Annotated in this window: 62 protein-coding genes, 1 tRNA gene and 1 pseudogene (2 of these 64 only partly in view); 24 read left to right on the top strand and 40 right to left on the bottom strand. The window is 60.2% G+C overall.

From position 1 onward, the window contains the following. From SULPSESMR1_RS05435 to fabD, 16 genes and pseudogenes are all read right to left on the bottom strand, one after another. Positions 1-245 carry the 5' portion of a DUF2163 domain-containing protein gene (locus tag SULPSESMR1_RS05435; RefSeq protein ID WP_089419898.1) on the bottom strand. The gene continues 643 nt to the left of window position 1, outside the view, so 245 of the gene's 888 nt are visible here — the first part of the coding sequence; its start codon is at positions 243-245; its stop codon lies off the left edge, out of view. Further along, positions 245-877 (bottom strand): DUF2460 domain-containing protein, encoded by a 633-nt coding sequence (locus SULPSESMR1_RS05430; RefSeq protein WP_089419897.1) that lies wholly within the window; start codon positions 875-877, stop codon positions 245-247. Before SULPSESMR1_RS05430 ends, SULPSESMR1_RS05435 begins: the two co-directional genes overlap by 1 nt. A gap of 13 nt (positions 878-890) precedes the next feature. Beyond that, entirely contained in the window at positions 891-1,553 is a 663-nt protein-coding gene (locus SULPSESMR1_RS05425) for a phage tail tape measure protein (protein WP_089419896.1), read from the bottom strand. Further along, on the bottom strand, positions 1,550-1,753 hold the full coding sequence (locus tag SULPSESMR1_RS05420; RefSeq protein ID WP_089419895.1) for a rcc01693 family protein: 204 nt from the start codon (positions 1,751-1,753) through the stop codon (positions 1,550-1,552). The genes SULPSESMR1_RS05425 and SULPSESMR1_RS05420 overlap by 4 nt, the downstream gene beginning before the upstream one ends. Then, a complete protein-coding gene (locus SULPSESMR1_RS05415) occupies positions 1,750-2,067 on the bottom strand; it encodes a gene transfer agent family protein (RefSeq protein WP_089419894.1) in 318 nt (105 codons plus the stop codon). The genes SULPSESMR1_RS05420 and SULPSESMR1_RS05415 overlap by 4 nt, the downstream gene beginning before the upstream one ends. 6 nt (positions 2,068-2,073) lie before the next feature. Continuing rightward, positions 2,074-2,487: a phage major tail protein, TP901-1 family gene (locus SULPSESMR1_RS05410; protein ID WP_089419893.1), complete on the bottom strand. Its 414-nt coding sequence runs from the start codon at positions 2,485-2,487 to the stop codon at positions 2,074-2,076. Positions 2,488-2,512: 25 nt separating this feature from the next. Next, on the bottom strand, positions 2,513-2,923 hold the full coding sequence (locus tag SULPSESMR1_RS05405) for a DUF3168 domain-containing protein (protein WP_089419892.1): 411 nt from the start codon (positions 2,921-2,923) through the stop codon (positions 2,513-2,515). After that, on the bottom strand, positions 2,920-3,258 hold the full coding sequence (locus SULPSESMR1_RS05400; RefSeq protein WP_089419891.1) for a phage head closure protein: 339 nt from the start codon (positions 3,256-3,258) through the stop codon (positions 2,920-2,922). The genes SULPSESMR1_RS05405 and SULPSESMR1_RS05400 overlap by 4 nt, the downstream gene beginning before the upstream one ends. Positions 3,259-3,481: 223 nt before the next feature. Continuing rightward, positions 3,482-3,919: pseudogene (locus SULPSESMR1_RS05395) on the bottom strand (terminase large subunit domain-containing protein); the annotation flags it as partial. Continuing rightward, positions 3,831-4,172, bottom strand: a complete 342-nt coding sequence (locus SULPSESMR1_RS25200) for a hypothetical protein (protein WP_162791872.1) — start codon at positions 4,170-4,172, stop codon at positions 3,831-3,833. The gene SULPSESMR1_RS25200 and the pseudogene SULPSESMR1_RS05395, both read right to left, overlap by 89 nt. Positions 4,173-4,386: 214 nt before the next feature. Continuing rightward, positions 4,387-5,547: an endolytic transglycosylase MltG gene (mltG, locus tag SULPSESMR1_RS05390; protein WP_089419890.1), complete on the bottom strand. Its 1,161-nt coding sequence runs from the start codon at positions 5,545-5,547 to the stop codon at positions 4,387-4,389. Next, positions 5,547-6,809 carry a beta-ketoacyl-ACP synthase II gene (gene fabF / locus SULPSESMR1_RS05385; protein WP_089419889.1) on the bottom strand — a complete coding sequence of 421 codons (1,263 nt, stop codon included), beginning with the start codon at positions 6,807-6,809 and terminating at the stop codon, positions 5,547-5,549. Before fabF ends, mltG begins: the two co-directional genes overlap by 1 nt. Positions 6,810-6,949: 140 nt before the next feature. Then, entirely contained in the window at positions 6,950-7,480 is a 531-nt protein-coding gene (locus SULPSESMR1_RS05380) for a GNAT family N-acetyltransferase (RefSeq protein WP_089419888.1), read from the bottom strand. A gap of 175 nt (positions 7,481-7,655) precedes the next feature. Further along, positions 7,656-7,889 (bottom strand): acyl carrier protein, encoded by a 234-nt coding sequence (locus tag SULPSESMR1_RS05375; protein WP_089419887.1) that lies wholly within the window; start codon positions 7,887-7,889, stop codon positions 7,656-7,658. 182 nt (positions 7,890-8,071) lie between these two features. Further along, a complete protein-coding gene (gene fabG / locus SULPSESMR1_RS05370; RefSeq protein ID WP_089419886.1) occupies positions 8,072-8,806 on the bottom strand; it encodes a 3-oxoacyl-ACP reductase FabG in 735 nt (244 codons plus the stop codon). A gap of 21 nt (positions 8,807-8,827) precedes the next feature. Continuing rightward, the gene (gene fabD / locus SULPSESMR1_RS05365; protein ID WP_089419885.1) at positions 8,828-9,757 is read right to left on the bottom strand and encodes an ACP S-malonyltransferase; all 930 of its coding nucleotides are present in this window, start codon (positions 9,755-9,757) and stop codon (positions 8,828-8,830) included. A gap of 202 nt (positions 9,758-9,959) precedes the next feature. Here fabD and SULPSESMR1_RS05360 point away from each other — a divergent pair, with 202 nt between their 5' ends. Continuing rightward, positions 9,960-11,156, top strand: coding sequence for a cytochrome b/b6 domain-containing protein (locus SULPSESMR1_RS05360; protein WP_089419884.1), 1,197 nt, complete (start codon positions 9,960-9,962; stop codon positions 11,154-11,156). A gap of 140 nt (positions 11,157-11,296) precedes the next feature. Here the strand turns inward: SULPSESMR1_RS05360 and SULPSESMR1_RS05355 are convergent, their stop codons facing one another. After that, positions 11,297-11,866 (bottom strand): YceI family protein, encoded by a 570-nt coding sequence (locus SULPSESMR1_RS05355; RefSeq protein WP_089419883.1) that lies wholly within the window; start codon positions 11,864-11,866, stop codon positions 11,297-11,299. 156 nt (positions 11,867-12,022) lie between these two features. After that, positions 12,023-12,523 (bottom strand): hypothetical protein, encoded by a 501-nt coding sequence (locus SULPSESMR1_RS05350; RefSeq protein ID WP_089419882.1) that lies wholly within the window; start codon positions 12,521-12,523, stop codon positions 12,023-12,025. A gap of 337 nt (positions 12,524-12,860) precedes the next feature. On the opposite strand from SULPSESMR1_RS05350, the gene rpsF reads away from it, so the two are divergent. The 5 genes from rpsF to SULPSESMR1_RS05325 all read left to right on the top strand — a co-directional run bounded on the left by rpsF (position 12,861) and on the right by SULPSESMR1_RS05325 (position 16,970). Continuing rightward, a complete protein-coding gene (gene rpsF, locus SULPSESMR1_RS05345) occupies positions 12,861-13,214 on the top strand; it encodes a 30S ribosomal protein S6 (RefSeq protein ID WP_089422170.1) in 354 nt (117 codons plus the stop codon). Positions 13,215-13,239: 25 nt separating this feature from the next. Continuing rightward, the gene (rpsR, locus tag SULPSESMR1_RS05340) at positions 13,240-13,467 is read left to right on the top strand and encodes a 30S ribosomal protein S18 (RefSeq protein ID WP_028957713.1); all 228 of its coding nucleotides are present in this window, start codon (positions 13,240-13,242) and stop codon (positions 13,465-13,467) included. A 12-nt stretch (positions 13,468-13,479) separates the two neighbouring features. Next, the gene (gene rplI, locus SULPSESMR1_RS05335; protein WP_089419881.1) at positions 13,480-14,121 is read left to right on the top strand and encodes a 50S ribosomal protein L9; all 642 of its coding nucleotides are present in this window, start codon (positions 13,480-13,482) and stop codon (positions 14,119-14,121) included. Between the two features lie 256 nt (positions 14,122-14,377). Next, the gene (locus SULPSESMR1_RS05330; RefSeq protein WP_089419880.1) at positions 14,378-16,336 is read left to right on the top strand and encodes a bifunctional 2',3'-cyclic-nucleotide 2'-phosphodiesterase/3'-nucleotidase; all 1,959 of its coding nucleotides are present in this window, start codon (positions 14,378-14,380) and stop codon (positions 16,334-16,336) included. Between the two features lie 148 nt (positions 16,337-16,484). Then, positions 16,485-16,970 carry a lytic transglycosylase domain-containing protein gene (locus SULPSESMR1_RS05325; protein ID WP_240311256.1) on the top strand — a complete coding sequence of 162 codons (486 nt, stop codon included), beginning with the start codon at positions 16,485-16,487 and terminating at the stop codon, positions 16,968-16,970. 107 nt (positions 16,971-17,077) lie between these two features. Here the strand turns inward: SULPSESMR1_RS05325 and tig are convergent, their stop codons facing one another. The 6 genes from tig to SULPSESMR1_RS05295 all read right to left on the bottom strand — a co-directional run bounded on the left by tig (position 17,078) and on the right by SULPSESMR1_RS05295 (position 23,058). Beyond that, a complete protein-coding gene (gene tig / locus SULPSESMR1_RS05320) occupies positions 17,078-18,409 on the bottom strand; it encodes a trigger factor (protein ID WP_089419879.1) in 1,332 nt (443 codons plus the stop codon). 164 nt (positions 18,410-18,573) lie between these two features. Further along, positions 18,574-19,887 carry a TRAP transporter large permease gene (locus SULPSESMR1_RS05315; protein WP_089419878.1) on the bottom strand — a complete coding sequence of 438 codons (1,314 nt, stop codon included), beginning with the start codon at positions 19,885-19,887 and terminating at the stop codon, positions 18,574-18,576. Beyond that, entirely contained in the window at positions 19,884-20,450 is a 567-nt protein-coding gene (locus tag SULPSESMR1_RS05310) for a TRAP transporter small permease subunit (RefSeq protein WP_089419877.1), read from the bottom strand. The genes SULPSESMR1_RS05315 and SULPSESMR1_RS05310 overlap by 4 nt, the downstream gene beginning before the upstream one ends. A 122-nt stretch (positions 20,451-20,572) precedes the next feature. Then, on the bottom strand, positions 20,573-21,616 hold the full coding sequence (gene dctP / locus SULPSESMR1_RS05305) for a TRAP transporter substrate-binding protein DctP (protein WP_089419876.1): 1,044 nt from the start codon (positions 21,614-21,616) through the stop codon (positions 20,573-20,575). Between the two features lie 202 nt (positions 21,617-21,818). Continuing rightward, complete coding sequence (locus tag SULPSESMR1_RS05300) at positions 21,819-22,688, bottom strand: type IV pili methyl-accepting chemotaxis transducer N-terminal domain-containing protein (RefSeq protein WP_089419875.1); 870 nt, start codon at positions 22,686-22,688, stop codon at positions 21,819-21,821. Positions 22,689-22,974: 286 nt separating this feature from the next. After that, positions 22,975-23,058 (bottom strand) — tRNA-Leu (locus SULPSESMR1_RS05295). A gap of 189 nt (positions 23,059-23,247) precedes the next feature. Here SULPSESMR1_RS05295 and SULPSESMR1_RS05290 point away from each other — a divergent pair. Continuing rightward, on the top strand, positions 23,248-23,751 hold the full coding sequence (locus SULPSESMR1_RS05290) for a Hint domain-containing protein (protein WP_089419874.1): 504 nt from the start codon (positions 23,248-23,250) through the stop codon (positions 23,749-23,751). Here the strand turns inward: SULPSESMR1_RS05290 and SULPSESMR1_RS05285 are convergent. After that, positions 23,748-24,698 carry an NAD(P)H-hydrate dehydratase gene (locus SULPSESMR1_RS05285; RefSeq protein WP_349813522.1) on the bottom strand — a complete coding sequence of 317 codons (951 nt, stop codon included), beginning with the start codon at positions 24,696-24,698 and terminating at the stop codon, positions 23,748-23,750. The genes SULPSESMR1_RS05290 and SULPSESMR1_RS05285 overlap by 4 nt on opposite strands. Before the next feature lie 160 nt (positions 24,699-24,858). Here SULPSESMR1_RS05285 and SULPSESMR1_RS05280 point away from each other — a divergent pair, with 160 nt between their 5' ends. From SULPSESMR1_RS05280 to SULPSESMR1_RS05260, 5 genes are all read left to right on the top strand, one after another. Continuing rightward, a complete protein-coding gene (locus tag SULPSESMR1_RS05280) occupies positions 24,859-25,197 on the top strand; it encodes a P-II family nitrogen regulator (protein WP_089419873.1) in 339 nt (112 codons plus the stop codon). Positions 25,198-25,230: 33 nt separating this feature from the next. Beyond that, entirely contained in the window at positions 25,231-26,634 is a 1,404-nt protein-coding gene (gene glnA, locus SULPSESMR1_RS05275; RefSeq protein WP_089419872.1) for a type I glutamate--ammonia ligase, read from the top strand. A gap of 439 nt (positions 26,635-27,073) precedes the next feature. After that, complete coding sequence (locus SULPSESMR1_RS05270) at positions 27,074-28,249, top strand: hypothetical protein (RefSeq protein ID WP_089419871.1); 1,176 nt, start codon at positions 27,074-27,076, stop codon at positions 28,247-28,249. Positions 28,250-28,332: 83 nt separating this feature from the next. Continuing rightward, positions 28,333-29,145 carry a lytic murein transglycosylase gene (locus SULPSESMR1_RS05265; RefSeq protein WP_089422167.1) on the top strand — a complete coding sequence of 271 codons (813 nt, stop codon included), beginning with the start codon at positions 28,333-28,335 and terminating at the stop codon, positions 29,143-29,145. Between the two features lie 223 nt (positions 29,146-29,368). Continuing rightward, positions 29,369-29,800 carry a glyoxalase superfamily protein gene (locus tag SULPSESMR1_RS05260; RefSeq protein WP_089419870.1) on the top strand — a complete coding sequence of 144 codons (432 nt, stop codon included), beginning with the start codon at positions 29,369-29,371 and terminating at the stop codon, positions 29,798-29,800. Here SULPSESMR1_RS05260 and SULPSESMR1_RS05255 read toward each other — a convergent pair. The 3 genes from SULPSESMR1_RS05255 to SULPSESMR1_RS05245 form a co-directional block, all read right to left on the bottom strand. Further along, a complete protein-coding gene (locus SULPSESMR1_RS05255; protein WP_089419869.1) occupies positions 29,797-30,528 on the bottom strand; it encodes a heme-dependent oxidative N-demethylase family protein in 732 nt (243 codons plus the stop codon). The two genes, SULPSESMR1_RS05260 and SULPSESMR1_RS05255, sit on opposite strands and share 4 nt — an antisense overlap. Before the next feature lie 116 nt (positions 30,529-30,644). Continuing rightward, positions 30,645-31,217 (bottom strand): biotin transporter BioY, encoded by a 573-nt coding sequence (locus SULPSESMR1_RS05250; protein ID WP_421086568.1) that lies wholly within the window; start codon positions 31,215-31,217, stop codon positions 30,645-30,647. Between the two features lie 120 nt (positions 31,218-31,337). Further along, entirely contained in the window at positions 31,338-31,751 is a 414-nt protein-coding gene (locus SULPSESMR1_RS05245; protein WP_089419868.1) for a DUF6314 family protein, read from the bottom strand. Positions 31,752-31,841: 90 nt separating this feature from the next. Between SULPSESMR1_RS05245 and purB the strand changes: the two genes are divergently transcribed. From purB to SULPSESMR1_RS05210, 7 genes are all read left to right on the top strand, one after another. Next, positions 31,842-33,146, top strand: coding sequence for an adenylosuccinate lyase (gene purB / locus SULPSESMR1_RS05240; protein ID WP_089419867.1), 1,305 nt, complete (start codon positions 31,842-31,844; stop codon positions 33,144-33,146). A gap of 178 nt (positions 33,147-33,324) precedes the next feature. Then, the gene (locus SULPSESMR1_RS05235) at positions 33,325-34,224 is read left to right on the top strand and encodes an MBL fold metallo-hydrolase (protein WP_089419866.1); all 900 of its coding nucleotides are present in this window, start codon (positions 33,325-33,327) and stop codon (positions 34,222-34,224) included. Positions 34,225-34,234: 10 nt separating this feature from the next. Beyond that, positions 34,235-34,621 (top strand): rhodanese-like domain-containing protein, encoded by a 387-nt coding sequence (locus SULPSESMR1_RS05230; RefSeq protein WP_089419865.1) that lies wholly within the window; start codon positions 34,235-34,237, stop codon positions 34,619-34,621. Between the two features lie 172 nt (positions 34,622-34,793). Next, a complete protein-coding gene (locus SULPSESMR1_RS05225) occupies positions 34,794-35,339 on the top strand; it encodes a hypothetical protein (RefSeq protein ID WP_089419864.1) in 546 nt (181 codons plus the stop codon). 111 nt (positions 35,340-35,450) lie between these two features. Beyond that, positions 35,451-36,515, top strand: a complete 1,065-nt coding sequence (locus tag SULPSESMR1_RS05220) for a flagellar motor switch protein FliG (protein ID WP_421086569.1) — start codon at positions 35,451-35,453, stop codon at positions 36,513-36,515. A 57-nt stretch (positions 36,516-36,572) separates the two neighbouring features. Continuing rightward, complete coding sequence (locus SULPSESMR1_RS05215; RefSeq protein ID WP_089422165.1) at positions 36,573-37,460, top strand: DMT family transporter; 888 nt, start codon at positions 36,573-36,575, stop codon at positions 37,458-37,460. 7 nt (positions 37,461-37,467) lie between these two features. Beyond that, positions 37,468-38,367 (top strand): lysophospholipid acyltransferase family protein, encoded by a 900-nt coding sequence (locus SULPSESMR1_RS05210; protein ID WP_089419862.1) that lies wholly within the window; start codon positions 37,468-37,470, stop codon positions 38,365-38,367. 45 nt (positions 38,368-38,412) lie between these two features. Here the strand turns inward: SULPSESMR1_RS05210 and SULPSESMR1_RS05205 are convergent, their stop codons facing one another. Then, complete coding sequence (locus SULPSESMR1_RS05205; protein WP_089419861.1) at positions 38,413-39,105, bottom strand: DUF1223 domain-containing protein; 693 nt, start codon at positions 39,103-39,105, stop codon at positions 38,413-38,415. A gap of 276 nt (positions 39,106-39,381) precedes the next feature. Between SULPSESMR1_RS05205 and acnA the strand changes: the two genes are divergently transcribed. From acnA to SULPSESMR1_RS05190, 3 genes are all read left to right on the top strand, one after another. After that, positions 39,382-42,171, top strand: a complete 2,790-nt coding sequence (gene acnA / locus SULPSESMR1_RS05200; RefSeq protein WP_089419860.1) for an aconitate hydratase AcnA — start codon at positions 39,382-39,384, stop codon at positions 42,169-42,171. Between the two features lie 99 nt (positions 42,172-42,270). Further along, positions 42,271-42,954 carry an SDR family NAD(P)-dependent oxidoreductase gene (locus SULPSESMR1_RS05195; RefSeq protein ID WP_089419859.1) on the top strand — a complete coding sequence of 228 codons (684 nt, stop codon included), beginning with the start codon at positions 42,271-42,273 and terminating at the stop codon, positions 42,952-42,954. Positions 42,955-43,062: 108 nt separating this feature from the next. Then, positions 43,063-44,370 (top strand): short-chain fatty acid transporter, encoded by a 1,308-nt coding sequence (locus tag SULPSESMR1_RS05190; protein ID WP_089419858.1) that lies wholly within the window; start codon positions 43,063-43,065, stop codon positions 44,368-44,370. Positions 44,371-44,374: 4 nt separating this feature from the next. Here SULPSESMR1_RS05190 and SULPSESMR1_RS05185 read toward each other — a convergent pair whose 3' ends face one another. From SULPSESMR1_RS05185 to yajC, 10 genes are all read right to left on the bottom strand, one after another. Then, complete coding sequence (locus SULPSESMR1_RS05185) at positions 44,375-44,914, bottom strand: DsbE family thiol:disulfide interchange protein (RefSeq protein WP_089419857.1); 540 nt, start codon at positions 44,912-44,914, stop codon at positions 44,375-44,377. Then, positions 44,907-45,065 carry a heme exporter protein CcmD gene (gene ccmD / locus SULPSESMR1_RS05180; RefSeq protein WP_198362856.1) on the bottom strand — a complete coding sequence of 53 codons (159 nt, stop codon included), beginning with the start codon at positions 45,063-45,065 and terminating at the stop codon, positions 44,907-44,909. The genes SULPSESMR1_RS05185 and ccmD overlap by 8 nt, the downstream gene beginning before the upstream one ends. After that, positions 45,062-45,811, bottom strand: a complete 750-nt coding sequence (locus tag SULPSESMR1_RS05175; protein WP_089419856.1) for a heme ABC transporter permease — start codon at positions 45,809-45,811, stop codon at positions 45,062-45,064. The genes ccmD and SULPSESMR1_RS05175 overlap by 4 nt, the downstream gene beginning before the upstream one ends. Before the next feature lie 63 nt (positions 45,812-45,874). Further along, the gene (gene ccmB / locus SULPSESMR1_RS05170; RefSeq protein WP_089419855.1) at positions 45,875-46,531 is read right to left on the bottom strand and encodes a heme exporter protein CcmB; all 657 of its coding nucleotides are present in this window, start codon (positions 46,529-46,531) and stop codon (positions 45,875-45,877) included. Then, entirely contained in the window at positions 46,528-47,148 is a 621-nt protein-coding gene (gene ccmA / locus SULPSESMR1_RS05165) for a heme ABC exporter ATP-binding protein CcmA (RefSeq protein WP_089419854.1), read from the bottom strand. The genes ccmB and ccmA overlap by 4 nt, the downstream gene beginning before the upstream one ends. 76 nt (positions 47,149-47,224) lie before the next feature. Next, positions 47,225-47,578, bottom strand: coding sequence for an Mth938-like domain-containing protein (locus tag SULPSESMR1_RS05160; protein WP_089419853.1), 354 nt, complete (start codon positions 47,576-47,578; stop codon positions 47,225-47,227). Between the two features lies 1 nt (position 47,579). After that, on the bottom strand, positions 47,580-48,335 hold the full coding sequence (locus tag SULPSESMR1_RS05155; protein WP_089419852.1) for a sulfite exporter TauE/SafE family protein: 756 nt from the start codon (positions 48,333-48,335) through the stop codon (positions 47,580-47,582). After that, on the bottom strand, positions 48,328-49,296 hold the full coding sequence (secF, locus tag SULPSESMR1_RS05150) for a protein translocase subunit SecF (protein ID WP_089419851.1): 969 nt from the start codon (positions 49,294-49,296) through the stop codon (positions 48,328-48,330). Before secF ends, SULPSESMR1_RS05155 begins: the two co-directional genes overlap by 8 nt. Position 49,297: 1 nt before the next feature. Next, positions 49,298-50,959: a protein translocase subunit SecD gene (gene secD / locus SULPSESMR1_RS05145; RefSeq protein ID WP_089419850.1), complete on the bottom strand. Its 1,662-nt coding sequence runs from the start codon at positions 50,957-50,959 to the stop codon at positions 49,298-49,300. Then, positions 50,960-51,238 carry a preprotein translocase subunit YajC gene (gene yajC / locus SULPSESMR1_RS05140; protein WP_089419849.1) on the bottom strand — a complete coding sequence of 93 codons (279 nt, stop codon included), beginning with the start codon at positions 51,236-51,238 and terminating at the stop codon, positions 50,960-50,962. Between the two features lie 210 nt (positions 51,239-51,448). Between yajC and serS the strand changes: the two genes are divergently transcribed. Further along, on the top strand, positions 51,449-52,741 hold the full coding sequence (gene serS, locus SULPSESMR1_RS05135; RefSeq protein ID WP_089422163.1) for a serine--tRNA ligase: 1,293 nt from the start codon (positions 51,449-51,451) through the stop codon (positions 52,739-52,741). Here the strand turns inward: serS and SULPSESMR1_RS05130 are convergent. Beyond that, entirely contained in the window at positions 52,738-53,847 is a 1,110-nt protein-coding gene (locus SULPSESMR1_RS05130; protein WP_157728966.1) for a DUF2235 domain-containing protein, read from the bottom strand. The genes serS and SULPSESMR1_RS05130 overlap by 4 nt on opposite strands. An 82-nt stretch (positions 53,848-53,929) precedes the next feature. Between SULPSESMR1_RS05130 and SULPSESMR1_RS05125 the strand changes: the two genes are divergently transcribed. After that, positions 53,930-54,598, top strand: the 5' portion of a protein-coding gene (locus SULPSESMR1_RS05125) for a tryptophan-rich sensory protein (protein WP_089419848.1). The gene runs 21 nt beyond the window's last position; the window shows 669 of its 690 coding nt (coding positions 1-669); it begins with the start codon at positions 53,930-53,932; its stop codon lies beyond the right edge, outside the window.

Below are 54,598 nucleotides of genomic sequence, written 5' to 3'. Positions count from 1 at the left end.
ACAGCCGCATCCGTCAGCGCGCCCAACGCCTCGGTGTTGTCCACAGACAGCCCCGTGCTCTGAACCAGCGCCACCGCACTCAGACCGGCATCCGCCTTGAACTGCAGCCCATCAAAGCCCAGCGCCACATCGTGATCGGTGAACCCATAGCTAACCCCGTCAGTACGGATGATCGACCACGCACGACACAACGTCGTCGTGCCCGTGCCCACATGCGCCAGAAACGCCGCACTTTGCCCCCCCATCAGACCCGCACCTCGATCACCGGCACATCAGGCACCTGACCCGCTTGAAAACTGGCGACGCTGGTTTGAATCTGATCGGTGGCAAAACGCACCGGCACGTCAAATTCAAACCCCGCCACGATCTGCATCTGCGGATCAGGCGCATGGGCAAAAGCGAGGATACCGGTGGTCACGTCGACCTCGTAATCGACACCCTCTTGCAGCTCGTCCTGCTCGACCCCCACCCGCACCGTGCCTTGCACCGGCTTGGCAATTGGCCGGTCATAGCTGTGCGTGCCCGATCGATATGTCTTGATCAAAGGAAAGAACCGCGTCACCCCGTCTCCCACTGCTATTACCTGATCGTCAAAAGCGATCTGCCCGCTGGCCTTGGAGGATTTGAAATCCGCCCAATCCTTCCAGCGAAAACCGAACATCTGCCCGCGCCGCGTTTCGAAAAACGCGATCAGCGCCTCGATGTCGTCCAGAGACCGCATCCCCAGCCCCGCATCATAGCGCCTGCGCGAATGGGCCCAGGGCGTGTTGCGCTCCTCAAAGCCATTGGCCAGCGTCACAATCTCGGTGCGCCGCTCGGGGCCGCCAACCGATCCAAAGCTCAGCGATGCGGGAAACCGTATTTCGTGAAAATTCATGTCTTACCCCTCCTCAACGGTTGCGGCTGCCACGGCCCAGCGCACGGCCCATCTTGGCCGCGATCTGGTTCTGGCTGCGCTGGAACCCCTGCACATCCGGCGTGGTGATATTCATCACGATGGTCGGCGCCGCGACCCCGCCACTGCGCACCCCCAGCTTGCCATCGGCACCGCGCGCCAGCGGCATGATCGCCTCGGGACCGGCTTCGCCCATCAGCCCCACGCCACCGCGCATCCCGAACGGTGTCGCACTACTGACGATCCCGCCACTGGCAAAGGGCATCACCCGCCCCTGACTGAACGACGCCCCGTCGGCGAAGGGCAAAATGCCTTGCATCAGCCCGTTCACCCCCTGCGCCAGCAGCCCGCCAAAATGGCCGGTGACCGGCTTGAGCGCTGCGTTATATGTGGCATTGATCATCGACTGTGCCACCGTTTGCAGCGCATCCGACAGCTTCATCCCGTCAAAAACCAACCCGTCAAATGCGCGGCGCAAACCACGGCTCAACCCGCGTTCCAACACCTGCACATCCTGCCCCGTGGCAGCCAGCGACGTGCGCATCCGGCGCAATTCGCCATCAAACGCCGACACCATGACCGACGCCTGCCCCAAACTGTCCGCCATCGCATCGGCACTGGCATCCAGTTCCTCGATCCTGCTTTCATAATCACTCATATCGTTCCCTCACCTGCATTGTCCGGATAGGCCGCCATCAGCGCCGCCAGCCCGTCATTCAACAACGGCGCATCTGCACCCGCGTCGCCCAGCATCACCCGCAACTCGGCTGGCGTCAGACTCCAGAACACATCCGGAGCCAACCCCAGCCCGTGCAATCCCGCCCGCATCAACGCCTGCCAACCCATTGTCTGGCTCATGCCTCGGGCACCACAAAGGCCCGCGCCAACAACTCCGCCGCAGCCCGCGCCGCAGCCATCGGCCCGCCTTCGATCTCGGCCTGCGCCAAAGTGGCAGGCGACAGGTCACACCCACCGCCTTCCAGCCCTGCCCCCAGCAGCACCAGAACATCGCGCGTCGAAAACGCCCCGCTCTCGAACCGCTCGACCAGACCCACCAGCGATCCGGTCTCCAGCGTCGCCTCAAGCGACGCAAGCGCGCCAAGGGTCAGGCGCATCACATGCCGCTGACCATTGACGATCAGCGCCACATCTCCCCTCCACGGATTGGCCATCTCGGATCACAGTGCCACAAAGGTCAGCAGACCCGCCGACGCCAGCGACATCTCGTAAGTCGCCTCGCCATTGTGGCTGCCCGCGTATTCGATAGCCGTCACCAGGAACCGCCCTTCGATCACCCCGAAATCGGGAATGATGATCTGGAAATCCGGCACCTCGCCATCAAAAAACAACTGCCTCGCGCGCTCGTCCGTGCCTTCGTCCTTGAACACGCCCGCACCGCTGATGCTGCACGACCGCACTCCGGCACCCGCCAGCAACTCGCGCCAGCCGCCTTGGCTTTCCAAGCTGGTGACATCCACCGTCTCGGCATTAAAACTGACGCGCGTGGCGCGCAGGCCCGCAATGGTCTCGAACTGACCATCCGACGTCATATCCACCTTGACCAACAGGTCTTTTCCGTTCTGAGCAGCCATGAAATTCTCCAATCAGGGCAAAAGGTTAATCGTCTTCGACACGCGCCTTGAACCGCAGGACAATCGTCCGCCCCGCTCCCGCATCACTGCGGTCGGCCACCGCACGGTCGAAATTCAGGTAAATCAGCCGCCCCCGCGCCAACGTCAGGTCGGCATCGTGCAAGGTGTCACTGATCGCAGCCGCCACAGCCTTGGCTGCGGCAAAACCCTGCACATCCGTGACAACCGCGATCCGCACATCATGCACGGCCCCGCTACCGGTCTTGTCATTGGCCGCACGCACGGTTTCGGCACCGATACTGACGTAAAGCGGTGGAACTGTACCTGTGGGCATCGCGTCATAAATGTCTGCGCCCACCAGATCAGTCACAGCAACGGCCGCCGTCAAAGCATTATAAATCGCGCTTTGCAGCGCTGCGGATACGCCATAGCTCATGTCGCCACCTCTTCGTTCGCGAAACAGGTCAGATAGCGGCCTTCGGCGTCATGCTCTGCCACAGCCGTGATGCGAAACACCCGGTTGCCGTCTCGAAACCGCTGCTTGGCGGTGGGCCGTTCCGGATACCCTTCGGGCGCACCACGCACGATGATCCGAAAGGAAACATGCGACACCGCCGCAGGCCCGGACGCAGTCTCGCGGCCCGTGCGCGGCAACACCTGCGCCCACAGCACGCCCAGAACTTCCCAATTCTGCGCATAGCCACCCGCCCCGTCCGCGATTCGCACAGGTGTTTCCAGACTCAGCTTGCGGCTCAGACGTGGCATCTTCATGCAACATCCGCATGTCCTTGATTGATTGCAGTTCAGACGCGACTTACGTGCGCATCAGCCTCGTACGCGCGCCATCAATGGCCGCCGCGATTCCGCGCAATGCTGCAGTCTCCTCAGGCACCAGATCGCCCGCCTTGCCCGCCACACCCGCATTGGGGAGCATCGGGAACGTCACCAGCGACACCTCCCAAAGCTCCAGTTCCATCAAAAGCCGCTGGCCCCTGGCCACCGCACCATTGGGCCACTCCAGCCGGTTGCGCGTGGCAATCCACTTGGGCCGACGGTCGGGCGGCGAACAGGCCATGATCCCGCTGTCCCCAAAGATCATCACCTCGCGCACCTGATCCTGCGTCTCGCCCACCAATGCCACGCGGCTGCACGCACCATTGTCAAAGGGCCGCGCACCTTCCACCTTGCTGCGCACCCACTCGGCCCCTGCACGGGTCTTGCCCGCACCGCGCCCACCCAGAACGACCCACGCCCGCCAGTCGCCTTCGGGCGGCAACTGGTGCGGCATCGCCCAGAATTCGAACAAAAAAGGGAGGGCACAAAGCCCTCCCTCCCCGATATCCTCAAGAAACTTCTCTTGTTCCCGAACAGTCGCGCAAGCGATTAAGTCGGCACCCGACCTCAGCCCGTGCGGCATCAAGATCGAGTGCATAGCCGCCTTGGGCAATATGTGATTGTTTACGTCGACATTCTGCAACTTGTGTCTCCAGTTTCATACAGGTTTCCAGCGACGATCGCAGCGAAGCAACCGTCGCCTTTACATCTTTGGTGTCCGCATCCCCCCCGTTCCGCGCCTCCTCTTTCAAGAAAACGAGCTGCTCTCTCAGTTCGCCAAGCTCACGGTAAACCGTGTCCAGTGCCTGTTGTATTTGCTCGGCGTCCGCGTCTGGGGTTATGATGATCATAACTGGTCGTTCACCTCTCTTGGGTTTTTGGCCCCCCGCACGAGTGAAACACGAAAAAACGGCCAACAAGGTTACCCTTGCGGCCGCTTGCCCATGTCTTCCAGCATGTCACAATGTCTACATCAGACCGTTCGCAAAGTCAAGCCTGACTGACCGCGCACCGCCGCCCAACCGTCCGTTATCATTACGAAAACTTAACGATTGGGCGGTCCGGTCAGTTGTCTTGCACGGGCTGCTGCGCCTCGATTTCACGCCATTTCGCCACGTTTCGGTTGTGTTCTTCCAACGTGGTGGCAAAGGCATGTCCGCCCGTGCCATCGGCCACGAAGAACACAAAATCGGTGCTGTCGGGCCGCGCCGCCGCTTCCAGACTTGCCCGTCCGGGGTTGGCGATGGGCGTCGGTGGCAACCCTTCGATCACATAGGTGTTCCACGGCGTCGCCCCGCGCAGTTCCGACTGGCGCAGACCACGGCCCAACACGCCTTCGCCCTTGGTGATGCCATAGATCACTGTGGGGTCGGTCTGCAAACGCATCCCTTGGTTCAGACGGTTGACGAACACGCTGGCCACCTGACGGCGCTCTTCGGCCACACCGGTTTCCTTCTCGATGATCGACGCCAGAATAAGCAACTCCTCGGGCGTACTGACAGGCAAATCTTCGTCGCGCCCTTCCCAAGCTGCCGCAACCAGCACCTCTTGGGCGGCTTCCATACGCGCCAGAATGGCAGCGCGGTCGTCACCCGGACGCACCTCATAGCTGTCGGGGGCCAAGGCACCCTCGGCCGGCACCTGCGGCACTTCGCCATCCAGAACATCCATAGCGCGCAGCGCTTCGGTCACTTGCCAGCTTGTCACACCCTCGGCCACAGCCACGCGGAACCGTGTGTCGGGCTTGGCTTTCACTTCGGAGTAAATCTCGGGCGCTTCTTCACTGCCCTGATCGAACTCGGCCCGCTCGACGAACTTGCTGGTCGCAGGGTCCAACTCGCGCACCTGAACCGACACGCGGTTCACACCGACGCGGTACACCACTTCGGTGCCGCAAGTACTGGCCCCGCCACGGGTAAGCGCATCGACAATCTCTTCCATTGAAGCCCCTGGTTCGACCAGATAGCTGCCAAATTTCAGATCATCTGTTTTCGCAGCATAGTCAGCGCCGATGCGAAGAATAGGACCGCTAGACACAGCGCCCTGATCTACAAGGTTCTTACTAACCCGATCGAAATTCGACCCGCGCGGCACTTCCACACATACTGCTTCAGTCAGCGGCCCTTGCGCCTCGTACTGCCCCTTGCCCCACAGGATCACACCGCCCAGCAGGAACAATGCCAGCAAAATAAACGTCAGCGCATTCGAGGCGATATGACGCCACATCAACTGTCAACCTTTGCAAAGATCACCGACGCATTGGTCCCGCCAAAGCCAAAGGAGTTCGACAAAACCACATTCACCTCACGCGCACGCTTGGCATTGGGCGCCAGATCCACAGCCGTCTCAACCGCCGGATTTTCCAGATTGATCGTCGGCGGGCAAACCTGATCGCGGATCGCCAGAATACCAAAGATCGCCTCGATCGCGCCAGCGGCCCCCAACAGGTGGCCGGTCGCCGATTTGGTCGACGACATGGTGACCTTGCCCGCATGATCGCCCAGCATCCGCTCAACCGCACCCAATTCAATGGTGTCTGCCATCGTGCTGGTGCCGTGGGCGTTGATGTAATCAATATCCGAGGGCTGCAAGCCCGCATTGCGCAACGCCGCGCGCATCGCACGCTCGCCACCTTCACCCGACTCCGACGGTGCAGTAATGTGATAGGCGTCGCCCGACAGGCCATAGCCCTTCACTTCAGCGTAAATCTTCGCACCGCGCGCCTTGGCGTGCTCGTACTCTTCCAACACCACAATACCCGCACCCTCGCCCATCACGAAACCGTCGCGATCCACGTCATAGGGGCGGCTCGCCTTTTTTGGATCATCCGCATATTTGGTCGACAGCGCCTTGCACGCGTTAAAGCCCGCAATACCGATCTTGCAGATTGCCGCCTCGGCCCCACCTGCGACCATCACATCCGCATCGCCGTGCTGGATCAGACGGCTGGCATCACCAATCGCATGTGCGCCCGTCGAACAGGCCGTCACCACCGAATGGTTCGGCCCTTTATAGCCATAGCGGATGCTGACCTGACCGCTGATCAGGTTGATCAACGCACCGGGCACAAAGAACGGGCTGACGCGGCGCGGGCCCTTTTCTTCCATCATCACGGCGGTGTTGGCGATGCTGTTCAACCCGCCGATACCCGACCCGATCAAAACGCCGGTGCGCTCGAAATCTTCGTCGCTCTGCGGGGTCCAGCCGGAATCCTCTACAGCTTGCTGGGCAGCAGCCATGCCAAACAGAATAAAGGTATCGACCTTACGCTGCTCTTTGGGTTCCATATAGGTATCGGCGTTGAACGTATCATTGCTGCCATCACCCAAAGGCACTTCGCACGCATAGGTCGTGACCAATCCTTCGGTGTCAAATCCGGTGATCGGACCCGCGCCCGACTGACCGTCCAAAATACGGCTCCACGTGGCCTCGACCCCATCGGCCAATGGCGTCACCAGCCCCAAGCCTGTCACAACAACTCTGCGCATTGATATGCCCCTTTGTCTCGTTTTGACGCTCATAGCCCGTCAAAGCCCGCGTGTTCAAGTCCCGCGCGACGTCACCAGCGACCTAGCTGCACAGCATCCAGCCGCGATGTTGGCCGATTTTCGCCGTCATGCACTGCCCATTATGGCGGCGATCTGCGTATCATCAAATCTACGGGCATGCCATCTTCCTCAGTCCGGCGCAGCGGTTTGTACCCCAACGCCTCAGCCAGACGCAGCGACACGGCGTTATCGGGGTTGATCCGGCACACCAGCGGTCCGGTGACCACGCGGTCAAACCAGTCATGCGCTGCCTGTGCCGCCTGCCGTCCCAAACCGCGCCCCTGAAAATCCGGTGACAACACCCAAGCGGCTTCGGGATAGGCATCAAAATCTGTACCAAGCCCACGCACGCCATAGAAAAAACCGGTCTGCCCCACCAGCGACTTGGTGCCCTGCGCCTCGATCGCCCATTGGCCAAAGCCCGTCATCTGCCAATGCCCCGCATTGCGCAAAAACGAATCCCACGCCCGACTGCGGCTCCACGGCACGCCGCCGGTATATTGCACCACGTCCGCCATCGCCCAGATCGCCGCATAGCGGTCAAAATCATCGGGCCTCAGCGCACGTAACGTCAATCCTTTGGTGTTGATGGTGGGGATGACGCGCGACATTAGAATGTTGGGGGCATTGCTTTAGGTTCCTGCTTTGGCCTCTTGTTCTCCAAGGCTCTGCGCCAACAGTGTCCCCGCACACGGACGCATGCAATACAGTTTTGCCCCAAAATCAAAAAAACGGCGCCTTTCCGCATGGAAAGACGCCGTTTCGATCGCCCGAAAGCGTTTGGACTTAGGTCGCTTCAGAGATGAATTTAACCGCATCACCGAACGTCTGGATCGTTTCCGCCGCGTCGTCGGGGATCTCGATGCCGAATTCTTCTTCGAACGCCATCACCAGCTCGACAGTGTCGAGGCTGTCAGCGCCCAGATCATCGATGAACGACGCGTTCTCGACAACTTTGTCTTCTTCAACACCCAGGTGCTCTACAACGATCTTTTTAACGCGGTCTGCGACGTCGCTCATTTCCAAGTCCTCATTCCAAGCGGGTAAATATCTTACCCTTCAGTGGTGCCGTTCCTATTGGAGCGGCATGGTCGTGCCCCCCAAGGGGCGGCTATTCCAAAGACACGTCACCGCGCCCCCGGTTCAAATCTGCGCCGCCTATAGCATATCCCGAAAAGATGGCAAGGCTTCTGGCGCGGCTCCTACAACATGGCCATACCGCCGTTCACGTGCAAGGTCGTTCCTGTGACATAGCCTGCTTCAGCACTGGCAAGATAGGCCACGGCCGCCGCAATTTCCGAAGGCTCGCCCATACGTCCGGCAGGAATTTGCGACAAAAGCCCTGCTTTTTGGTCATCTGTCAACTTTTCTGTCATTGGGGTGGTAATAAATCCCGGCGCTACAGCATTCACTGTAATCCCACGGCTGGCCACCTCATAGGCCAGACTTTTCGACATGGCGATCATGCCTGCCTTGCTGGCCGCATAGTTCGCCTGACCGGGGTTGCCAATTGCCCCCACAATCGAACTGATGTTGATGATCCGGCCCCAACGGGCCTTCATCATGCCGCGCAGAACGCCACGGCACAGTTTCATCGTGGCAGTCAGGTTCACGTCCAGAACGCTGTTCCAATCGTCGTCCGACATCCGCATAAACAGATTGTCGCGGGTAATACCTGCGTTGTTGACCAGAATATCAACGCGTCCCATCGCCTCGATGGCCTGCTTGGGCAGCGCGTCAACCGCCTCCGCGTCGCTCAGGTTGCACGGCAACACATGCACACGGTCGCCCAATTCAGCCGCCAGTGCCTCCAACGGCTCTACCCGCGTACCAGACAGCGCCACAGTGGCCCCTGCCCGATGCAGCACCCGTGCAATCTCGGCACCGATGCCACCCGATGCGCCGGTGACCAGCGCCGTTTTATCCGTCAAATCCATAAACTGTTCCTCTTCACCAAGTTACGCTTTGAGTGCGGCAATATCAGCGGCCACGCCAATGTTGCGCGTGGCGACATCACGGTCGATCCGGCGGATCATCCCGCTCAGCGCCTTGCCTGCGCCAATTTCCCACATCTCGGTCACACCCTGTGCGGCCATCCACATGACACTTTCCCGCCAGCGGACAGATCCTGTGACCTGCTCCACCAGCAGATCGCGGATAATCTTGGCGCTGTCCACGGCCTCGGCGCGCACGTTCGCAACCAACGGCACCGCCGGCGCATTGATTTCGACAGCGTCCAATGCCTCGGCCATCTTTTGCGCCGCAGGTTCCATCAAAGCACAATGAAAAGGCGCACTTACCGGCAGCAAAAGCGCACGTTTGGCACCCTTCGCCTTGGCGATCCCGATGGCCCGCTCGACAGCGGCCTTGTGACCCGACACCACAACCTGCGCCGGATCGTTGTCATTTGCCGCCTGACAAACCTCGCCCTCGGCCGCTTCTTCGGCCACTTCGGTTGCCGTGTCGAAATCCAGCCCCAGCAAAGCAGCCATTGCGCCCATGCCAACCGGCACCGCCTCTTGCATCGCCGCACCGCGAATCCGCAGCAACCGCGCCGTATCCGCCACCGAAATGGCGCCGGCAGCCGCCAAAGCGGAATATTCGCCCAGCGAATGACCTGCCACGAATGAGGCCGTGCCAATACCGTATCCCTCGACCTCAAGCGCGCGCATCGCCGCCAGCGACGTGGCCATCAGCGCAGGCTGCGCATTCTGCGTCAGGGTCAGCGTTTCAACATCGCCCTCCCAGATCAGGTCGCTCAGCTTTTCGCCCAAAGCGTCGTCAACCTCGTCAAAAACCGCCCGCGCTGCCGGATAGGCCTCGGCCAGATCGCGGCCCATGCCAATGGTCTGTGCGCCCTGTCCGGGAAATACAAATGCTATGCTCATGGGCTGCTGCCCTCCCTCGTTTGCCGTTCTGCGCGGTTTAGAGACCTCGCGCGCCGCACACAAGCCGCACGAACCCAATCACACCAATTCCCGCACGATGCCTGTGCAACTATTTGCAGTTACAAAAACATGCCAATAGGTCACATTAACGATCAAGCCCGCCTCAGGGCAAACCCTTCATCCGTCCACTTCGGAGACAGATATGCCACTGACCAACGCCGACGACCGCTATGGCACCGTGACCAAAACCTTTCACTGGCTGATCGCCCTGCTGATCATCACCCTGATCCCACTGGGGCTGATTGCCAACGCAATGGCCTATGACACCGCAGAACAACTGGCGACCAAGGCGCGGCTGTTCTCGCTGCACAAAACGCTGGGGATCACGGTGTTCTTCGTGGCCCTTGCACGCATCCTGTGGGCCATAACCCAAACCAAACCCGCAAACCTGCATCCGGAACGCAAGCTTGAAACCTTCGCCGCCGAAACCGTCCACTGGCTACTCTACGCCAGTCTGGTGATCGTGCCGCTGTCGGGCTGGATTCACCACGCCTCCTCCGCAGGTTTTGCCCCGCACTGGCTGCCCATCGGCCAGAACCTGCCACTGGTGCCCAAATCCGAAACCGTCGCAGGCGCATTCGGCGCGATGCATGAAATCGCCACCCATGTTTTAGAAGCATCCCTTGCGCTGCACATTCTGGGCGCGCTCAAACACCATTTCATCGACCGCGACAGCACCCTGCGCCGGATGTGGTTCGGCACCACCACCGCTACAACACCAGGCGGCCAACACAGCCCCCGCCGCCCCGCAATCACCGCCGCTGTCATCTGGGCCTTGGCCATTGCCTTTGGCGCAGGGCTGGGCGTCGCAGGGGCAGAAAACGCCCGCCCCGGCCCTGCGTCTCTCACCGAGGTGCAATCCGACTGGCAGGTACAAGACGGCACCCTGTCCATCGTGGTCAACCAGTTCGGGTCCGATGTGACTGGCAGCTTTGCCGACTGGACCGCCGACATCACATTTGACGACACCGTCCAAAACGGCATTTCCGGCGCGGTCGAAGTCACAATCGCCATCGGCTCGCTCACGCTGGGCTCGGTCACCGATCAAGCCATGGGCCCCGACTTTTTCAACGTCGAGCAATACCCGACAGCGACCTATTCGGCCGAAATCATCACGACCATCGACAGCACCACAGCCCGTGGCACCCTGACGATCAAGGATCAGTCGGTCGCACTGGACCTGCCCTTTGATCTGACCATTGACGGCGACACCGCCACGATGAAGGGCAGCACCACAATCGACCGACGCGATTATAACATCGGTGCCAACATGAACGATGAGGGCAGCCTGAAATTCCCCGTCGACATACAGGTCGAGCTGACCGCCACCCGAAACTAAAGCGCGCAGACATCTTTCTTTTGGCTCAAAATATCCCCGCCGGAGGCACCTTTCCCCATACGCGACGCCAAATACCGACCCGCAACAGAAATGGCCGCCGGATCACTCCGGCGGCCATTCTCGCAGAAACATAGAACGGCTTAGTCAGCCTTCATCGCCTCGATCGAGATAATGATATCGACCTGATCGCCGACATAGGGCGCAAACATGCCCATGTCGAAATCTGTCCGCATCACCGAAGTGGTCGCGCTGAAACCGGCCCAGGGTTTGCCCGCCTGCGGGTGATCCCCCATCTGCGTCAGCTTGGCGTCCAGAACGACAGGCTTGGTGATGTCGTTCATGGTCAGATCACCGGTGATCAGAGCGGTGTCGTCGCCGGTCACTTCGATGCTAGTCGATGTGAACGTCACCATGTCATCTTCGGACGCACCAAAGAAATCATCTGTCATAAAGTGGTTCAGGCGCGGCTCCCAGCCGGTGATCATGCTGGTGGCAGGAAAAGACACCGAAACGGACGACTTTGCAGGGTCTTCCTGATCAAAGCTGATTTCACCATCAAAGCCCGAGAACATGCCGTATGTTGTCGAAAATCCAAGGTGTTCATAATGGAACACAATTTGGCTGTGTCCGGGATCAAATGTGTATGTATCGGCAGCAAAGGACATGGTGGCAGCCGTTGACAGGGCCGTGGCAAGCAGAAGGGATTTCATATTAGGGGTCACTCCGTGTTGATGAAACTGTGCCCTAAATGTCGTGCGATTTAGCGTTTATTCAAGTCGGCATTGATCAACATCTTCTGCGCGCCTCTGAACAGGGGGACTGTGCAGACTTGCGCAGTGCGATCCGGCACGATCGCCCTAAAATGGTCACAGCTTGCCTGCGTCGCGCAATCCAGACACAAGAAACCGCAGCGTCCCGCGATCTGTGGGGGCCACTTCGGCCAGCAAGGCACCACGCGTGTCCCACAACGTGACGATGTTCTTGTGATTTTCGACGCGTCCCAGTTCGGCAAAGCTGCAATCTTGCAAAACCTTGTCCCCGCGGCGCGTCCGGCGCACCAGACGCACACGGCGGCGCACCACGTCAATCTCGGCTTCGGGGGTGTCGGGCGCGGACCAGCTTTGCACCAGTGCCAAACCGACCAGCCCCGCAACCAGCGACAGCACCAACTTGATCAACACCGCGTCCGCCGTCCAATTGCTGCCCGGTGCAATCCACAATCCCGCCGCCGCAAGGATCAACGCCGCCCCCGTTATCCGGCGGGCCATCCGCACCACTGTGCGGCCCCCGTCCAACGATCGCACTGGTGTGCTCAGGGTGGATGTGGTCATGGCGGTGTCGGTCATAAAATCGGTTGTAGCGGTCATGAGCGTATCCTTCGTTCGCGGGCAAACCGAAATGATCTGTGCTGCATCTTTTTTGGCCAGCGAAAAGGGCAAGAATACGGCACACCAAGGACCGGTGCGGGGCATTGTAATGGAAACTGGAAACAATCACGCGCAATTCGCACAGCTGTTCACGCTCTGCCCTGCACAGCCTGCGCCCCGCATACTTGCACACCGCAAGCTTGCGCCCCCGCCCAAACCGTGTATATGGGCACTTCCTTTTGCACCTCATCTGAACCGCGCAGACTCTCGTGCCGAAGCCGCAAAGGGACTTGAAAGCTTCGTCTATGAAATGCGCCTTGATATAAATGGAGCGAACATGCCCCTTTACGAGCATGTCATGATCGCACGCCAAGACTTGTCGAACACACAAGCCGAAGGCCTGATCGAACATTTTGGCACCGTCCTCGCCGACAACGGCGGCACCCTGGTTGAAAACGAATACTGGGGCGTCAAAACGATGGCGTACAAAATCAACAAAAACCGCAAAGGCCACTACGCCTTCCTGCGCACCGACGCACCGGCCACAGCCGTGCAAGAGATGGAACGCCTGATGCGTCTGCACGACGACGTCATGCGCGTGCTGACCATCAAAGTCGACGCGCACCAAGAAGGTCCGTCGGTCCAGATGCAGAAACGTGACGAACGCGACACCCGTCGCGAGCGCCGCTGAACCCCGAGCAAAAAGGAGCTAACCCATGGCTGCAAAACCATTTTTCCGCCGTCGCAAAGTGTGCCCTTTCTCGGGTGAAAACGCGCCCGCGATCGACTACAAAGACACACGTCTGCTGCAACGCTATATTTCCGAGCGCGGCAAAATCGTGCCGTCGCGCATCACCGCCGTTTCGGCCAAGAAGCAACGCGAACTGGCCCGTGCCATCAAACGCGCCCGCTTCCTCGCCCTGCTGCCCTACGCAGTGAAATAAGGAGCCAAGTACATGCAACTGATCCTTCTCGAACGCGTGGCCAAACTGGGCCAGATGGGCGACGTCGTCGACGTCAAAGCCGGCTTCGCACGCAACTACCTTCTGCCCCAAGGCAAGGCGCTGTCTGCTTCCGAGCAGAACATCGCAGACTTCGAAGCCCGCAAAGTGGTGCTTGAAGCGCAAAACCTTGAGACCAAAAAAGAAGCCGAAGCACTTGGCGATAAACTCAACGGCCAACAGTTCGTTGTGATTCGTCAGGCGTCGGACGGCGGCAACCTTTACGGTTCGGTCACCACCCGTGACGCAGCCGAAGCCGCCACCGCCGAAGGTTTCGCTCTGGACCGCAAGCAGGTTGTCATCGTTCAGCCGATCAAACAGCTGGGCCTTCACGAAGTGCAAGTCACCCTGCACCCCGAAGTCGAAGTGACAATCGAACTGAACGTTGCACGCTCGGTGGAAGAAGCCGAACTGCAAGCAGCAGGCAAGTCGATTCAGGAACTGGCCGCGGAAGAAGAAGCCGCAGCCGACTTCGAAATCTCCGAGCTGTTCGAAGACCTCGGCGCGGCTGCGAATGACGACGACGATCTGGCCGAAGCTGTGTCCGAACAATCCTCCGACGAGGACAAAGGCGAAGACCAGACAACTTCCAACTGATCGCGCCATCGCGCACAGTGAACATTTCAAAGACCGCCCCTCGGGGCGGTCTTTTTTATTGGGCAAAGCAAATCAGCCCGGCCCTGCGGCCATGCGCATCATCCCGACACGAGGCCCGCGCGCTTTGATGCCGCTCACGTCCCCATTGACGCATCGCCACCTCCACAGGCATCATCCAGTCATCCGCACGCCCCTGTCATAGCCCTGTCATATGCGGGGGCGATAGCCGGTCGCAGATGTCTCAAAGGATCGAACGATGCCCCTTACCCTCTCCCGCCGTGCCTTTATCGCCAGTTCCGCCAGCCTTCTGGCCGTTCACCCGTTTTCGGCCAATGCCGCCGCCAATCAGGCCCACCTGCGACTGATGGAAACCACCGATCTGCACGTGCATGTCTTTCCCTACGACTATTACGCCGACAAACAGGTCGACACGGTGGGACTTGCCCGCACCGCGTCGATCATCACGGACATCCGCGCCGAGGCGACCAATTCACTGCTGTTGGACAACGGTGATTTCCTTCAGGGCAACCCGATGGGCGACTACATCGCCTACGAGCGTGGCATGAAAGAAGGCGATCTGCATCCGGTCATCGCAGCCATGAACACCGTAGGCTTTGACGCCTCGACGCTTGGCAACCACGAATTCAACTATGGCCTTGATTTTCTGATGAAATCCCTTGCGGGTGCAGAGTTTCCCGTGGTGTCCGCCAATGTGGTCAAGCAGATGGGCAGCGCGCCGACCAAGGACACAACACTGATCCAGCCCTATGTGCTGATCGACCGGATGATCACCGATGGCGCGGGCAACACCCACCCGATCAAGATCGGGCTGATCGGATTTGTGCCGCCGCAGATCATGAACTGGGACCGCCGCCATCTGGAAGGCAACGTGCAAACCCGTGATATTGTACAGACTGCCCGTGCTTATGTACCACAAATGAAAGAACAAGGCGCAGACATCATCATCGCCCTGTCCCACTCGGGCATCGGGTCGGCGGACTATACCGACGGGATGGAAAACGCCTCGGTTCCGCTGGCGGCCATCGACGGCATCGACGCGATCATGACCGGCCACAGCCACCTTGTGTTCCCCTCGGCAACCTATACGGACTATGCCGCCGTTGACGCGGGTGCAGGCACCATTCACGGCAAACCGGCCACGATGGGCGGCTATTGGGGCAGCCACATGGGCCTGATCGACCTGATGCTGGAACGTGACGGCAACGGCTGGCGCATCGCCGGTTCCGCCTCCGAGGCGCGGCCGATTTCGAAGCGCAACGAAGACCGCAGCGTGACGGCGCTGGTGGAAAGCGATCCGCAGGTGCTGGCCTCGGTTCAGGCCGAACATGACGCCACTCTGGCCTATGTCCGCCGCGCCGTGGGCAAAACCGACGCGCCGCTGCACAGCTATTTTGCATTGGTGGCCGATGACCCCTCGGTGCAGATCGTGTCGATTGCCCAGACATGGTACATCGCGCAGATGATGAAAGGCACCGAATACGAGAGCCTGCCGATCCTCTCTGCCGCCGCCCCCTTCAAGGCTGGTGGCCGGGGTGGCCCCGAATATTACACAGACGTGCCCAAAGGCGACGTGGCGATCAAGAACGTATCGGACCTCTATCTTTATCCCAACACCGCCCGCGCGGTGCTGGTCACAGGCGCCGAGGTCAAGGACTGGCTGGAGCGCTCTGCGGGCATGTTCAATCAGGTGACTCCGGGCGAGGCTGACCAGATTCTGCTGAACCCGGACTTTCCCAGCTATAACTTTGATGTGATGGACGGCGTCACCTATCAGATCGACCTGTCACAGCCGTCAAAATTCGACAGCAAGGGCGCGGTGATCAACCCCGACGCCAACCGGATCATCGACCTGAAGTACAACGCAGAACCAATTGATCCAGAGGCACAATTTATCATCGCCACCAACAACTACCGCGCTGGTGGCGGCGGCAGTTTCCCCGGAGCAATGGGCGACAGCGTCGTATTCGAGGGCCCCGACACCAACCGCGATGTGATTGTGCGCTATATTGTCGAACAGGGAACCATCAGCCCGCGTGCCGACGCCAACTGGACCTTTGCACCCGTCGAAGGAGCCAGCGTTCTGTTCGACACCGGCCCCAAGGCTGCTGACTATGTGGCTGACGTCAAAGGTGTGAACATCGCCCCCGCAGGTGACGGCGCTGACGGTTTTGCCCGCTTCCGCATCCAGCTGTAGCACCCGAAAATCCTCCGAGGCACACAAGCGCCGATGCGCCCACAACGGCCCGCATCGGCGTGTAAACGCCCACTTGGGCCATAGTGTCTGGCCGGAATCACCCGGACGAGTCTACATCGCCGGCATATTCACTGCTTACGGTTTAAAAATGTCTCTTCTCACACGCCGCACCGCCCTGTTGATGCTGGCCTGTACGCCTGCCCTGTCCGCCTGCAGCGCAGCCCCGTCCGAGCCGCAGGCCCCCGAATTCATGGAACCGCCGCTGTACCCGAACGAAACGCCCCAGTTGCGTCGCCTGATCAACCAGTACGCCGACCACTACGACGTTCCGCGTCCGTTGGTCCACCGGCTTGCCATCCGCGAAAGCACCCACCGTCCGGGCGCACGCAATGGCCCCTATTACGGCCTGTTGCAGATCCTGCCCGCGACTGCCCGCAGCATGGGGCATCAGGGCTCTGCGTCTGATCTGCTGGATGCCGAAACCAATCTGAAATACGGCGTGAAATATCTGCGCGGCGCATGGCTTTTGTCAGATGGCGACATGAATACGGCGATCCAATGGTATGCCCGTGGCTATTATTACGAGGCCAAGAAACGCGGGATGCTGGTGCAAACCGGCCTGCGTAAAGGCTAAGACCACCACACGGGCGGCACGCGGCCCGCGATCAACTGTTCCCCTAACGCAAAAGGCCGCCCCGAAGGACGGCCTTTTTCATTTCAAACCCGAAGGCTGCGAAAGACTTATTCGTCTTCCAGCGCCTCAACGGCTTTTTGCAGCTCGTCCTTCGAGATTTCTTTCTCGGTGACAGTTGCCTGATCGAACACGAAATCCACAACCTTGTCCTCGAACAAGGGCGCGCGCAGCTGTTGCTGCATCTGCGGGTTCTGCTGCACGAATTCAAAGAACTGACGTTCCTGACCGGGGTACTGACGCGCCTGATTCATCACCGCTTGGCTCATCTCGGCGTCGGTCACTTCAACCTCGGCCTTCTGTCCCAGCTCGGCCAACAGCAGGCCCAAACGCACGCGGCGTTCGGCCAGTGTCTTGTGCTCGTCTGTAGGCGTTACGTCAGGGTGATCATGACCTTCGACGTCGGGGTTTTCCTCGTGCCACAGCTGGTGCGCGATCTGGCCTGCTTCGGCGTCGACCAGCGACGGCGGCAGGTCAAAGCTCACGGCCTTGTCCAGCGCGTCCAGCAGGCCACGCTTCATGACCGCACGTGCGGCACCGGCGTACTCTGCTTCCAGACGCTCTGCGATTTGGGTTTTCAGCGCGGCAAGGTCTTCGGCGCCAAACTTCTTGGCCATCTCGTCGTTGATTTCGCCAGCTTTGGGTTCTTTGACTGCCTTGATCGTGCAATCGAACACGGCTTCTTTGCCAGCCAGATTTTCAGCCTGGTAATCGTCGGGGAAGGAAACCGTCACGGCTTTTTCTTCGCCTTCTTTCACGCCAACCAGCTGATCCTCAAAACCGGGGATAAAGCTGTTCGAGCCCAGTACCAGCGGATAATCTTCGGCAGAACCGCCTTCGAATGCTTCGCCGTCAACCTTGCCAACGAAATCCATCACAACCTGATCGCCGTCCTTGGCTTTCGAGCCTTTCTTGCGGTCTTTAAAGTCTTGTGCGGTTTCGGCAAGGTTGCCCAGCGCTTCGTCCACCGCCGCGTCGTCGGATTTCACAACCAGCTTGTCCAGCGTGATCGTGCTCAGGTCCACTTCGGGGATCTCGGGCAGTTTTTCATAGGACATCTCGACATTGACGTCGTCGCCCTCTTTCCAGTCCTCGTTGGTCATTTTGACCTCGGGCTGCATTGCGGGACGGTCGCCACTGTCTTCGAAATGCTTGGACATCGCGCCGTCAACGCTTTCTTGCATGACTTCGCCCATGATGCGCGGACCAAACTGCTTTTTCAGCAGCGCCATCGGAACTTTGCCTTTGCGAAAGCCCTTCATTTCGACTTCGGGCTGCGCCTCGGCCAGCTTTTCGTTCACTTTGGCTTCGATCTCAGCCGCGGTGATCGTAATGGCATAGCCGCGTTTCAAACCTTCGTTCAGCGTCTCGGTGACCTGCATGTGTGCTCCATAGCGTAATCGCGCCCCATTGCGGAGCGCTTGGCAAAATTTGCGCCGTTCTATTGGCCCTACGGACCGGGCGCAAGGGGTTCAAGGTGCAAATCCGCGCAGCTTGGCGGGCTGCGCGGATTCATTTGGTGTGGTGGACGGTGCAAGCCGTCCGGTCAGTTGTAGAACAGGTTCGGCAGATACAACGCGATGCCCGGGAACAGGATGATCAGCAGGACACCGATCAGCGTCACGATCACATAAGGAATGACCGAAGTGTAAATATCGCCCATCGTCACATCCGGCGGCGCCACCCCCTTGAGGTAGAACAGGTTAAAGCCGAAGGGCGGCGTCATATACCCCACCTCCATCATGATAATGAACAAGATGCCGAACCAGATCGGATCAAAGCCTGCCGCCTGCACCACCGGCAGGAACACCGGCAGCGTAATCAGCATGATCCCCACAGGGTCCAGCACCATCCCGAAAAAGAACAGCACCACCAGCATAAAGGCCAGCGCACCCCAGCGTCCGCCGGGGATGAACTCCATCAGGTCGCTGATCAGGCTTTGCGCCCCCAGCGCCGTATAGGCGGTCGAAAAGGCGTGCGCCGCGAACAGGATCCAGATGATCAGCGCCGTCAGCTTCAGCGTGGAAATCGACGCCTCGTGGATCACCTTCCACGACAGTTGGCGGTTCACACCGGTGGCAAACAGCGCACCGAACACACCGATGGCCGCAGCTTCGGTCGCGGTGGCAAAGCCGCCAAAGATCGCGCCCAGAACGATGGTCACGATCAGGATCGGCAGGATGACAGCGCGCAGCGACCGGAACTTTTGCCCCCAGCTTGCCCGCTCTTCCAGCGGCAGCGCCGGACCCAGATCAGGCTGCAACCAGCAACGTGTCCCGATATACAGCGACACCAGAATGAACAATGTCAGACCGGGACCGACACCGGCAGCGAACAGACGGCCCACCGACACTTCGGTCAGCAGCGCATAAAGCACCATCAGGATCGACGGCGGGATCAGAATGCCCCAGCCCCCGCCCGCGTTGATCGCCCCCAACGCCAGCTTCTTGTCGTATCCGCGCTCCAGCATCTTGGGCAGTGCGATGGTGCCCATCGTGACAACAGCCGCACCGGAAATCCCCGACATGGCCGCAAAGATCACGCAGATCAGCACCGTGCCGATGGCCAGACCGCCACGCAGGCCGCCCCACCACTGGTGCATCATATCGTAAAGATCATTCGCAACCCCCGACTTTTCCAGCAGGATCGCCATAAAGACAAACAGCGGAATCGCCATCAACGTGGGGTTTTGCATCGTCTCCCACATCTTGGAGGCCAGCAGGTAAAACCCGATCTCGCCCATCTCGAAGTACAGGAAGACCACCGAAACACCGCCCAGCACAAAGGCCAGCGGGGTGCCGAGCAAAAGAAAGACCAGCAGGCTGCCGAAAAACAGCAGGGTCAAAAGTTCGACGCTCATTGCTGCATCTCCTTGGAATGTTCGGGCTGATGTTCAGGCGCTCCGGGTTTGCCGAATACATCGTCGGGCACCGGCAGGCCCATGACCACGCGCACATCCGCCCACAGGCGGATCAGCCCCTGAAGCAGCAACAGCGTAGCTGCCACGGGGATCATGATTTTAGTGGGCCACAGCGGTGGCCTCCACATCGACTGCGAGCGTTCCCAATCGTTGACCGCTTCTGCAGCAATGTCATAGCCCTGCCACAGCAGCACACCGACAAAGAGAGCAAACAGCGGCCAGGTCAGAATATCCAGCATCGCGCGGCGCCGCAGGCTTTGCGCACCATAGATGATATCGACGTTCACGTGCCCCCGTTCGATCAGCAGAAAGCCACCGCCGATAACCGCATAGACACCAAAGATCAGGGTCGCCAGTTCCGCCGTCCAGATCGCCGGACGTCCGACCAGATATCGCATGACCACATCGGCCAGCAGCAGGGCAAAGATCACCAGAACGGCCAGCGAGGCCCATTTCCCGATAAACCTGTTCACGCGCGTCACGGCGCGGGCCAGTTGAAACATGTTACTGTCTCCACAATAAGGGCAAAGCGCCTGCGCCACCCCGTCAGGACAGCGCAGGCGTTATGAAACCGGATGCCGCGACACGCCCCGGCAGGGGCATGACGGCATCCGCAGACTACGGATCAGGCGTAGCCGAGGTCGGACATCAAGGTACGATAGATATCGGCAGCCTTGGCTGCTTTCTCGCCCTTCTGACCCTCTTCCTCGAGGATGGTTTTCGAGGCGGCTGCCAGCATCTCCAGCACGTCTTGCGGCAGTTGCATCACTTCGACACCGTCATTGGCCACACCTTCGGATAGCGCGATGGCTTCCTTGTGCTGGTATTCGGCGGACCGCAAGAAAAAGCGGTTCGAAATCAGGTCAACCAGCGCGGTGCGCAGATCGTCGGGCAGTTCGGCCAATGCGTCTTCGTTCAAGATGAACGCATCGGTGGTCTGAGCTAACACGGGTTTGTAGTGATATTTGCAAACCTCCCACAGCGACATCGACTGCGCACCAATGGCCGCACCCCAATGCGCGCCATCCACCACGCCCGACGACAGGGATTGGTACAATTCCGAACCGGGCACAAATTGCGGAGCGGCACCGGCGGCGGCCAGATAGTCCAGCATCTTGCCCGACGAGCGGATTTTCAGACCTTGGAAATCGGCTGCGGATTCGATCTTTTTCGACACGACCATTTCGGTCGGCAGCACTTTTTCCGACATCAGGCGCACACCTTCGGATGCCAGATCCTCGTTCACCAGATCTTCGATGCCAAGGTTCTTGATCGCGTGTTCCATTTCCCACGACTGACGCAGCGTGCCCGGAATACCATAGGCAAAGGACGCCGCTTCGGCGCTGTCGAGGATATAGGACGGGCTGATCGTGCCCATCGGCACCACGCCCTTGCGCACGATGTTGTAAATGTCGGGGCCTTTGGCGAATTCGCCGGCACCCAGCAACTCCAGCTTGAACGCACCTTCGGTGCGCTCTTCCAGCAATGTGGCCACCACTCCAAGACTGTCGGTGAACGAACTGGACGCTTTGGGCCAGTGCGCCTGTACGCGCCACGTAACTTCGCCTGCGGCGATCGCCTTGCCGACCAGTGCGGGTGTGGCAACGGCAGCAACGGCGGCTCCGCGCAACATGGCGCGGCGATTCATACCTTGTGGTTTGTTCGTCATATCTTCCTCCCAAAGAATGGCTTGGCGCCCCCTCGCGGTGCAGCCAACTTGGCGCTTCTGAAAAGACGCCCCTGAAAGACAGAGTGTGACTCGGAAACCCCTTTCCCTCAACTGGTCTTTTAACGCGCGACCCAACGTCCAAACGGCGAAATTGACTTGAAGAATCTGCAAGGAACCGTTGGCCGGACACGGATCGGACTGTTCAAAGCTTCAGATAGCTGGCCACTGCGTGCTGCGACGCCTTAAGCAAATCCTCGCTGAACCCCGCTGCACGCTGCAAATCGGCAGGATCGACATCCTTGCCCGACACCGCACTCTGCAGGATCGGGGCAAGCCGCTCCCATATGCTGCGCACGCGCGCCAGCCTCCCCTTGGCGCGTACATTCGGTGGTGCCAGCACACCATGCTCGTCGCTGCCAGTCTCCAGCAGTTCCAGACTTCTTTCAAACATCTTGATGGTTGTCGCCATCTGTTGTTGTTGTCGCCGGGTGTCCACCCCCAGACTGACGTAGCAATACTCCTTCAACACCTTTTGGGACAGCATCCGCTGTCGTCCTGCAATGTCGATGGTTTTGATCAATTGCGCGCCCTGCGTGGCCGACACCCGTTGGTGTTCTATCGCGCTGACGGTCAGGTTCAGTTGCTCAAGCATCAGAAAATCCAGATTGGTCACCTGCGCAATCACAACCGATTGCAGGTCTTGGTGGCTGACCTGAAGAACTGCCCGCCCGAAGGTGTCGAAAATGGCATCGGATCTGTCCAGCAACACCAGAACCGCCGGATCACGCTCGGCCTCGATGTCCTGCCTCGGGTCGCCCTGACGCAGCGTGCGCTGGCCAACCGCCAGCGCGTCATACGCCTGTCTGGCGATATCGGCATAGGATGCTGCCTCGACATTGCCCATGACGAAACAGGCCGCCATCCCCATGCGTTGCGACAGCATACGTTGCCGCCCGGCAATATCGATGCGATGCACCAACGCCGCCTCTGTCGCTTCTGCCTGTGCTGCGGGGGCGTGACCAAACAGCACGAAACATCCCGACAGGATCATGAAAACAGTCAACAATTTCATCCGGTTTTGGCCCTGTCTGGCGAGTCACAAAGCCAGTTAGACCCGCAGGCCTGAACAAGGGGTTAAGCCACGCGAAAACATTTCATCCACGGATCGGTGTTGCCTGCACAGCACTGAAAACGGGCAGGTCTGCGAGAAACACAGGAGGGCGAAGCCCACGCCGCTCTGGCGCAACCGCTTCTGTGCCGAACAATAACGCGCCGCTGTCAAAAGGGCAAAAAGTACAGGTTTCTGTGGCATCGCCGCCAACCCGACAACTTTCACTGCGTCTCGTAAGTTATTGAAATGGTGCGGGTGAAGGGACTCGAACCCCCACGCCAAAGGCGCCAGAACCTAAATCTGGTGCGTCTACCAATTCCGCCACACCCGCACTGTCAGCGCGCCTGCATCACACGGGCGCTGGCGCGTCAGATACCAAAGCCCCGACAAATAGGCGAGACCAAAAATGCCGCAGGCCGGTCCGGAAAATTTTACAGTCATTATTCTGACGACATTAACCTTATGTTGGGGTATATTGTCTTCAACCTTGAGGCAGGTTGTACAAAAAAGAGAGACGCCCATGAAACCGAAAACGGTCGGGCGCGTCGAAAGCGGTCATGTGCCGCAGCTGCGCGCAGAAATCCTTCACGTCGGCCTTGTTGCCGGCACAATTCTTCTGACAGCCGATGGCGAAATACCGGTGGAATACCTGTCCCCCGGCGATCGTATCATCAGCCGCAACGCCGGTCTGGTGACCTTGAAAGCGATTAGCACCACACGGATCAAATCCGCCGCTGTGGCCATCGCAGCGGGATCATTGGGTCAGACACGGCCCGAGACAAACGTGATCCTGCCCGCCGCCCAACAAGTGCTGGTGCGTGACTGGCGCGCCAAGGCGCTGGTCGGTGCGTCACAGGCCGTCTTGCCCGCAGGATGCCTGATCGACGGCGAGTTCATCACCGATCTGGGCGTGCGCAACCTGTCGTTGATCCAGCTGGGCTTTGACGCGCCGCATGTGGTCTATGCGGACGGGTTGGAACTGTCGGTGCCTGCGATGGTCGCCGTGCAGGAACTGGCAGCCTAGAGCGCCAGATCGCGAAACACCGCCGGAAGACAATCCGGCAAATCCTCGGCAATCAGGCCGGGGCCAAAGTGCAACGCGCAAGAGACATGCAGCCACGTCGCGGCCTTTGCCGCCTCGGCGGGTGCCAGTCCGCGTGCCAACAACCCGGTGATCAGCCCCGCCAGAACGTCCCCTGCCCCTGCGGTGGCAAGCCACGGAGCCGCACGATCACCAGTGGCGCTGTGAACCGTACATACGCCGCCCGGATGCGCAACGACGGTTTCAGAGCCTTTTAATAGCACCACAGCCCCTGACCGTGCCGCCGCTTTGCGGGTGGCATCAGCTTTGACCGCAATCGGCGCGTCGCCCTGCACTGTTTCGGCGATGTCCGGAAACAAACGCGCAAACTCGCCGCCATGCGGCGTCAGAACGCAGCCACCGTGCAAGGCCTGCATCAGCGCCCGATCGCGTGCAATCAGCGTCAGCGCGTCCGCGTCCAATACGCAATTGCGCCCGCTGTGCAGCAACACGCGCACCAGATCGGCAGCGCGATCGTCAAGCCCCAGCGCAGGTCCGGCACAAAGCGCGTTCAGGCGGTTGTCTTGCAGCATATCGCCCAAGGCCTGTGCATCACCGATGCGCTTTATCATGATGGCGGTGACCTGAGCCGCCACCTCCATCTGTGCAGCAGGTGGCACGCCAAGTGTCACAAGCCCCGCCCCCACCCGTAACGCAGCGCGCGCCGCCATCCGCGCAGCCCCCGTGCGCCCCGGTCCACCGCTCAGCACCAGCGCGTGGCCATAGTCGAATTTGTGGCCCGCTGCTTTGCCAAGGTCGGGCAAGGAGTCGCGGGTGATCAGGTGCGTTGACATGGCAGGAGCCTCCGGCAGGGATATTTCGGGCCAAAAGAAATCATCGGTGACCGTGTCACAGGCGTCGGGACCGGCAACACTGGCCTTGTCTTGCATGACTTATTTTCAAACTGCACAAATTTTGATCACTTCGCACAAAAAATACCCTCTTCATTTCCAAAACCGCCGCATCCCCTTGCATTCCGCCCGCCCCTCATAGACGCATCATACGCAAAATGGTCTGACGCCCAACAACGGCATGTAAAGGGAGGCCCGCATGAAGAAGATCGAAGCCATCATCAAGCCATTCAAGCTCGATGAAGTCAAAGAGGCCCTTCAGGACGTGGGCGTCCAAGGCCTGAGCGTTATCGAAGTCAAAGGCTTCGGGCGTCAAAAAGGCCACACGGAGCTTTACCGTGGTGCTGAATATGTGGTCGATTTCCTGCCAAAAGTGAAGGTCGAAGTGGTTCTGGACGACGATCAGGTCGACAGCGCCATCGCGGCCATTGTCGACGCGGCCAAGACCGAGAAAATCGGAGACGGCAAGATTTTCGTCACCTCCGTCGAACAAGCCATTCGCATCCGCACCGGTGAATCCGGTTCGGACGCACTGTAAACGTACAAATCTGCACAAGAAGGACAGACACACATGGGAAACAAAGTTCTCGACATGATGAAGGATGAAGGCGCTGAATACGTCGACGTCCGTTTTACCGACCCGCGTGGCAAACTGCAGCACGTGACCCTGATTGCCGATCAGGTTGACGAGGATTTCCTCGAAGAAGGCTTTATGTTCGACGGGTCGTCCATCGAAGGCTGGAAATCGATCGAAGCATCGGACATGAAGCTGATGATCGATCTGGACAGCGCATATGTCGATCCCTTCTATGCAGAAAAAACGATCTGCGTGCATTGCTCGGTTGTCGAACCCGACACCGGCGAAGCCTATGAGCGCGACCCGCGCGGCACTGCACAAAAAGCCGAAGCTTACCTGAAATCCTCGGGCATTGGCGATGTGGCCTATATGGGCCCCGAAGCCGAATTTTTCCTGTTCGACGACGTCCGTTACCAAGTTTCGATGAACAAAGTGTCTTACCAAGTGGACGCATCCGACGCGGCATGGAACACAGACACCGAATACGAGATGGGCAACATGGGTCACCGTCCGGGCGTCAAGGGCGGCTATTTCCCTGTAAACCCCATCGACGAGGCCCAAGACCTGCGTTCGGAAATGCTGTCGACAATGAAACGTCTGGGCATGAAGGTCGACAAGCACCACCACGAAGTAGCGTCGTGCCAACACGAGCTGGGTCTGATCTTTGACAGCCTGACAAAACAGGCCGACGAGCTGCAGAAATACAAATACGTAATCCACAACGTGGCCCACGCCTATGGCAAATCGGCAACCTTTATGCCCAAACCCATCGCGGGCGACAACGGCACCGGCATGCACGTGAACATGTCGATCTGGAAAGACGGCAAGCCTCTGTTCGCAGGCGACAAATACGCCGACCTCAGCCAGGAAGCGCTGTATTTCATCGGCGGCATCCTGTCCCACGCCAAAGCGTTGAACGCCTTCACCAACCCCGGCACCAACAGCTACAAGCGTCTGATCCCCGGCTTTGAAGCCCCCGTTCTGCGCGCCTATTCGGCCCGCAACCGTTCGGGTTGTGTCCGTATTCCGTGGACAGAAAGCCCCAAAGCCAAGCGCGTCGAAGCCCGTTTCCCCGATCCTTCGGCGAACCCCTATCTGTGCTTTGCGGCGCTGCTGATGGCGGGCCTTGACGGCATCCAGAACAAGATTGATCCGGGTGAAGCGATGGACAAAAACCTGTATGACCTGCCCGCAGAAGAGCTGGCCGGTATCCCCACGGTTTGCGGTTCGCTGCGCGAAGCTCTGGAAGAGCTGGAAAAAGACATGGACTTCCTGCTGGCAGGTGACGTGTTCACCCGCGATCAGATCGCAGGCTATGTCGATCTGAAAATGGAAGAAGTACACCGTTACGAACACACGCCCCACCCGGTCGAGTTCGCGATGTACTACTCCTGCTGATCGGGCTGCGGGCTTGGTCCCGCATCCGGTCCAGACACATCGGAAAAGGCGCCCCTTTGCGGGCGCCTTTTTCATGGCACCGGCCCGCGTTTGCACAAGGAACGGATGTGAATGGACACGCGGACAGGCTGCGGCACGCTTTCTCAAATCGTCTCCTGAAACGCTCTTCCGAACTGACCCGCCCACAAGGCCAGTTCTGCGATTTGTCAGATGTTCACGGCCACCAGAACGGGGTGTGGCGACGACATCAGCAAGAATCTACTCCTTGGTGCTTTATTGACGGGTGGCAAATTCATCCCCTTGATCATGCCCACGACACTGTCGTGTATTGCGCGATCCATTTCCGGACATTCCAAAAACCGGCATGGCTTTGCCCTATTATTGCCGCTTCTGTGTGGCAAATTGCCGGGTAAGCATTCCCAGCCCCAGCGGAGATCCCATGGCGGATACATTGCCCATGCACACCGATGTGCCCGCAACAGCCCACGCGCTGGGTGTGCAGACGCAGCGACCCGACTTTGCCGAAGTGGGCGTATGTGTGAATGCCGCCATCCGCGACACCGGCATGACGCTGACCGAAATCGCTGACCAGCCCCAAGGGCATGTGCTGTTCAGTCACCCCCGTGTGCATCTGTCGATTGTCACCCACCGCCGCAAACTGCCCCGCACCACCATCACTGGCGCGTTGGCCAGCCCCTTTGCCAAGGCGCGCACCCCCGATTATGACCGCCTGTTCGACGGGCATACGCGCTATATCACGTTGGACGTGGGCCACGGCCCCGCGCCGGATGACCTGACAAATGCCCCCCTGCCCTTGGTGCTGCGCCTGCAGGTGCTCAAGGCTGCGCTGGACGCGCTGATCGACACGGTGCCGCTGACGCTGGTGCATTGGTTGCAGTCGGACATGGTCTTTGTCCCCTCTGAAATGGAAATCTGGAAAGACCGGGATCTGCCCTTTGCGCTGGTGATACAGCCCTTGCCCCTGCCTGCGCCCCCCGATCTGGACGGCGCGTCGCGTCTGGGCATGGTTGCCGCCTGTTCGGAACATCTGCTGGGCAAAACCCTGTATCTGGACCCGATGCCGCGCGATCAGGCCACCGGTTTCCGCCAACTGGTGTCGATACTGAATGAACACCACGAAGGCCGCATCCGGCTAGAGCATGGCGACAGTCTGGAACTGACGGACGGTACGGTGCTGTATGTGCGTCACGAAAAACCCACCTCTGCCGACCGGCCCGGACGCATCCACGTCGGCCCCACACCACCGCAAGAGCGCGTTGCCCTTGCCACCGATGCCGCGGGTTTTGGCGACCGCGTGGCGCGGCTGAAAGGGATTGCGCACAGGCCCGACAAAATGATCATCGACATTCAGGACAAGGTGGATGCCGAAGCGCGCCCGCGTAAATCCCGTGCCGCGCAGCTGGCGTTTTCGTTGCTGGTGCGCGGCGTGGTTCTGCCTGCGTTGTTGCTGGTGCTGTATTACCAGTTCTTCGCAGCACATGCTCCGGCGAAGGTCACAGGTGTTCTGCCGTCGGCAGAGGTGGTGCACCAGTCTGCATTGTCCGGTGGCACGTACCCCGAACAAAGTTCTGTGCAAGGAACCGCGCAGCCCTGACCGCAACTTCGACCAAACGCTTTACGCAAACATGCGAATTCGGCAATACTGCGGTGTCTGTTGTTGATACCGGGAATTTTTTCATGTCATTTCGTAGCATTACCCAATCCCTTGCCTTCTCTTTTGCCACTGCCCTCTGCGCAATCCCTGCCGCCCACGCCACCAGTTGCGGCAACACTGCGTCGGGGTTCGAAGCGTGGAAAGGCGAATTCGCTGCCGAAGCCAAACGCGCCGGTGTCGGTGAACGCGGCTTGCAGGCGCTGGCACAGGCGCGCTATGCCTCGGCGACCATCTCGGCGGACCGCAACCAGAAGTCGTTCAAATACACCCTGCCAAAATTCATGCAGCTGCGTGGTGCCGATACAATCGTGGCTCAGGGACGCAAACGCAAAGCCCAAAGCCCGTCATTCTATCAAGCACTCGAACGTCAGTATGGCGTGCCAGCTGGTGTGATCATTGCCATTCACGGCATGGAAACCGCCTTTGGCGGATTTATGGGCAACAGCTCGGTGGTGTCTGCGATCACCACGCTGACCTATGACTGCCGCCGCTCGGCGTTTTTCCAGCCGCACGCCATCGGCGCGCTGATGCTGGTGGATCGTGGTGCAATCACCGCCTCCACCAAAGGTGCCAAACACGGCGAGTTAGGGCACACACAATTTCTGCCCGGCAATGCGTTAAAATATGGTGTGGATGCCAATGGCGACGGGCGGGTTGATTTCTACAACCAGACCGACGCGCTGGCCTCGACCGCGAACTTCCTGCGCGCCAAAGGCTGGCAACCCGGCAAAGGTTATCAGGAAGGCCAGCCCAACTTTGCCGTGATCAAACAGTGGAACGCGGCAACCGTCTATCAGCAGGCCATCGCGATCATGGGTGCGCGCATCGACGGCTGATGTATCCATGTCGCAGGTGCGCGCGGGCACTTGTCCCGCCGCATCTGTTCTTGAACCAAACCCGCACTTGCCCCATATGCAGTGGCAAGGGTCCAAGACCCCTGCCGCCTGCATGAGGTGAAGTCTTGGCTGAACAGTCACGTCTGATCCCCTTTGTGATCGCACCGGACACCGGCAACGCAGGCACCCGGCCCCCATTTGCGATCCTGACAGGATTGAAGACATGGAAAATCACCTTCCCTCACGCGACGTGCTGAAGGCACAGGCCAAACGGCTGCGCGCCGATCTGGCGGCCCAAGGCACGCCGATCTCCCACGCCCGCGCACTGGAAACGCTTGCCCACCAATGGGGCGCGCGTGACTGGAACACGTTGTCGGCGCGGCTGGGCAATGACGCGCCTGCAGGCTTTACCCCGGGTATGGCTGTCACTGGCCGTTATCTTGGGCATTACTTTACCGGGCAGGTCAAGGCAGCGCGGATGCTCGCGCAGGGGCACTGGCAACTGACCCTGCGCTTTGACCGCCCCGTGGATGTGGTAACGTCGGCGCTGTTCAGCAACTTTCGGCAACAGCTGAATTGCACCGTGGATGCCAGCGGCGCCAGTCCGCGCAAAACCTCGAACGGTCAGCCGCAGATGGTTATCGACATGGGTTAACTGCCCTTGGGCACGTCCTGCGCCCGTACCAAATAGGTGTGGATCGCAAAAACCACCGTGCGTGACTTTGGCAGACGGATCAGCGTTTGCCGCTCCGACCGGAAGTACTCCGCGCCGTCGCGCTGGCGGCGCGGTTCGGTCGCACTGCGCGGTTGATGCAATTCGGGGTCAACGTACCACAACCCGTTAAAGCGCCACAGCGGGCGGTCGGGCTGGATGCCGTCAAACAGCCGCTGAACCCGCTTGGCGATATTGTCGTCATAGGATGCCACCGGCGTGTGGATCGCCACCATCGGCCGCCCCGCCTTTTCGTCCAGCCGCCAACTGGCCGGAAAGCACAGCACTGCCCCCGTCAGCACGTGTTCGTCACCGCGTTTGTCCAGCAGCACAAAATCGCATTGTACCAGACGGCCCAGCGTTGCCATCGGGTCGCTGCGGTCCACCGTTACACGCCGCCCGTCGGGGCATGTGACCGTATCGCCATCGTGGGCAAAACCAAGATCCGGCAACAGGCCCAGTACCATATCCAACAACTCTTCTGCCGCGGGGCAGGCCGGCGGTTCAAGATAGAGCACATCGGCGGCTTTGGTCTCGAGCAGAGTGATGCGGCGGGCCATCTGTCCCGCATATGCTTCGTCCACACGCAGCCACGGCTCCTTGACCGGCTGGATACCGGGCAAGGCACGGGGCGTGACATCATAGGGAATAGAGCGGTGTAAAATCGTCATCGCTTATGGCTAACCGCAGCGCCGGACCAAGGCAAGACAGGCAACCACACCAACAAGATACAAAAAAGGCGCGCACCCTGCGGTCCGCGCCTCTCGTGAAATATAACGGGTGCAGATCAGCCGCGTGCGCGGTCAACCAGCTTCCATACGGCGGGCAGCATCACAGCGGCCAGTGCAAGTTTGATCGCATCACCCACCAGAAACGGTGTCAGACCCCATTGCAGGATCGGTTGGTCCCAACCGTAAAGCTGACCCAGCCACGCCAGACCGGGCAGGTAAATCGCCACGTTCCCGATCAGCATTGCCAGCGCCATCCAGCCAATTGACCGGTCCCAGCCGCGTTGTGCCAGCAAGCCCAGAATCACAGTTGCCAGAACATAGCCCACCAGATAGCCGCCCGTGCCGCCCATCATATAGGTCAGGCCAGTTGCTTCGGCAGAAGAGCCTGCGAACACATCCATGCCCAAAGCGCCCAGCAACATATAGCCAAGGATCGTCACCAGACCCAGACGCGCACCATATGCCGCACCTATGGTCAGCACTGCAAATGTGCCCATTGTGATCGGAACCGGCCACATAGGAACTTTGATTTTTGCTGCAACTGCAAGCAACAGAATACCTGCGGCCACCATCATCACCTGACGTGCGCCCTGTGTCAGTTTATTCTCTGAACTAAGAAGATCGCTCAGCACTCTGTTTTGGATTGTATTTTCCACCTAGCAGCTCCGTTTGTTGCTAAAATCGTCCCGCCAATGGTGCCAAGCCGCCAAGGTTTCCGCAAGCGCGAATTTCCGCCTGAACCGGAGGACTCACGCAAGGCTGTAGCGGCTGACCATCCGGTAAGCCTTGCGCGGACCGCGCACCGACCATGTCACAGTGAAGGCGGGCCACTGGCTAAAGTCATAATTGCCGTCATATTGGTCGGGATCGCACCAGTGGCCCGTGTCACCGCCCGTGGGTGGTACGCGGTGAAACGGTCGCCCGTCGTCAAAGTAAACCCAAAGGTCGGCGTCCCAAAAATACACGCGCTGCCCTGACATCGGTGGACTGCTGCCGATGCGCATTGTGCCAGCCTCGACGCAGCGCAGCCTGTCGCCCTCGGGCATCCACTGTGCCGTGCCCGAAAACTGCGCCAATGTGCCATCGTCATGCACAATCTCGCGCTCCAGCCGCCACAGGCCAGCAAAATCACTCAGGGAACGGGCGCACTGTGAGAGGGTCATAGCAGGTATTGTCACTCCAAAGGTTGTGGTGCCGCGCGCCGCAGTTTATGAGCCGCAGCAACTGCTGAACAGCCATGAAAAGGTGCGCCCATGATCCCCCGCTATTCCCGTCCAGATATGGTTGCGATCTGGGAGCCAGCTACAAAATTCAAGATCTGGTACGAAATCGAAGCCCACGCCTGTGATGCGATGGCCGATCTGGGTGTTATCCCGCGCGAAAACGCCGATGCCGTGTGGAAGGCCAAGGACGTCGAATTCGACGTGGCCCGCATCGACGAGATCGAAGCCGTGACCAAACATGACGTCATCGCCTTTCTGACGCATCTGGCCGAACACGTCGGCAGCGACGAGGCCCGATTTGTCCATCAGGGCATGACATCGTCCGATGTTCTGGACACCTGCCTGAACGTGCAGCTTGTGCGCGCCGCCGACATTCTGCTGGCCGATCTGGACGCGCTGCTGGCGGCGCTGAAAAAACGCGCGATGGAACATAAAAACACCGTCCGCGTCGGGCGCAGCCACGGCATCCACGCAGAGCCTACAACCATGGGCCTGACCTTTGCCCGTTTCTACGCCGAGATGGACCGCAACCGCGACCGCCTGAAGGCCGCGCGTGCAGAGATTGCCACAGGTGCGATTTCCGGTGCTGTCGGCACCTTTGCCAACGTCGATCCTGCGGTCGAAGCCCACGTTTGCGCCAAGTTGGGCCTGACACCCGAGCCGATCAGCACGCAGGTGATCCCCCGCGACCGTCACGCGATGTTCTTTGCCGTTCTGGGCGTCATCGCCTCGTCGATCGAAAACGTCGCCATCGAAATCCGCCACATGCAGCGCACCGAAGTGCTTGAAGGTGCGGAGTTCTTCTCGATGGGTCAAAAGGGCTCGTCCGCGATGCCGCACAAGAAAAACCCTGTTCTGACCGAAAACCTGACCGGTCTTGCCCGGCTGGTGCGTATGTCAGTGATCCCGGCGATGGAAAACGTGGCCCTGTGGCACGAACGCGACATCTCGCACAGCTCGGTAGAACGGACCATCGGCCCCGACACCACCATCACGCTGGACTTTGCACTGGCGCGGCTGACGGGCGTGATCGACAAGATGCTGGTCTTCCCGCAGAACATGCTGGACAACATGAACAAATTCCCCGGTCTGGTGATGAGCCAGCGGGTGCTGTTGGCCCTGACGCAGGCCGGCGTCAGCCGCGAGGACGCCTATGCGATGGTGCAGCGCAATGCGCTGAAGGTCTGGGAAGACCGCGTTGATTTCCGCGAGCAACTGCTGGCTGACGACGATGTTGTTGCCGCATTGGGCAAGGACGCGATCAACGAGAAATTCGACATGGATTACCACACCAAACACGTCGACACGATCTTTGCCCGCGTGTTCGGCGACTAGACCAACAGTGCGCGGCGGGCCCGAAACAGGTCTGTCGCGCTGGCCCTCTTGGGCATCCGGTGGGGTCAGGCACAGGCTTCGATACCTCTGTCTCTCGCGCCTGCCTCTGCCAATACCCTCCGCACAGTGGAACTTTTGATGAAACCCGTCTGTTGGGTTGATCAGGAGGGCAAGACCCATGAAATTCGCACGTACAAGCGCATCTTCCGGCGCAGGTTCGCCAGATGTTACCGGGTTTTACGACGATGCCACCGGCAGCATCCAATACCTTGTCTCGGACCCGTCCACCCGCAAAGCTGCGCTGATCGACATCGTACTGGGCTTTCGCCCGCAAAGCGCGTCCACCGATCCCGACAGCGTTGACGCCATTCTGCGCTTTGCAGAACACGAAGAGCTTGAGATCGAGTGGATTCTGGACACCCACCCACATGCCGATCACCTTATGGCCTCGTCCCTGCTCAAAGAGCGTTTGAACAAGCCCAACGCCATCGGCGAGAAAGTCATCGAAATTGCCGAGCTCTGGCGCGGTCATTACAACATGCCGGATGCCTTTGACCCCCGTGCAGATTTTGACCACCTGTTCCAAAACGCAGACCAGTTCGAGATCGGCGACCTGCCCGTGCGGGTGATCCTGTCGCCGGGCCACACGCTGGGGTCGATTTCATATGTGGTCGGCACCGACGCGGCCTTTGTGCATGACACATTCATGCAGCCCGACGTGGGCACATCGCGCGCCGACTTTCCCGGAGGGTCCGCCGCGACGCTTTACGACAGCCTGCAAACCATCCTGCAACTGCCGGACCATACGCGTTTGTTCATCGGCCACGATTACGGCACCGACAACCGGCCTGGCCCCGCGTGGGAATCGACGGTTCTGGAGCAGCGCAGACACAACGCCCACATTGGCGGCGGCACCTCCAAGCAGGCATTTGTCAAACAGCGCGAGGCCCGCGACAAGACCCTCGCCCTGCCCGACCGGATGCTGCACGTCTTGCAGATGAACCTGCGGGCGGGCCGTCTTCCTGATCCGGAAGACGACGGAAGGCACTATCTGAAAATTCCAATGAACACATTTTAAGGAGCAAGTGATGGAATCCGAAACAACAGACCACGGCGTTCTTGAACACTGGACGCCCGAAGAGGTGAAAGCCGCGTTTGACCGCAGCGAAATCATCCTGATCGACGTGCGCACCCCGCAAGAATTCAACTTTGAACGGATCGACGGTGCTCTGTTGGCCCCAATGCAGGCGTTCAAACCCGAACATATGCCCGGCCAATCCACCAAACAGATCGTGTTTCACTGCGGTTCGGGCGTCAGGTCCGGCAAAGTGGCCAATCAATGCCTTGAAAGCGGTTTTGAGCGTGTTGCCCATATGAAGGGCGGGTTTGGCGCATGGAAAGAGGCCGGTTTGGAATACACCGGAACGGATATGGCCACCGGCGCCCCGACCGCGATGAAAAACTCCACCGGCTAAGGGCGCAGCACGTAACCGGCAGCTTCGGGCGTGAACTGTGACCAAGCAACAGACATCTATTGCGCCATCCTGCTCTGATCCGGCGTTCACGACCTCTTGATCGTGAATACCGCTCGCGTTTTCGAAAAATACGCTATTTATTTCCGTATAACGATTAACTGGAGCTTTAACGATGCGTATTACCCTTTTGGCGGCGGCTCTGACCCTGCCCCTGTTCGTGGCAGCACCGCTTTACGCGGCAGGCAGCGGCAATGACACCGCCCCCAAGCCGACGCAGACCAGCAAGGATTGCAAGGGCGTGCGCGTCTGGGACGAAACGAAACAGCGCTGCGTCAAACCCAAAGAATCGCGACTGGACGATGGTCAACTGTACGAGGCAGTGCGCGAACTGGCTTATGCGGGCCGTTACAAGGACGCCCAAGGGGTGCTGGACGCAATGTCCGACCAGTCCGACGACCGCGTACTGACGTATCGCGGCTTTACCGCGCGCAAGCTGGGCCATGTCGATGTGGCGATGGCATTCTACCAGCAAGCACTGGATGCCAACCCCGACAACCTGCTGGCGCGATCCTATATGGGTCAGGGTCTGGTGGCCCAAGGCGATTCTGTGGCGGCGTTGGCGCAACTGCGCGAGATTAACGCACGCGGCGGGGCTGGCACTTGGGCTGCGACATCGCTGCGCACAGCGATCGAAACCGGTGTGACGTATAACTACTGATTTCGGACAACGACGGGTCTCGGGCTGCGCCTGATTTCAGGGTTTGTTCACCAATAGATGCCAAAACCGACAGGTCCGTTTTCCTGTGTGTCGAGGCTTCTGGTGAATGATCTGATTCTGTCCTCCCCCCTGTCCGGCCTGCCTGCTGCCTCTGGGCCGCAGGTGTCCGGCGCACCCGTCCAGCTAAGCCGCCGCGCCAAGGCTGCCGTTGTCGTGCGCCTGTTGCTGAACGAAGGGGCCGACATCCCGCTGGAAGATCTGCCCGAAGAATTGCAGGCCCACCTGACCAAGGCGATGGGCCAGATGCGCACCGTCGACCGTGACACCCTGTCTGCCGTGGTATCCGAATTCGCCGAAGAGGTTGAACGCATCGGCCTGCGCTTTCCCGGTGGTATCGCGGGGGCACTGAACGCGCTGGACGGCAAGATCAGCCCGCAAACCGCCGCGCGGCTGCGCAAAGAGGCCGGCGTGCGCCAGACGGGCGACCCTTGGGCACGCATCCGCGAGATCGGGGCGGAAAAACTGTTGCCGGTGCTGCAAAGCGAAAGCATCGAAGTTTGCGCCGTGGTGATGTCCAAGCTGGAGGTGAAAAAGGCCGCTGGCCTGCTTGGCATGCTTGCGGGCCCCCGCGCGCGCCAGATCACCTATGCGGTGTCGCTGACCGGCTCTGTCACGCCTGACGCGGTGGAACGCATCGGCCTGTCGCTGGCGATGCAACTGAACGCGCAACCGTTGGGGGCCTTTGCCAGCGGGCCGGTAGAACGCGTCGGCGCGATCCTGAACTCCTCAACCTCGGTCACCCGCGACGACATGCTCGAGGGGTTGGACGAGACCGATCAGGGCTTTGCCAATGCGGTGCGCAAGGCGATCTTTACCTTTGCCAACATCCCGCAACGCATCGCCCCCCGCGATATTCCGCGCGTCCTGCGCGAGGTTGATCCAGCCGATCTGTTGGTCGCAATGGCCGGTGCCGAGGCTGCGGGCATGAAAGCCTCTGCCGATTTCATTCTGGAGAATATGTCGGGGCGTATGGCCGATGCCCTGCGTGAAGAAACGCAGGAGGCACCGGCCCCCAAACCCGTCGATCACGACGCGGCCACCGCCAATATGGTCGCCGCCATCCGCAAGCTGGAGGCCGAGGGCGAATTGATCCTGATGGCAGAAGAGGAAGATTAGGCCGCTGCGTCCGCTCTGGACAGGGCGCGCACCCGCCCTTAAGCGCGGGGGATGAAGATGCCTCACACCGCCGCCAACCCCGCCCGCGCCATCTTGCTGGCCGTTCTTGCCATTGCCTGTTTTGGCGGCATGGATGCCAGCGTCAAGGCGATCAGCCCGCTGACCGGCACTGTTCCCGCGCTGTGGGCGCGCTATGGCGGGCAGATGCTGGTGGTTCTGATCCTTGTGGCCCCGCGTCTGCGCACTGTCGCACGCAGCGCATACCCCAAGCTGCAAATCGCGCGATCCTTGCTGCTGATGATCGCCACCGGCTTTTTCTTTACCGCTCTGGGCCAGATCGGACTGGCCGAGGCGACCGCAGTCATGTCGCTGAACCCTGTTCTGATCACCCTTGGCGGGGCGTTGTTTCTGGGCGAGGCATTGGGCCCGCGCCGTATCTTTGCCATCGCCGCCGCCCTGATCGGTGCGCTGATCATAATCCGCCCCGGATCGGATGTGTTTGCACCCGCCGCGCTGTTGCCGCTGGGTTCGGCTGTGTGCTTTGCCGCGTATACGCTGATCACGCGCCGCCTTGGGTCGGACGAGGATGTGTGGACATCGCTGTTCTACACCGGGCTTGTCGGCTCGGTCGTGATGAGCTGTCTTGTCCCCTTCCACTGGACCCCGCTGACGCCGACATCGGCCATCTTGATGGTGATGATCGGCTGCTTTGGCACTGCCGGACAGTTGATGCTGATCCGCGCCCTGTCGCAGGCCGAAGCGGGGCTTCTGGCGCCGTTCAACTATACCGGGCTGGTATTGGCCGTGCTTTGGGGGCTGCTGTTATTCAACGAATTCCCCGACGTGTGGACGCTGGTCGGTGCGCTTGTGATCGTGGGGGCAGGTCTATATGTCTGGCATCGCGAAACCCGTCTGGCGCGTGCGCCGGCCCTGCCTCAGGTGTGATCCGCCCATGCCCAAAGCCGACCCATCGACCATGCCGCTGCGTGAACGCGCCGGACACTATATTTCCAACGCGATCATCTACACGCTGATCCGCGTGGCGCTGGTGCTGCCCTATGCCACGCGCGTGGCGCTGCTGGGCGGGCTGGTGGAACGCGTGGTTGGGCCACTGGTGGGCTACCGCCGCCGCGCCGAAGCCAACCTTGCTCTGATCTTTCCCGAAATGCCCACCCTCGAACGGCGGCGTATCGCGCGGGCCTGCCTGAACAACGCAGGCCGCAGCATCATCGAGAATTATTCATCGCAAGAGTTCCTGAAACGCATGGACAGCCAGCCGATCAGCGGCGCAGGGTTTGACGCATTGCGCGAAGCTGACGCCGCCGATCGTCCGGTCATTCTGGTGACGGGGCATTTTGGCAACTACGAAGCAACGCGCGCAGCACTGGTGGCACAGGGTTTTGCCGTGGGCGGGCTGTACCGCGACATGGCCAACCCCTATTTCAACGCCCATTACGTCAAAACGATGCAGGCCTTTGGCGGCCCCGTCTTTCCGCAAGGGCGGCGCGGCACGTCCGGTTTCGTGCGTCATTTGCGCGGTGGCGGGCAGTTGGTGTTGTTGTTTGACCAGCATGTGTTCGAAGGCACTGTGCTGGATTTCATGGGCCAGCCTGCAAAAACCGCGCTGTCAGCGGCAGAGCTGGCGTTGCGGTTCAATGCGCTGCTGATCCCGTTTTACGGCATCCGGCAGGACGACGGTCTTAGTTTTGAAACCGTTCTGGAAGCACCGATCGCGCATTCCGATCCCGAAACGATGACGCAGGCGCTGAACGACAGCCTTGCCGTCCGGGTACGCGAGCATCCCGAACAGTGGTTCTGGGTGCATCGCCGTTGGCGGGCCTACAACGCCTGAGCGTGCAGTCAGGTGCCAGCCTCTGCTGTAATATCGGAACAAAGATCAGCGCAGCGCGTCAGCCGCTAAAATGGCGCCATGCGCTCCCAGTTGGATCAACACAACCAAAGGCGCGTCGCCAGTCACCCGTGTGCTCATCGCCAGATCGCTGCTGCCGTCCCACGTGTCCAGAACCTGCCAGTCATGCGCGACATTGGCGTATTGCAACGTCATCCCCGCATTTTCACCCCGGGTTATGCTGGTCTCGGTCATTGGGGTATAACGCACCAGCTGAACCGTCATCTGCCCCGGCGCGCCCGTAGTCTGTGCAGAAATGTTCAGCACATCCCCATCGCGTGTAATGCCCAGCGTCACAGGTGACGCAATAGCCGCATGTTCGGCAATAACCTCGGACAATTCCATCGGGCGTGCGCCGACGATGTCGGTCTGTCCGTTCACAACCATTTGCGGCGTATAGATCGACCGACGGTGCGCTGCGGCGGCATAACCGCGTTGGCGATCAGCATAGGCGGGAACGGCCAGTTCGTCCTTCCAACCGATATAATCCCAGTAATCCACATGCAGCGCCAAAGCGATCACGTCATCGCGGCGGGCCAGTTCTGCAAAAATCCTGTCTGCGGGCGGGCAGGATGAACAGCCCTGCGAGGTAAACAGCTCGACCACCACAGGCGATTCTGCGGCACCGGGCGTGGCCACGGACAGCAACGCTGCAGTGATGACAGACAGGACAGATTTCATGAATTGGGTACCTTTGGGTCTTTGGATGTTGAATACACCTAACCATGCGGCCCTGTAATAACCAATCAAGCTTTGTTGAAACCCTGCGATGGACCGTGCAGGATAGCGCCCAAAGCGCCAGTTCCGTGTGCGGCTCTTAACTTTCGGTACACAATGGTATACTAAATGCTAGAAACCTGTTGATCCGAGCTGCATTTAAATGCAAATCAGGCGCGAAGACTGCCCCCTGCCACCTGCCCTGCTCGATTGGGGCACAATAAGCCAAAGGAGCCACCCATGCCCATCACTGTTGGCCATGATACGTCCAAAACCCGCAAGACACTGACCGTGGGCGACCAGTCGGTTGCCTATTATTCCATCCCCGCCGCGACCGAAGCAGGCTTGGGCGATTTTTCGAAGTTGCCCGCCGCGTTGAAAGTGGTGCTGGAAAACATGCTGCGGTTCGAAGACGGCAAGACCGTCACAACCGACGACATCAAGGCATTTGCCGAATGGGCGACCAAAGGCGGCAACAACCCGCGCGAGATCGCCTATCGCCCGGCGCGCGTTCTGATGCAGGATTTCACAGGTGTGCCGGCCGTGGTCGACCTTGCCGCGATGCGTGACGGTCTCAAGGCATTGGGCGGCGACCCTGAAAAGATCAACCCGCTGAACCCTGTCGATCTGGTCATCGACCACTCGGTGATGATCGACGAATTCGGCAACCCGCGCGCGTTCCAGATGAACGTCGACCGCGAATACGAACGGAACATGGAACGCTATGTGTTCCTGAAGTGGGGCCAGAAGGCGTTTAACAACTTTCGCGTGGTGCCCCCCGGAACCGGCATCTGCCACCAGGTGAACCTTGAGTATCTGGCGCAGACCGTCTGGTCGGACGTTGATCAGAACGGCGAAACCGTGGCCTATCCCGACACGCTGGTCGGCACCGACAGCCACACCACAATGGTCAACGGTGCCGCCGTTCTGGGCTGGGGCGTGGGCGGCATCGAGGCCGAAGCCGCAATGCTGGGTCAGCCGATCTCGATGCTGATCCCCGAAGTTGTCGGGTTCGAGCTGACAGGCCGGATGATGGAAGGCACCACAGGCACCGATCTGGTGCTGAAAGTTGTGGAAATGCTGCGCGAAAAAGGTGTGGTCAGCAAATTCGTCGAATTCTACGGCGAAGGTCTGGATCACCTGCCGCTGGCAGACCGTGCAACCATCGCCAACATGGCACCGGAATATGGTGCCACATGCGGGTTCTTCCCGATCGACGACGAAACCCTGCGCTACTTGCGCAACACCGGTCGTGAGGAGGACCGCATCGCGCTGGTCGAAGCCTATGCCAAGGAAAACGGCATGTGGCGCGGCGCGGACTATGCGCCGGTCTACACAGACACGCTGCATCTGGACATGGGCGAGATCGTGCCCGCCATCTCGGGCCCCAAACGCCCGCAGGACTATATCGCGCTGACATCGGCCCATACTGCATTTGCCGAATACGTCAACGGCCTGCGCGGCGGCACCGATGCTTCCGCAAGTTCGGAAGTGCGTTGGGAAGGTGAAGGCGGACAGCCCGAACCCAACGACATTCCCGGTGACGAGGGCAACCACAAGCGCGGCTACGTCAAAACCGACGATGGTCACTACCAGCTTCACGACGGGTCCATCGTGATCGCCTCAATCACCTCGTGCACCAACACATCCAACCCCTATGTGATGATCGGTGCGGGTCTTGTGGCCCGCAAAGCCCGCGCCTTGGGTCTGACCCGCAAACCTTGGGTCAAAACATCGCTGGCCCCTGGCTCGCAGGTTGTGTCGCATTATCTCGAAGCTGCCGGTCTGCAAGAAGATCTGGACGCCATCGGCTTCAACCTTGTCGGCTATGGCTGCACCACCTGCATCGGCAACTCGGGCCCGCTGGACCCGGAGATCAGCAAGGCGATCAACGACTATGACCTGATCGGCACCTCGGTCCTGTCGGGCAACCGCAACTTCGAAGGCCGGATTTCGCCCGACGTGCGCGCCAACTATCTGGCGTCGCCGCCGCTGGTCGTAGCCTATGCGCTGGTCGGTGACATGAACGTGGATCTGGCGAACGGCGTCTTGGGTCAGGATCAGAACGGCAATGACGTCTACCTGAAAGACATCTGGCCCACCACGCATGAGGTGGCTGAACTGGTGGAACAAACTGTCACCCGTGCCGCTTTTCAGGACAAATATGCCGACGTCTTCAAGGGCGATGAAAAATGGCAGGGCGTCGAAGTGACGGACAGCATGACCTATGACTGGCCGCCGCAATCGACCTATGTGCAAAACCCGCCCTACTTCCAGAACATGAGCAAGGAGCCGGGCGTGATCACCAACATCCAGAACGCCAAGGTACTGGCCGTTCTGGGCGACATGATCACCACCGACCACATCTCGCCTGCCGGTTCGTTCAAGGAAAGCACGCCTGCCGGTCAATATCTGGTGGAACGTCAGGTGCCGGTGCGCGAATTCAACTCGTACGGCAGCCGTCGCGGCAACCACGAGGTGATGATGCGCGGCACCTTTGCCAACATCCGCATCAAGAACGAAATGCTGGACGGCGTCGAGGGCGGCTATACCAAGGGCCCCGATGGCGAACAGACCTCGATCTTTGACGCGGCGATGGCCTATCAGGAAAACGACACGCCGCTGGTGATCTTTGGCGGCGAACAGTACGGCGCGGGTTCTTCGCGCGACTGGGCGGCCAAGGGCACGGCGCTGCTGGGCGTCAAGGCCGTGATCGCGGAAAACTTCGAGCGTATCCACCGCTCGAACCTTGTGGGCATGGGCGTCATCCCGTTCGAGTTCACCGGCAGCGACACCCGCAAGTCGCTGGGTCTGACCGGCGAGGAAACCGTGTCGATCAGCGGTCTGGACACCATCAAGCCGCTGCAGGAAGTACCTTGCAGCATCACGATGGCGGACGGTACGGTGAAAGACATCAAGATCAAGTGCCGCATCGATACGGCAATCGAGATCGAATACATCGAACACGGCGGCGTCCTGCACTATGTGCTCCGCAACCTTGCCAAAGACGACGCTATCGCGGCGGAATAGTCCCCGCGCGATAACATTTCGGAAAAGCCCCCGCACGCCTTGCGTCGGGGGCTTTTTCATGGCCGGATCACGAAGAGGATCGTCGGGGAGAGACTTTCAATGCGCACGGTTCTGGTTACGGGTGCTGCGCGCGGCATCGGACGCGCCATCGCGGCCAATTTGGCCGTCGATCACGCAGTTGCCATCACCCACAACACCACCCCGCCCGATGCGTTGCTGGCGGATTGGCCTGCGGTTCACGCCCTCCATGCCGACCTTGCCGAACCGGCCAGTGCTGCGCGGGTGGTCGACGCGGTCCTCGCAAAGTTCGGCAGGCTGGATGTGATCGTGAACAACGCAGGCGCCATTGAAATGGACGATGGCAACGCGCACCTGAACCACACGGTGAACGTGGCCGCCCCGATAGCCTTGCTTGACGCCGCTTTGCCGCAGCTGACCGCAGGGGCATGTGTCATCAACATCTCGTCGGTCAACGCCACCCTGCCCGCCAAGGGTGCCGCCGCCTATTCCGCCAGCAAGGCCGCGCTGAACCTGTGGACACGTGCAATGGCCAAGGAACTGGGCCCGCGCGGCATCCGTGTCAACGCAGTGGCCCCCGGAGCCATTGAGCGCAGCGAAAGCCCCCGCCCACCCGAACTGGTAAAGGCATTCGTCGACATGACCGCACTGGGCCGTGCAGGTGTGCCCGAAGACATCGCAAAGGTGGTGCGTTTTCTGGCATCGGAGGCAGCGGGTTTCATCACCGGAGAGGTCATTACCGTGTCGGGCGGATACAGGCTTTGACGCGCGCGCACAGCTTTAGGATTTCTTCAGCCCTGCCCTTTTCATCCTCTACGAATTCCACCATTCAAGCGGTTATATCTCAACCCATAAGAGAAAAGGAAAGCCGTCATGCTGAATGCGATTTCGCGGCCAATGGTCCGTATCGTCGACCGTTATCTGCCCGATCCCTTCGTCTTCGTCGTCGTTCTGACATTGGTTGCAGGGCTTGCTGCTGTGGGCATCCAAGGCAGCAGCCCGCTTGAAATCATAGGCTTTTGGGGTGACGGGTTCTGGTCCCTGCTCAGCTTTTCGATGCAAATGCTTCTGGTGCTGGTCACGGGCTATATGATGGCCTCGACGCCGCTGGTCAAACGCGGCCTGCAGGTGCTTGCAGGCCTTGCCAGCAGCGCAGGCGGGGCGATCTTGCTGGTCAGCGTCGTGTCACTGGCAGCAAGCTGGATCAACTGGGGTTTTGGCCTTGTGGTCGGTGCGCTGTTCGCCAAAGAACTGGCCCGCCAGATCAAGGTGGACTACCGGCTGCTGGTGGCTTCTGCCTATTCAGGGTTCATCGTCTGGCACGGCGGGCTGGCCGGATCAATCCCGCTGTCCATCGCCACCGAAGGACATCCCTTTGCCGATCTGGCAGGCATCATTCCCACATCGCAAACCATCTTTTCCATCTATAACCTGATGATCGTGGCGGCCCTGTTCGTTGCCGTACCGCTGGTCAACCGCGCAATGATGCCGTCACAGGCCGACAGCGTTTACATTGATCCTGCACTGCTGGAAACGGACGAGCCGACGCCATCCGAAAACCGCAGCCCTGCCGAGTTTCTGGAAACAACGCCGGTTCTGTCGATGCTGATCGGGGCCGCAGGCGTGGCATGGCTGATCCAGCATTTCGCAGCGGGCAACGGGCTGTCGCTGAACGTCATCAACTTCTTGTTCCTGACGCTGGCTATCTTGCTGCACGGCACACCGCGCCACCTGCTGAACGCCCTGAACGATGCCGTCAAAGGTGGCGCAGGTATCGTGATCCAGTTTCCGTTTTATGCAGGGATCATGGCGATCATGGTGCAGACCGGACTGGCCGCGACTGTCTCGCAGGGGCTGGTGGGGCTGGCATCAGACACAACCCTGCCGTTCTGGGCGTTCCTGTCGGCGGGCATCGTCAAATTTTTTGTTCCGTCAGGCGGCGGGCAATGGGCGGTTCAGGCGCCGGTGATCCTGCCCGCAGCCGAAGCCCTTGGCGCGGATCTTGCGCGGGCGTCTATGGCTGTGGCTTGGGGCGATGCGTGGACCAACATGGTGCAACCCTTCTGGGCGCTGCCGATCCTTGGCATTGCGGGACTGCAGGCCAAGGACATCATGGGGTTCTGCGTAATCCATCTGGTCATCACGGGGGTAATTATCGCCCTTGGACTGACCTTTTTGTAACGACTCAATCTGCCTGCGCGGCTTCCAGTGCAGGCAGAAACCGCTGTTCGTAATCGCTGCCCACCAGCGGGCCGACAAACCGAAACAGCACAGTGCCGTCGCCATCTACGATGAATGTCTCAGGCGGGGCGGTCACACCCCAGTCGATGCCGGTACGCCCCGCAGGGTCAAAGGCAACTGCGGCAAACGGATTGCCATCATCCTCCAGATAGGACGTCGCGGTGCCCTTTTGGTCCTTGTAGTTCACGCCGATGATCGTCAGCCCGTCTGCCTGCATTTGCAACAGGCGCGGATGCTCGGCGCGACAGGGCGGGCACCAGCTGGCCCAGAAGTTCACCAGCGTCACCTCGCCTTGCGCAAACATATCCGGCGTGACACCGGGATAATCCGCAAGCGTTTCGGTGGTGATCGCTGGCACCGGCTGCCCCACCAGCGTCGAGGGCAAGCCCTCGGGGTCATCACGGAACATGCCGAACGCGGCCAGCGCCACAAAGGCGGCAAAGACCAGGGGCGGTGCGATCATCATGGGCGACAGTCTAGGCATCGGTGCGTTCCCTGGCTTCGGCGTGCTGCATCTCGGCGCGCACGCGGCGTCCGCGCAGCAGCGTGGCAATCACCAACGCCACCAGCAAAGCAGCGGTCGCGCCATAGGCGGACCACACCGCAACGGCATATTTGCCCAACTCTGGCATCATACCCCTGCCCCCCGACCCTGTCGTTGATCGTAACGCGCCCGCAATGCACGGGTGCGGCGCACGCGAATCTCGGTGCCGGTCCGATAGAGAACCAGCGCCAGAAACAGCAGGACAAAGCCCGCAATGCACACCAGCAGCGGGAAATAAAACACATCCGCCACGTTTTCTTCCTTGTCCAGCGACAGCGACGCGCCCTGATGCAGCCCCTGGTTCCAGAAGTTGACCGCATAGCGCGAGAGCACCGCAAAAACCGAACCCACAAGACACAGAACCGAGGTCAGATCGGCAGCGGTGTCGGGGTCTTCGATTGCGGACCACAGCGCCATATAGCCCAGATAAAACAAAAACAGGATCAGAAACGAGGTCAGTCGCGGATCCCACGCCCACCACGTGCCCCACATCGGCTGGCCCCAAACAGCACCGGTGATCAGCGCGATCAGCGTCATCGTCACACCCACGGGTGCCGCAGCCCGCGCGGCCAGCGCGCTGACATGGTGGCGACGGATCAACCAGACCAACGAGGCAACCAGCATCATGAACCAGCCGTTAATCGCCATCAGCGCCGCAGGAACATGGATATAGATGATCTTGACGGTCGACCCTTGGCGGTAGTCATCGGGCGTGCCGAAATACCCCCACGCCAGCCCGCCGATCAGACACAGCGCAGCCAACGCCCACAGCCACGGCAGAACCCGTTCGCTGAGGCGCAGAAACTTGACCGGATTGGCATATTCCCACAATGACATGGCGTTTTCCTAATGGGTTCGGCGCACGGGCTCAATCCCCGTCGCACGGCTGCGGCAATGCGCTCACCGCAAGTTGACGCGCAGGACGGCGGCACTGGCAAAGGGCATCAGCGCCAGCACACCCGCGCTGATCCCCGCCAGCATCAACAGCGGGGTTGCGGCGTCCAGTCCGGCGGCACTGCGCCGCGCGGCTTCGGCGCCGAAAATCAGCGTGGGCACATAGAGCGGCAGCACCAGCAGCGACAACAGCAACCCGCCGCGTTTGATCCCCACGGTCAGCGCCGCACCAAAGGTGCCGATCACCGACAGCGCGGGCGTGCCCAGCAACAGCGACAACACCAGCCCGCCGTAGCCCGCTACAGGCAGGTTCAGCAGCACCGCCAGCACAGGAGCAGCCACCACCAACGGCACCCCCGTGGTCAGCCAGTGCGCCAGCGCCTTGACGCTCAGCGCCGCCTCCAGCGGCAGCGGGGCAGTTGCCAGCACGTCCAGCGTGCCATCCTCGAAATCCAGCGCCAGAATACGGTCCAGCGACAGCAGACAGGCCAGCAATGCCGCCAGCCACAACACGCCCGCTGCGATGCGCCCCAGCAATTCGGGTTGTGGCCCCACGCTGAACGGCACCAGCACCACGACAATCAGGAAAAACGCCAGCCCAAGGCCAAAGCCGCCCCCCGCCCGCAGAGCCAGACGCAGGTCGCGCACCAGCAGCGCCCTCACAGAAACGCCTCGTCGCTGGCACCCAGTCGTGTGGCCTCATGCGTCACGCGAAACGGAGAGACATCCAGCACCGCCGCTTCCAGCCCCAAATCAATATGCGTGGCAATCAGCGCCATGCCGCCCGCCGCCAGATGCGCGTGCACTGCACCCGCAAACAGCGCCACAGCGTCTGCGTCCAGTGAAACGGTTGGCTCGTCCAGCACCCAGATTTCGCGGCCCGTGACCAGCAACCGCGCCAACCCCAGTCGCCGTTTCTGCCCCGCCGACAGCGTGCCCGCCAGACGATCCGCCAGCGGCGTCAGCGCAAAGGCCGCCATCGCCTGTGCCACGTCCCGCGTGCCAAAAACCGCCGCCCAGAATATCAGGTTCTCGGTTACAGTCAGCATCGCCTTCAGCCCGTCGGCGTGCCCCGCATAGGCGATGCGATCCTCGGCGCCCGTCACATGGCCGGCCAGTGCGGGTTGCAGACCGGCGATGGTGCGCAAAAGCGTGGTTTTGCCCGACCCGTTCGGTCCGCGCAGCACTAGCGCCTGACCGGGTGACAGCGACAGGCTGACACCTGCCAGCACCGGCACGCCACCGCGCGCCACAGACAGATCGGATACATTCAATTCCATCAGGCAGACCTAGCGGATGCACACACTTGCGGAAACCCCTTTCAGCGGGGCGACCACATCTGCCCGCGCCGCCCTCTCAGACGGGCAACATCGCCAGCGCAATGCGGCGACCTTCGCTGAGCAGTACATTATAGGTGCGCGCCGCTGCGGGTGAGGCCATCACCTCGACGCCGACACCGGCCTCTTCCAGTTGGGTGCGCAGACCAGTGGGGATGTGGGCAATTTCGGCACCGGTGCCCATAAATAGCACATCAATCCGGCCCGCCAGCGCCAGCAGCGCCTCGGGGGCATCATAGCCATCCCAGATTTGCGTGCCATCCGGACCAGTCAGCACTGCGCCCTGAAACACTTCGCCGCCGATGCGGAAAAAGCCGGGGCCATACCCCTCGACGGGCTTGGCGTCGTTATAGGTCACTTCATTCAGACGCATCTTAATTCCCCCAGACAGGCAGGCCCATAATGGCCGAGCTTGCCACAACCACATAGGCAACACTACGGTATATGCCAGCTTTATCCGGGTTGAAAATGGCAGCGCCGATCATATTGCCGATCATCGACGGCACCGCCAAAAGCAGACCAATCACCACAGGCAGCCAGACCAGATCGCCGCGCAGGGCAAGCACTCCGACCAACAGGAAATCAAAGGCGAACAAATAAAGCAGCACATTCGCCCGCACCACCGCCACCGGCAGTGCGCTGGCCATATAGAACAGAATCACCGGTGGCCCCGGCACGCCACTCAGGCCACCCGAAAACCCCGCCAGCGCGCCGATGCCCCCCACCAGCGGCGGTGTCAGCCGACCGTGATAGCGCAGCCCCAGCGCCAGACAGGTAACCAGCGCCAGCGACAGGATACACACAAGATAGCGGTATGTTTCGCCCGACATCAGCGCCAGCAGCGCCAGCCCCACGGGCAACAGGCAGATGGTGCCCAACAGCAGCAACACCAGATCGCTGCGGTGCGCCTGACGCAAGGCGCGTGGCACGATGGGCATCGGCCCGAATACGTCCAGCATCACCAAGGAAAGGATCGCCCAGATGGGCGGCATGACCTGTGCTGCAATCGGCAGATAGATCATTGCGGTGCCAAAGCCGGAAAAACCGCGCACGATCCCTGCGATCAATGCACCGCAGACCAGCAGCCAGAGGCCCGGCAAAGCCAGAGCCTCTGACAGGATATCAGGCATCGATGTTGGCAAACTGGTTGCCGGTATTGCCGTCCTGTTTGGTCCAATCGCGCTTAACGCCCAGATACAGCAGGATGGTCGAGGCGACAAAGATCGACGAATATGTCCCCACAACCACGCCCCAGATCATCGCAAAGACGAACCCGCGGATCACGTCGCCGCCAAGCACATAAAGCGAGATCAGCGCCAGCAGCGTGGTCAGCGATGTCATCAGCGTCCGGCTGAGGGTTTCGTTGATCGACAGGTTCAACACCTCTTTCAGCGGGCGCTTTTTGTACTTGCGCAGGTTCTCGCGGACACGGTCAAATACCACCACCGTGTCGTTCAGCGAATAGCCCACGATGGTCAGCAGTGCCGCGATAATCGCCAGATCGAACCGTATTTGCAGCTCTGAAAACACGCCGATGGTCAGGATCACGTCATGTACAAGGGCCGCAACAGCGCCCAAAGCAAACTGCCATTCGAACCGCAGCCAGATATAGACCAGCACCGCCCCGATCGCGAGAACCACAGCCAGCACAGCCGTCTGGATCAACTCGCCCGAGACCTTTGGGCCCACGGATTGGACCGAGATAAACTTGATATCCGGCACTTGTTCTGCCAGCGCCGCTTCGACTGCCTCGATGGTCTGCGTGGTCACGGCTTCCTGATCGTCTTGGGCCTGAATACGCACCATCGCAACGTTCTGGTCGTCGCCAAAGCTGGGATCGAACACTTCGGTGATCGAAACGTCACCCAATTCCAGCGTCGCAATCGCATCGCGGTACACTCCGATGTCCACCGGTTGGGTGCTTTCGGTGCGGATCGTTGTGCCGCCGCGAAAGTCGATGCCGAAGTTCAGACCCTGTAACAGGAACGAACCAAAGCCGATTACAACCATCAACGCAGAAATGCCCAGCCACATCTTCCAGCGACCAAAGAAGTCAAATTGCGTCTCGTCGGGAACCAGTTTCAAACGCATATCAAACCTCGATCTGCTTGGGGCGGCGGCGTTCATACCACATGACCACCATCAACCGCGTCACGAAAACGGCGGTGAAGACGGACGTCAGGATGCCCAGACCCAGCGTGATGGCAAAGCCGCGCACCGGGCCAGAGCCCATGACGAACAGGATTACGGCGGTAATGAATGTGGTGATATTGGCATCCAGAATGGCGCTGAGTGCTTTTTCATAGCCAAGTTCGATCGCCCGTGCAGGCCCGCGTGCCGATTTCAGCTCTTCGCGGATACGTTCGAACACCAGCACATTGGCGTCCACCGCCATACCGACCGTCAGAACGATGCCCGCAATGCCCGGCAGGGTCAGCGTGGCGCCAATGGTGCTGAGCAGCCCAAAAATCAGCGCAATGTTGATGATCAACGCGATGTTGGCAAATAGACCGAACAGCCCGTAGCAAAGCACCATGAAGATCAGCACAGCGGCAAAGGCCACTGCCGTGGCAAGTTTGCCCGCCTCGATGCTGTCCTGCCCCAATTCGGGGCCGATGGTGCGTTCTTCAAGAAAATTCATATCGGCAGGCAACGCCCCGGCCCGCAACAGAACCGCCAGCTTTGTGGTCTGTTCGACGTTGAAGCGCCCTGTGATAATCCCCGACCCGCCGGGAATATGGCTTTGGATCACGGGGGCACTGACGACTTCGTTATCCAGCACGATGGCAAAGGGGCTGCCGATGTTTTCAGCCGTATAATCGCCAAAACGCCGAGCGCCGGTAGAGTCAAAGCGGAAGCTGACCGCAGGGCCGCCGTTCTGGTCAAAGGTCGGCTGCGCGTCCACGAGGTCTTCACCCGAGACGACAGCAGCCGTTTCGATCACATAGAACATGCCCTGTTCGTCCAGCGACGGCACCAGCTTTTCACCCGGCCCCACGGATGTGGCGCCATCGGTTGTGCGGGTCACGACGGGGTTGAACGTCAACTGGGCCGTAGTGCCCAACAGTGCCTTCAATTCACCGGCAGAACCGATGCCCGGCACCTGAATCAGGATCCGGTCAGTGCCCTGACGCTGGATCGTGGGTTCGCGCGTGCCGACCTCGTCGATGCGGCGGCGCACGATTTCCAGCGATTGCTGCATGGTGCGTTCGTCGGTGGCCTGTTTTTCGGCGTCGCTGAGGGTTACGGTGATCAGATCACCCTGCCCGCTGGCCACGATGTCGCTGGAACCCGCACCGGTCAGTGTCTGAACGGGCCGTGCCAGCCCGCGCACGATCTCAAGCGCGCGGGGCATGCCCGCCGGTTCGCTGATGCGAATACGCAGGGTGCCCGGTTCGGAATCTTGCAAACGGATGGTGCCCACGGAGGCCCGCTCGGGGCGCAGCGCATCGCGGATTTCGGGCCAGCTGGCCTGCATCCGTGTCTCGTAGACATCCGCTACCTGTACTTCGGCCAGCAGATGCGCGCCGCCGCGCAGATCAAGCCCGAGATTCACAAGGTTCGACGGCATCCATTCCGGCCACTGCCCGGCAATTTCCTGATTTTCAGGGGTATCGGCACCGGCCTCGATGGCGGCGACCGCATCATTCGACTGCTCGACCCGCGTGTAAAACGCGTTCGGCAATGCCAACAGCAAACCAAGGGCAATCAGGCCCCAGATAAACAGCCGTTTCCAGAAACCGATTTGCAGCATTTACTTGGCTGGCTCGGTTTTCGAGATCACTTGCGCGATCGTGCTTTGGACAACGCGCACTTTTACGCCATCCGCCACTTCGATCTCGACTTCGTTCTCTTCCTTGACCTTGATCACTTTGCCGATGATGCCGCCCTGGGTCACGACCTGATCACCCCGGCGCAACGCCTGAACCATGGCCTGATGTTCTTTGACCTTTTTCTGCTGCGGGCGGATCAACAGGAAATACATGATAGCGAAGATCAGGATGAGGGGAACGAACTGGCCGAGTTGTTGCATGTAGATTGGTCCTTTTGGGCGGCCTTCATCGGCCTGATGTCGATTTTGGCAGAACCTATGGGTGGCTTGGCATGTGTGCAAGGTGCTTATGGCACTTATCTGCGGCATCTCGACCCGTTTCGGGCCATCCAGAGGCTACCTTTCGGGGGCGCAATGGGTCATAAGGCGCGCACCGACTCAAAGCTGACACATTGCTCAGAGGAACAGACCATGCACGATATCCGCGCCATCCGTGAAAATCCCGCCGCTTTTGATGCGGCCCTTGCCCGCCGCGGGGATGCGCCGGTATCTTCGGATCTGTTGTCGCTGGACGAAGCGCGCCGTGGCAAAATTCTGGCCGCTGAAACCGCGCAGGCCGAGCAGAACAAAGCCAGCAAGGAAGTAGGCGCCGCCAAAGGACGCGGCGACGAAGCCGAGTTCGAACGCCTGCGCGCACTGGTGGCTGCCAAAAAAGCCGAGATCGCCGAGATGAACGATGCGGCCAAGGCGCTGGATGCGCAATTGACCGACAAGCTGGCGCGCATCCCCAATCTGCCCGCAAATGACGTACCCGACGGCGCAGACGAGGCCGACAACGTCGAAGTGAACCGCTGGGGCACGCCGCGCAGCTTTGAGTTCACCCCGCGCGAACATTTCGAGCTGGAAGGCGTTGCACCGTCGATGGACTTCGAGACCGCCGCAAAAATTTCCGGCAGCCGGTTTGTGTTGTTGTCGGGCGCAGTGGCGCGCATCCACCGTGCGCTGGCGCAATTCATGCTGGACACCCACGTAGACGTGAACGGCCTGACCGAAACGAACACCCCCGTTCTGGTCAAATCCGACGCTATGTACGGCACCGACAAGTTGCCCAAATTCGGTGAAGACAGCTATCAGACCACTGATGGCAACTGGCTGGTGCCCACATCCGAAGTGCCGCTGACCTATATTGCCGCAGGCGAAGTGATCGACGAACGCAACCTCCCGCGCCGCTACACCGCGCACACGCTGTGCTTCCGCTCGGAAGCGGGCAGTGCGGGGCGTGACACATCGGGCATGTTGCGCCAGCACCAGTTCGAAAAGGTCGAGATGGTCAGCGTTACCTTGCCCGCAGAATCGGACAACGAGCAAAAGCGGATGCTGCGCTGCGCCGAGGATCTGCTGGAGCGGCTGGGCATTCCCTATCGCACTGTGATCCTGTGCACCGGCGACATGGGTTTTGGCGCGCGCCGGACCTATGACATCGAGGCGTGGTTGCCCGGTCAGGATGCCTATCGCGAGATCAGCTCGGTTTCGACCACGGGTGATTTTCAGGCCCGCCGCATGAACGCACGGTTCAAGCCAGCAGACGGCGGCAAGCCGCAGTTCGTGCACACGCTGAACGGTTCGGGTCTGGCAGTCGGGCGCTGCCTGATCGCGGTGCTGGAAAACGGCCAGCAGGCGGACGGCTCGGTCGATCTGCCGCAGGTGCTGGCACCCTATCTGGGCGGCAAGACCAAGCTGGGCGCAGACGGTACGCTGATCTAGTCCGGAAACATCCCGAGCAAGCTGTGCGGGCGGTAATCCGTACGCCCGCGCAGCCGCGCATAGGTGGATGAGTGCATTTCCCATGTCTGCTGTGGCCCGTCGCGCCAGCCGTTCAGCTTGTCCCACAGCCAGCCGGTTTTTCCCCCAAGCTCGTCCGTATCCACCAGCGCATCCACGTCCACATGGGGAAAGCGCACCCCGTCTTTCTGTTTCAGCACCGTGGCCCCTTCGTAAATCCATTGCAGTGGAAAGGCTGACAACTGCTGCACCCGAGCGCTGCCGCCGACCACGCTGTGGGTGCCGACAAACCAGACCTGCTGGTATTTGCGCGTAGGTCCGGTGTCGCCTTTGTTCAGGCCTGTTTTGCCGCCCTGATCGTCCAGATTATCCCATTTCGCAGGCCGGTAGAACAACCGCCGTTCGTCCACCGCCAGCGCATGGCGGGCGCTGCGCACAAGGCTGGACAGGGCCATATCGTGAAATTTGTACTGCTTGTTCCAGAGCGATGCGACAAAACCAAAAAGGGCCACCGGCACGCCGCGCGCGCCAACCGTGTCCCAGACGCCGATATACGCAATGTTGACCAGTTCCGAGCCGTCATTCCGCCAGTCGAGATCCTCTTGCGAGGTGGCAAATTCAGGCGACAAAGCGCGGCGTTCGCGCAGGATGTGCGGTTTGTCCGGATGATTGCGTTTTCCGGGCATGCGGTAGAGTTTAAAGGCGGCATTGATGCCATCGGGCGATGTGTCCGTGACAATGCCGCACTTGCGGATCATTCCGCCCACGGACCGCGCGGTGAACGCCCCGCGCGAAAAGCCAAAAAGGTAAATCTCGTCTCCGGGCTGATAGACCTGTGCGATGAACTGATAGGCCTGCTTCACTTTGGCGTCCAAACCCCAGCCGAATATCCCGCCCCCCCATTTATTAAAGAACTTCCTGACCGGCCCGTCAAAACGCTCGTCGGTGCCAATCCCCTTGAAATAAGCCGAGACCTGCCCCTGCGCGGGGTCGCTTATCAACGTGTGATGCAGCTTGTGAACGCTGGTGGGTTCTTCGATCGTGGGTGAATTCCACGTGCCATCGCAGAAAATGGCGATACGGGTCATGGGATTAATCCTTGGCAGTGCAATGAAACGGCTTAGGTGAATAGGTAACAACATTAACTTTCTCGTTAGAAGTGTAAATATCATGCCCCTCGCCATCCTTGTTCTGATCCTCAGCGTCGCCTTTGCGGCCTCGCCCTTGCTGGTGCCGGGGTTCGGCGGATTTGATCCCGATCAGTTCCCGATTTCGCAAGACAACCCGCCGGTGCAGCCTGCGGGCTATGCGTTTTCGATCTGGGGGTTGATCTATGTCTGGTTGATCGTCAGCGCCCTGTTTGGCCTGAAACGCCCGACGGAATGGGCCGGTATGCGTCCAATGTTGGCGCTGTCGCTGGCCGTCGGGGCCACATGGTTGCCTGTGGCGATGCTCAGCCCTGTCTGGGCGACCATCCTGATCTGGGTGATGCTGGTGACAGCACTGATCGCCCTGTTCCGCACCCCGCAGCTAGATGGTCTTTGGGCGGCGTGGCCCGTGGGGCTTTATGCAGGCTGGTTAAGTGCAGCGTCTTGCGTGTCGCTGGGCCTGCTGGCGGCAGGCTATGGCTGGATGACCGAAAGCACCGCAGCCTATGTCTTTGTGGTGCTGGCAATCCTGCTAGCGATGGGGGTGCAGACATGGCTGGCCCGCGCACCAACCTACGGTCTTGCCGTGATCTGGGCACTGATTGCGGTTGCGGTGCAGAATTGGGGTACCAGCGACACAGGTGTCGGATGGTTGGCGTTGGTGGGGGCCGTGGCGATGGTGGTGCCAATG

The organism is Pseudosulfitobacter pseudonitzschiae (genome assembly GCF_002222635.1).
Lineage (GTDB): Bacteria > Pseudomonadota > Alphaproteobacteria > Rhodobacterales > Rhodobacteraceae > Pseudosulfitobacter > Pseudosulfitobacter pseudonitzschiae_A.
Note: the sequence above shows the minus strand (reverse complement) of the source record. Positions and strands in the feature narration are given on the sequence as shown.

What these genes read in the sequence shown, in the direction of transcription:
- SULPSESMR1_RS05425 (WP_089419896.1), bottom strand. Translation starts at nt 1,553, where the DNA reads ATGAGTGATTATGAAAGCAGGATCGAGGAACTGGATGCCAGTGCCGAT.
- SULPSESMR1_RS05185 (WP_089419857.1), bottom strand. Translation starts at nt 44,914, where the DNA reads ATGCCTAGACTGTCGCCCATGATGATCGCACCGCCCCTGGTCTTTGCC.
- tig (WP_089419879.1), bottom strand. Translation starts at nt 18,409, where the DNA reads ATGCAGGTCACCGAGACGCTGAACGAAGGTTTGAAACGCGGCTATGCC.
- SULPSESMR1_RS05300 (WP_089419875.1), bottom strand. Translation starts at nt 22,688, where the DNA reads ATGAAATTGTTGACTGTTTTCATGATCCTGTCGGGATGTTTCGTGCTG.
- SULPSESMR1_RS05245 (WP_089419868.1), bottom strand. Translation starts at nt 31,751, where the DNA reads ATGACCCTCTCACAGTGCGCCCGTTCCCTGAGTGATTTTGCTGGCCTG.
- rpsR (WP_028957713.1), top strand. Translation starts at nt 13,240, where the DNA reads ATGGCTGCAAAACCATTTTTCCGCCGTCGCAAAGTGTGCCCTTTCTCG.
- SULPSESMR1_RS05350 (WP_089419882.1), bottom strand. Translation starts at nt 12,523, where the DNA reads ATGACCGCTACAACCGATTTTATGACCGACACCGCCATGACCACATCC.
- SULPSESMR1_RS05255 (WP_089419869.1), bottom strand. Translation starts at nt 30,528, where the DNA reads ATGACGATTTTACACCGCTCTATTCCCTATGATGTCACGCCCCGTGCC.
- SULPSESMR1_RS05355 (WP_089419883.1), bottom strand. Translation starts at nt 11,866, where the DNA reads ATGAAATCCCTTCTGCTTGCCACGGCCCTGTCAACGGCTGCCACCATG.
- SULPSESMR1_RS05235 (WP_089419866.1), top strand. Translation starts at nt 33,325, where the DNA reads ATGAAATTCGCACGTACAAGCGCATCTTCCGGCGCAGGTTCGCCAGAT.
- serS (WP_089422163.1), top strand. Translation starts at nt 51,449, where the DNA reads ATGCACGATATCCGCGCCATCCGTGAAAATCCCGCCGCTTTTGATGCG.
- purB (WP_089419867.1), top strand. Translation starts at nt 31,842, where the DNA reads ATGATCCCCCGCTATTCCCGTCCAGATATGGTTGCGATCTGGGAGCCA.
- fabG (WP_089419886.1), bottom strand. Translation starts at nt 8,806, where the DNA reads ATGGATTTGACGGATAAAACGGCGCTGGTCACCGGCGCATCGGGTGGC.
- SULPSESMR1_RS05175 (WP_089419856.1), bottom strand. Translation starts at nt 45,811, where the DNA reads ATGTCATTGTGGGAATATGCCAATCCGGTCAAGTTTCTGCGCCTCAGC.
- SULPSESMR1_RS05155 (WP_089419852.1), bottom strand. Translation starts at nt 48,335, where the DNA reads ATGCCTGATATCCTGTCAGAGGCTCTGGCTTTGCCGGGCCTCTGGCTG.
- SULPSESMR1_RS05210 (WP_089419862.1), top strand. Translation starts at nt 37,468, where the DNA reads ATGCCCAAAGCCGACCCATCGACCATGCCGCTGCGTGAACGCGCCGGA.
- SULPSESMR1_RS05205 (WP_089419861.1), bottom strand. Translation starts at nt 39,105, where the DNA reads ATGAAATCTGTCCTGTCTGTCATCACTGCAGCGTTGCTGTCCGTGGCC.
- acnA (WP_089419860.1), top strand. Translation starts at nt 39,382, where the DNA reads ATGCCCATCACTGTTGGCCATGATACGTCCAAAACCCGCAAGACACTG.
- SULPSESMR1_RS05375 (WP_089419887.1), bottom strand. Translation starts at nt 7,889, where the DNA reads ATGAGCGACGTCGCAGACCGCGTTAAAAAGATCGTTGTAGAGCACCTG.
- SULPSESMR1_RS05330 (WP_089419880.1), top strand. Translation starts at nt 14,378, where the DNA reads ATGCCCCTTACCCTCTCCCGCCGTGCCTTTATCGCCAGTTCCGCCAGC.
- SULPSESMR1_RS05405 (WP_089419892.1), bottom strand. Translation starts at nt 2,923, where the DNA reads ATGAGCTATGGCGTATCCGCAGCGCTGCAAAGCGCGATTTATAATGCT.
- SULPSESMR1_RS05420 (WP_089419895.1), bottom strand. Translation starts at nt 1,753, where the DNA reads ATGAGCCAGACAATGGGTTGGCAGGCGTTGATGCGGGCGGGATTGCAC.
- ccmD (WP_198362856.1), bottom strand. Translation starts at nt 45,065, where the DNA reads ATGATGCCAGAGTTGGGCAAATATGCCGTTGCGGTGTGGTCCGCCTAT.
- SULPSESMR1_RS05225 (WP_089419864.1), top strand. Translation starts at nt 34,794, where the DNA reads ATGCGTATTACCCTTTTGGCGGCGGCTCTGACCCTGCCCCTGTTCGTG.
- SULPSESMR1_RS05360 (WP_089419884.1), top strand. Translation starts at nt 9,960, where the DNA reads ATGCCACTGACCAACGCCGACGACCGCTATGGCACCGTGACCAAAACC.
- SULPSESMR1_RS05270 (WP_089419871.1), top strand. Translation starts at nt 27,074, where the DNA reads ATGGCGGATACATTGCCCATGCACACCGATGTGCCCGCAACAGCCCAC.
- SULPSESMR1_RS05325 (WP_240311256.1), top strand. Translation starts at nt 16,485, where the DNA reads ATGTCTCTTCTCACACGCCGCACCGCCCTGTTGATGCTGGCCTGTACG.
- secF (WP_089419851.1), bottom strand. Translation starts at nt 49,296, where the DNA reads ATGCGTTTGAAACTGGTTCCCGACGAGACGCAATTTGACTTCTTTGGT.
- SULPSESMR1_RS05310 (WP_089419877.1), bottom strand. Translation starts at nt 20,450, where the DNA reads ATGTTTCAACTGGCCCGCGCCGTGACGCGCGTGAACAGGTTTATCGGG.
- SULPSESMR1_RS05130 (WP_157728966.1), bottom strand. Translation starts at nt 53,847, where the DNA reads ATGACCCGTATCGCCATTTTCTGCGATGGCACGTGGAATTCACCCACG.
- fabD (WP_089419885.1), bottom strand. Translation starts at nt 9,757, where the DNA reads ATGAGCATAGCATTTGTATTTCCCGGACAGGGCGCACAGACCATTGGC.
- fabF (WP_089419889.1), bottom strand. Translation starts at nt 6,809, where the DNA reads ATGCGCAGAGTTGTTGTGACAGGCTTGGGGCTGGTGACGCCATTGGCC.
- SULPSESMR1_RS05430 (WP_089419897.1), bottom strand. Translation starts at nt 877, where the DNA reads ATGAATTTTCACGAAATACGGTTTCCCGCATCGCTGAGCTTTGGATCG.
- SULPSESMR1_RS25200 (WP_162791872.1), bottom strand. Translation starts at nt 4,172, where the DNA reads ATGATCATCATAACCCCAGACGCGGACGCCGAGCAAATACAACAGGCA.
- SULPSESMR1_RS05280 (WP_089419873.1), top strand. Translation starts at nt 24,859, where the DNA reads ATGAAGAAGATCGAAGCCATCATCAAGCCATTCAAGCTCGATGAAGTC.
- SULPSESMR1_RS05260 (WP_089419870.1), top strand. Translation starts at nt 29,369, where the DNA reads ATGGAAAATCACCTTCCCTCACGCGACGTGCTGAAGGCACAGGCCAAA.
- dctP (WP_089419876.1), bottom strand. Translation starts at nt 21,616, where the DNA reads ATGACGAACAAACCACAAGGTATGAATCGCCGCGCCATGTTGCGCGGA.
- SULPSESMR1_RS05230 (WP_089419865.1), top strand. Translation starts at nt 34,235, where the DNA reads ATGGAATCCGAAACAACAGACCACGGCGTTCTTGAACACTGGACGCCC.
- SULPSESMR1_RS05285 (WP_349813522.1), bottom strand. Translation starts at nt 24,698, where the DNA reads ATGCAAGACAAGGCCAGTGTTGCCGGTCCCGACGCCTGTGACACGGTC.
- SULPSESMR1_RS05410 (WP_089419893.1), bottom strand. Translation starts at nt 2,487, where the DNA reads ATGGCTGCTCAGAACGGAAAAGACCTGTTGGTCAAGGTGGATATGACG.
- yajC (WP_089419849.1), bottom strand. Translation starts at nt 51,238, where the DNA reads ATGCAACAACTCGGCCAGTTCGTTCCCCTCATCCTGATCTTCGCTATC.
- SULPSESMR1_RS05290 (WP_089419874.1), top strand. Translation starts at nt 23,248, where the DNA reads ATGAAACCGAAAACGGTCGGGCGCGTCGAAAGCGGTCATGTGCCGCAG.
- SULPSESMR1_RS05415 (WP_089419894.1), bottom strand. Translation starts at nt 2,067, where the DNA reads ATGGCCAATCCGTGGAGGGGAGATGTGGCGCTGATCGTCAATGGTCAG.
- SULPSESMR1_RS05400 (WP_089419891.1), bottom strand. Translation starts at nt 3,258, where the DNA reads ATGAAGATGCCACGTCTGAGCCGCAAGCTGAGTCTGGAAACACCTGTG.
- mltG (WP_089419890.1), bottom strand. Translation starts at nt 5,547, where the DNA reads ATGTGGCGTCATATCGCCTCGAATGCGCTGACGTTTATTTTGCTGGCA.
- SULPSESMR1_RS05160 (WP_089419853.1), bottom strand. Translation starts at nt 47,578, where the DNA reads ATGCGTCTGAATGAAGTGACCTATAACGACGCCAAGCCCGTCGAGGGG.
- SULPSESMR1_RS05195 (WP_089419859.1), top strand. Translation starts at nt 42,271, where the DNA reads ATGCGCACGGTTCTGGTTACGGGTGCTGCGCGCGGCATCGGACGCGCC.
- glnA (WP_089419872.1), top strand. Translation starts at nt 25,231, where the DNA reads ATGGGAAACAAAGTTCTCGACATGATGAAGGATGAAGGCGCTGAATAC.
- ccmA (WP_089419854.1), bottom strand. Translation starts at nt 47,148, where the DNA reads ATGGAATTGAATGTATCCGATCTGTCTGTGGCGCGCGGTGGCGTGCCG.
- rpsF (WP_089422170.1), top strand. Translation starts at nt 12,861, where the DNA reads ATGCCCCTTTACGAGCATGTCATGATCGCACGCCAAGACTTGTCGAAC.
- secD (WP_089419850.1), bottom strand. Translation starts at nt 50,959, where the DNA reads ATGCTGCAAATCGGTTTCTGGAAACGGCTGTTTATCTGGGGCCTGATT.
- SULPSESMR1_RS05380 (WP_089419888.1), bottom strand. Translation starts at nt 7,480, where the DNA reads ATGTCGCGCGTCATCCCCACCATCAACACCAAAGGATTGACGTTACGT.
- SULPSESMR1_RS05215 (WP_089422165.1), top strand. Translation starts at nt 36,573, where the DNA reads ATGCCTCACACCGCCGCCAACCCCGCCCGCGCCATCTTGCTGGCCGTT.
- SULPSESMR1_RS05265 (WP_089422167.1), top strand. Translation starts at nt 28,333, where the DNA reads ATGTCATTTCGTAGCATTACCCAATCCCTTGCCTTCTCTTTTGCCACT.
- rplI (WP_089419881.1), top strand. Translation starts at nt 13,480, where the DNA reads ATGCAACTGATCCTTCTCGAACGCGTGGCCAAACTGGGCCAGATGGGC.
- SULPSESMR1_RS05190 (WP_089419858.1), top strand. Translation starts at nt 43,063, where the DNA reads ATGCTGAATGCGATTTCGCGGCCAATGGTCCGTATCGTCGACCGTTAT.
- SULPSESMR1_RS05315 (WP_089419878.1), bottom strand. Translation starts at nt 19,887, where the DNA reads ATGAGCGTCGAACTTTTGACCCTGCTGTTTTTCGGCAGCCTGCTGGTC.